Here is a 57,671-nt window from a genome sequence, read left to right on the forward strand (position 1 = left end):
TTTCACCAACTCGGCATATAATCCTCCATCGGCCGCATAATTGATATCTTCGAAAAATAAACCATACATGGTAGGTTGAATCTCGGCGCCGGGTTTATTGGTTTTGATAACCATTTCGTTGGTTTGAGCACAAAGCGGATAAGTAAGTAAAACGCTCAATAAAATGACGAATAATCTTTTGTAATTTCTCATATCGAAAAAATTAAAAAATTAAAAACCATGTTTTGTTTCAACAAATTGATTGCCCCAATCCTGCAAAGATAAAGAAATTCATGAAATAAATGTTATCTTTGCAATTAAATACAAAACTAAGCCGACAAGTATAGCTGCAAAATATCACTCAATAATTTATTTAGGTTATATATTTTTATGGAATGGTTACATGAACTGATTTTCGGAACCGGTGTTGCACATGCAATATTTATATTGGCACTGGTCATTTCGATAGGTATTTTACTGGGAAAAATAAAAATCTTCGGCATATCGTTGGGAACAACATGGATTTTGTTCGTCGGTATTTTCTTCGGCCATCTTGGTTTGGGAATCGACGAAAACGTTCTTCATTTTTTAAAAGAATTCGGATTAATCCTGTTTATTTACTCTATCGGGATGCAAGTGGGACCCAGCTTTTTTTCGTCTTTCAAACAAGGAGGAATAACGCTTAATTTACTTGCATCGGCTATCGTTTTTTTGGGTGTGATCATTGCCTATGTCCTTCATTTAATCACCGGTGTGCCTATTCCTACTATGGTGGGGATCCTATCGGGAGCGGTTACGAACACTCCCGGACTGGGAGCCGCACAACAAACCTATTACGACATGACGCACCAAAGCGATCCTTCCATCGCCATGGGGTATGCCGTAGCTTATCCGTTGGGAGTGGTGGGCATCATCTTAACATTAATCATACTACGGTATTTGTTCCGCATCAACTTTGAAAAAGAAAATAAAGAACTCGACAACTTCAATGCTTCGAAACTCACCGAAGCTCGTATGTTTTCTCTGCAAGTGCTGAATCCGGCCATTTTCGGAAAAACAATTCAAGAAATCAAACAGTTCATCAACCGCGAATTTGTGATCTCCCGTGTGCTCCATGCCGATACGGAAACGCTGGAAATTCCACGGCCCGATACCCGCCTTTACGAAAACGATAAGGTATTGGTTGTTTCCAATTTGAAAAACATCGACATCATCGAAGCTTTCATCGGAAAACGAATCGATATGGACAAAAGCGATTGGGATAAACTGGATTCACAGCTGGTTTCGCGCCGAATTGTCATTACCAAACCACAAATCAACGGGAAATCCATCGGACAACTTCAACTTAGAACACTATATGGGGTAAACATCACACGGGTCAACCGAGCCGGAGTGGATTTGGTTGCCGATTCAAGGCTGCAGTTGCAGTTGGGAGACCGGGTGACAGTAGTGGGGTCGGAAGCTGCTATTGCCAACGTAGAGCAGTTGTTGGGAAATTCGCTTAAGCGCTTGAGGGAGCCCAATTTGGTTTCCATTTTCATCGGTATCGCTCTGGGTGTTCTTTTGGGAAGCATTCCTTTCTGGATTCCCGGAATACCTCAACCCGTTAAACTCGGCCTTGCCGGAGGGCCGTTGATTGTAGCCATTCTTCTCAGCAAATTCGGCCCTAATTTTAAACTCGTTACCTACACCACCATGAGTGCCAACCTCATGTTGCGCGAAATCGGTATCGCCATATTTCTCGCTTGTGTAGGACTTGGAGCAGGAGAAGGTTTTGTGGAAACTGTAATAAATGGTGGTTATAAATGGATCGGCTACGGTGTAATCATCACGATGGTGCCGCTGCTCATCGTTGGCATTATCGGGCGAAAAGCTTGCAAGTTGAATTATTTTACGTTGATGGGACTGATTTCGGGAAGCATGACCGATCCTCCGGCCTTATCATATTCCAATGCAACAGCAGGAAACGATGTGCCGGCGGTCAGTTACGCTACAGTCTATCCGTTAGTCATGTTTTTGCGCGTAATCACGGCACAACTCATGATTCTTCTTTTCCTTTAAAAGACCTCTCTTTTTTCAATCGATTGCAATGCCGTTTCGAAAAAAGTCGGGGAATTTTGTACCTATCGAATTAAAAATAATGTAGTTTTGTTGCTGTTCTTTTTAGATTCATAGGTAAATTTATGGCAACTATCCATATAAAATTCAATATTGATTACTATACCCGGTGGGGACAAGAGGTGTGTATTTGCGGATCCGTTCCCGAGTTGGGGATGTGGGATGAAAACAAAGCACGGAAATTATCTACGACAGACGGTCATCATTGGAGTACAGAAATTACAGCCACGAAAACAAAGGCTGTAGCCTATTACTACTTCATCAAAGAAGGAGAAACTACTGTTCGCCGCGAATGGGGAACATGCCGCCTGTTGAAAACCGGAAGCAAAAAAACATTCTCTATTGAAGATCACTGGAAAGATAAGCCATCACACCAATACCTCTTTTCTAAGGTTTTTACCGAAAGTGTGTTTGCTCATGAAAAAAATGAGGTAACATCTACATACAAAAATGGCAATCTATTGCTCAATGTGCTTTGTCCTTATGTAGAAAAAAACATGCAATTGGTTATCAGTGGCGAAAGCGACGGATTGGGCAATTGGAATTTGACAAAAGCGTTGCCGCTGGCTTATGTTGGCGACGGCGAATGGGAAATTGTTCTGGATGCAGAAAAGATGAAACCGCCAACAGCCTATAAATTTGTCATCATCGACGTTTCCACAAAAAAAGCAATCCGGTGGGAAGATGGCGACAACCGCCTATTATATTTTCAGGGAGAGAAGAAGGATGATTTCATGCAGGTTGAAATGGCCATTCCTTTTCGATATGCTTATTATGTGTGGAAAGGGTGCGGCGTTGCCATACCTGTTTTTTCGCTTCGTTCGGAAGAAAGTTACGGGATAGGCGATTTCAACGATCTGAAAAAAATGGTTGACTGGGCAGCCACTTCCGGTCTGCACATTGTTCAACTTCTACCTATCAACGACACCACAAAAACCAAAACCTGGCGCGACTCGTATCCCTATTCGGCAATATCCGTTTTTGCACTGCATCCCATTTATCTTGGTCTTGCCGATTTCCTGCTCAAGAATCCGCAAAACCGGGCAGCTTATGAGGCGGAAGCAAAGAAACTGAATGCGTTAAAAAAGGTCGATTACGAAAAAGCCTTACACTTGAAATGGAAATATTGCCGCGAATTATTCCGTCAGGAAGCCGAGAACGTTCTTGCCTCAACAGCATATCGTGCATTCTACAAGGAAAACGAGTCCTGGCTTTTTCCCTACTGTTGCTATTGCTATTTGCGGGATAAATACAATACCGTAGATTTCGAAAATTGGGACGAATTTGCGCACTATGATAATGCGCAACTCAAGCGCATGTTGAGAAAGGACGACACAGCACGTCGCGAAATCGATTTCTACAGCTTCATACAATACCTGCTTCATTGTCAACTTTCGGAAGTTAAAGAATATGCGCACAAAAAAGGGGTAGCGCTTAAAGGCGATATCCCCATCGGCGTTCATAGGCACAGTGTGGATGTATGGACGAATCCCGAATTGTTTAACAGGGATACCCAAATGGGTGCTCCGCCCGACGATTTTTCGGTATTCGGACAAAATTGGGGATTTCCTACCTACAATTGGCCTGCTATGGAAAAAGAAAATTATGCGTGGTGGAAAAGACGTTTTCAAAAAATGGCAGACTATTTTGATGCCTATCGCATCGATCATATTTTGGGCTTTTTTCGCATATGGGAAATACCTACCGATGCCGTTCAGGGATTACTCGGGCAATTCAGCCCCGCCCTTCCTTACACTCCCGATGAACTTGTTGCGGCAGGAATCCCGTTCGATGAAGAAAGAATGGCAAAACCGTTTATTCATGAAAATTTCCTGTCGGTATTCTTTGGCGAATATACCGAAGAAGTTATCCACATTTTTTTAGAACCTATAGGAAAACAACAGTTTCGATTGAAACCATTTTGCGACACTCAACTGAAAATAAAAAACCTGTTTAGAGGCCACTACGATGCAAAAGCCAATAGAATCAGAAACGGACTGACAGAATTGTGTGCCGAAGTACTGTTTGTGAGAGACCGACAGGAAACCCACAAATTCCATCCGCGCATTGCTGCTCAATTTACGTACTCGTATCGTTATCTCGACAATGCTGTAAAACAAGCTTACAATCGGCTTTATGACGACTTTTTCTATTACAAGCACAACGACTTCTGGCGCGAGCAAGCCATGAAAAAACTCCCCCCGCTTATTTCTGCCACATCCATGATGGCTTGCGGAGAAGACCTCGGCATGGTTCCCCAATGCGTACCCTCTGTGATGCAGGAATTGCAAATATTGAGCCTCGAAATTCAACGCATGCCGAAAACCGCTCACACCCTTTTCTCGGACCTTAAGCATTTGCCCTATCTTTCGGTCTGCACCACATCTACTCACGATATGTCGCCCATAAGGGCATGGTGGGAAGAAAACAAAGAAGTGACACAACGCTATTACAACCATGTTCTCGGACATGAAGGTGAGGCTCCCGATGAATGTACGCCGGAGTTATGCCGCGAAATTTTGGAATTGCATCTCCAATCCTCCTCATTGTGGGTGATTATTCCGTGGCAAGACTGGATAGCTATCGACGGCGAACTCCGTTACCCCGACCCACATGCCGAACGCATCAACATTCCGGCAAACCCGAAACATTACTGGCAATACCGTATGCATATTTCTTTGGATAGTCTGCTGAAAGAAGATCGTTTCAATGCCATAATAAAAGAAATGACACAGCGGGAAAAATAACCGACCCTTTGTGAAAATTGTCATGCGACCGACTCTTTTTGAAGAGATCGTTTCATCTTTAATTTTAAATTGCTTATTTTTGTGCAATTGAAAAAACAAACACCATAATCGTCAAATTTTTTATAAATGAAAACGCTAAAGATACCCTTGCAAAACATTTCGCATTACGAAACCTTTTTCGACCGAATTCAATATCTTAATGAAGCAGGTGCCGAAGCCGCAATCGATCAAGTCAATTGGAAAGAAACATTCCCGAAATACCTGCCTGTTAGCGTTCACGCAGCACACGACGATAATTGTCTTTATCTGCTTTATCGGGTAAAAGGAGAGATCTTGAGAACGGTCAACAACAAAGATTTTATGTCGGTATGGGAAGACAGTTGCGTAGAATTTTTCATGCAACGTCAGGGCGAAAAAACATACCGAAATTTCGAATGCAATGCCAACGGGGTACTCTTGGCTGCCATACATGAAAGCCGTGAAAAAGCAGAAAAATTGTCACCCGATGAAATGGCAAGCATCACAAGACACGCATCTATACAACACTACTACGAAGGGAAAAAAGAAGTAAGCGATTGGACTCTATATCTGGAAATTCCCAAGCAAACGATGGGATTTTCAGCCGAAGAATCACTCTCGGGAAAAAAGATCAAGGCCAACTTTTATAAATGTGGCGACAAAACCGAAGAACCCCACTTCCTGAGCTGGAGTCCCATCGACACTCCGGAACCCGACTTTCACGTCCCTTCCTTTTTCGGTTTACTCGAAATGGAATAATACAATTCACAATATAAAACACACATTTCCATGCAAGACAATCAAAAATTAATAGACATTGCAGCACATTTTATTACTCCCACCGATATAATCGAAGTAAAACCACTGGGAGCAGGTCACATTAACGATTCGTTTAAAGTAGTCAACGGCAACGATGAGTATGTTCTGCAACGTATCAACCACTCTATTTTCAAAAATGTGGATCAGTTGCAAAAAAATATCTTCCGTGTAACCTCTCACATTCGAAAAAAACTTGAAGAAGCAGGCGAAACGGATATCGATCGCAAAGTGCTGACGTTGATCCCCACCCACGACGAAAACCTCTATTACCGGGATGCCGATGGAAATTACTGGCGAATGACATTATTTATTAAAGACAGCAAAAGTTACGACGATATCAACCCCGATTTGGCTTATCGTGCGGGGCTGGCTTTCGGTGATTTTCAACGGATGCTATCCGACCTCCCCGGAGAACCTTTATATGAGACCATTCCCAACTTTCACAACATGGAATACCGGTTGGAATCGTTTCGAGATGCTGTAAAGAGAGACCGGGTTGGACGGGTAATGGAAGTATCCGATCTGATCAAGGAAATAGAAGCCCGTGCCAACGACATGTGCCGTGCAGAACGGCTCCATCGCGAGGGAAAACTGCCCAAGCGCATCAATCATTGCGATACCAAAGTAAATAACATTCTTTTCGACTATAACGACCAAGTGCTGTGTGTAGTAGATTTAGACACGGTGATGCCGGGATATGTCCTCTCCGATTTTGGCGATTTCATCCGCACGGGTGCAAATACCGGTGCAGAAGACGACAAAAATCTCGACAATGTGAACCTCGATTTAGATATCTTTAAAGCATACTCTGAAGGTTATTTGGAAAATGCTTCGGATTTTCTTACCGATACCGAAATCGAAAATCTTGCTTTTGGAGCCAAACTGCTCACGTACATGCAAACTGTGCGCTTTCTTACCGATTACCTTGACGGCGATACCTATTACAAAATTAACTACGGTAATCACAACCTGGTACGTTCGCTTGCGCAATTCAAATTGTTGTTGAGCATGGAAGAAAAGTTCGATCAAATGCACCAAATGGTCCTCGATACGGCTGCGAAACACAAAAGATAGCCGGTTGACTCTAGACCATAATAATAAAAGCTAAAAATAAAACCTATGTAAAGAAAAAATAGTATCTTTGCACCGCTTATTTTTTGATACGATTGTGGCAAAATTCAGCTCATACAATATATCCCTTAAGAACTTTTCGCCTGAAGTTCATTCCTATTCTTTCGCATTGGATAAAAAATTTTTTGAAGCAATTGATGGAGAAGAAGTTAGAAAAGGAACACTACAAGTTGAACTAAAGGTAAAAAAAGTTGCGACGACCTATGAATTCGATTTCGATATCCATGGAATTATACAAATTCCCTGCGATCGTTGCCTTGACGAAATGGATCAGAAAATCGATACGCATAACCGACTCATTGTAAAAATGGGAAGGGAATATGCGGAAGAAAGCGACGAAATCGTTATCATTCCTGAGGAAGAAGGGGAAATCAACATTGCATGGTTTCTGTACGAATTTATTGCGCTTAACATCCCGATAAAACATGTACACGAACCCGGAAAATGTAACCGAAATATGACTAAAAAACTTCATCGACACACCGTGGTGACTGACGAAGGAGAAGAATCCGGCGAACCACTCGACGAAGGTGGTGATACGGATTTCGAAGATAATCAACAGGAAACAACCGATCCCCGATGGGATGTCCTGAAAGGGATAGATTTAGATGAATAATAAATTAACTAAATAAACAGAGAAAAATGGCACATCCAAAAAGAAGACGATCATCAGCAAAACAAGGGAAAGTACGTTCCCATGATCATGCAAAAATGCCGACCTTGGCAATTTGTCCCAATTGTGGTGCGTGGCACATTTACCATATGGTATGCAACGAATGTGGCTACTACAGAGGAAAACTCGCTATTGAAAAAGGGACTACAGCATAAATTTTCAAACAAAAAATTTAATACAAAAAAAATCCCAAGAAACGTATGCTTTCGAGGGACTTTTTTTTCTTATCACATCAACAGCAAATCAGGATGAATGCGGTTATTACCGGAATTGCGGCAAGCATTCCCGACTATATTCTTACTAACAAGGAATTGTCGCAAATGGTCGACACAAGCGACGAATGGATAACAACCCGAGTTGGGATTAAAGAACGACGCATACTGAAAGGCGAAGCCCAAGGCGTATCGGTTTTGGCATCAAAAGCCATAGCCGAGTTGCTCGATAAAACCAACACAACATCCGAAGAAGTTGATGCCATTGTATTTGCCACAAGCACACCCGACCATCTTCTCCCTTCCACTGCTTCCATTGTTGCCGAACAAAATCACATCAAAAACGCATTCTGCTTCGATATGGAGGCAGCGTGCAGCGGTTTCATTTTCGGTCTTGAAGTTTGCAACGGACTCATTAAAACCGGGCGATACAAAAAAGTGATTCTGGCGGCAGGTGAAAAAATGTCGGCTATCGTAAACTATGAAGATCGCAATACATGTCCACTATTTGGGGATGCTGCTGCTGCCGTAATGATTGAGCCCTGCGAAGAAAATATCGGTATCATCGATGCCATTCTACGAACCGACGGAGTGGGATACGAACCACTTCAAGTGAAAGCCGGAGGCAGTAAATATCCTGCTACGCACGAAAGGATAGATAAAAACGAGCACACCCTTCATCAGGATGGGAAAGTAGTTTTTAAATATGCCGTATCCCATATGGCCGATGTTTCACTGAAAATCATGGAGAGAAACAGCCTCACTAAGGATAATGTGGATTGGCTGGTTCCTCATCAGGCCAACATGCGCATCATCGATGCCGTGATACAACGCACGGGCATTCCGCGTGAAAGAGTGATGATCAATATCGAAAAATATGGCAATACGAGCGCAGTAACCATCCCCTTGTGTCTATGGGAATGGGAACATAAGCTACGTAAAGGTGATAATATTATCCTTACGGCTTTCGGCGCCGGATTCACATGGGGTGCCGTTTATTTGAAATGGGGCTACGACGGAAACCAAATAACATAAATATGAAATCGATAGTTACCTTATTTTTTTCTCTGTTCTTATCGGCATTTTTTTGCGTTCAGGCAGCAAAAGTGGATACCGTTGTCACGCACAGCCAAAAAATGCAAAAAGACATAAAAGCCGTGGTAATCACACCCGACTCATATGCTCGTCAAACAAAATTTCCCGTACTTTATCTTCTTCACGGCTATAGTGACCGGTACGACGGCTGGGTAACCAAAGTACCTGCCATAAAAGACCTTGCCGACCTTTACGATATGATCATCGTTTGTCCTGACGGTGCTTATGGAAGTTGGTATCTCGACAGCCCGATCGACCCCGATTTTCAATATGAAACCTACATCGCTGACGAACTGGTCAATTGGATTGATCAGAACTATCGAACTATCCCATCCCGATCAGGCAGAGCCATTACCGGCCTGAGTATGGGAGGTCATGGCGCATTATACCTGGCCTTCCGTCATCAGGATATCTTCGGCGCAGCCGGTAGCATGAGCGGAGGAGTGGATATCAGGCCCTTTCCCAACAATTGGGATCTGGCAAAACGATTGGGAAAACAAAGCGAATATCCCGAACGTTGGGAACAGAACACCGAGATAGGGCTGTTACACCTGCTTACTCCCAATTCGCTTCAACTCATCATCGATTGCGGAACAGAAGACTTCTTTTATGAGGTCAATAAAAAGTTGCACGAAGCGCTTCTTTACCGCAACATTCCTCACGACTTCATCTCCCGTCCGGGTGTGCACAATTGGGATTATTGGGGAAATGCCATCAAATATCAGGCCTTATTTTTTAACCGGTATTTCGAAACAAATAAAATGAAAAAATGAAAAAACGACTCGCGTTCCTTTCTTTTTGGATTATATGGATCGGCCTCTTTGCACAAACAACCGGTTCCTCTTTCAAATTTGCATTGGTTACCGACACACACGTCGGAAATCCCAATAATAATGAAGACCTCTATCGAACAGTAAAAGACATCAATGCGTTGCCCGACATTGCATTTGTCATTGTGTCGGGCGATGTCACCGAATTTGGTTCGGATGAAGAACTGCAAACGGCAAAAGAACTGCTCTCTAAGCTAAATAAGTCCTATTATGTGATTCCCGGCAATCACGATTCCAACTGGTCGGAAAGTGGGACAAATAGCTTTAAACAGATTTTTGGAGCAGAAACTTTTGGATTCGAATATAACGGTTACCAATTTATCGGTCTGGCATCGGGACCAAATATGCGCATGGGACCCGGGCAAATTCCTCGCGAAAATCTTACCTGTTTTTTTGAAGAACTCGAAAAAACCGACAAAAACACCCCGATCATTGTCGTGAATCATTATCCAATGGATTCTTCACTGAACAATTGGTTCGAAGTGTTGGATGCCTTGCGACCCTACAACGTAAAGCTGATGCTTTGTGGACACGGTCATGTCAACAAAGCATTAAATTTCGAAGGTGCGAATGCTGCCATGTGCCGATCCAATCTTCGGGGGAAAGCCAAATTCGGAGGATATACCATCATCACTGTTTCAGCAGACTCCATTTGCCTTCAAGAACGCATTGTATCTGGACAAACCCTTTCACCGTGGCTTTGTTATTCTACCACCGGCCGCCCTCAATGGATAGACAATCCCCCGCGTCCCGATTATACAATAAATAATCAACATCCCTATGTGAAAGAAATTTGGAGCATTCAAGAAACAAGCGATATGGGCAGCGGCATGTGTTTAACTGCCGGATTGCTCATTTACACCAACACCAACGGAGAAATAAAAGGCGCAGATTCGTCGACAGGGAAAACCGTATGGACATACAAAACCAACGGAAAAATTTACTCTACTCCTACCGTATATAAAAACACGGTATGGTGCGCTTCCACCGATTCCTGCCTTTACGGTTTGAACCTGAAAAACGGTAAAATACGGTTTAAAATGAAAACCAACAACGCTGTTGTGTCCTCTCCGGTATGCACAGACAACAAGGTGATCCTTGCCGGAGGTGATGGTCATTGCCGTGCATGGTCAGTAACCAACGGTAAGACGATGTGGGACTTCGACAGAGTAAAAAATTTCGTCGTTACCCGCCCCCTCGTAAAAGACCATACCGTATTCTTCGGAAGTTGGGGAAATGAATTTTATGCCATCGATACTCGAAACGGAACACTGAGGTGGAAATGGACAAACGGACAAACCAACCGCATGTTTTCGCCGGCACAAGTGTGGCCTGTTGCCTCGCATGGTCGCATCTATCTGGCTTCGCCTGACCGCTATATGACGGTGCTCGACGAAAAGACCGGTATTGTGGTGTGGCGATATAACGATCCCGAAAACCGGGTACGCGAATCCCTCGGTATTTCGGAAGACGGAAATACCATCTATGCCAAGACGATGGACGGAAAAATTCTAGCCATCGACGCCTCGGTTTCCGATCGGAAAGTAAAATGGATTTCGTCGGGAGAAGATATGGGTTATGAACTGGCACCAACGGCCATCCCCGAAAAAAACGGCATCGTATATGCACCCACAGACAAAGGGTTGATCTATGCCTACCGTGCATCCGACGGTCACTTCTTGTGGAAATACCGAATTTCTTCCGCATTGATCAACATGATTCTGCCCACCAACCACAACGAAATATATGTTTCGGCAATGGACGGCAAACTGGTCAAACTCAAAGTCCTTACCGGTCATCCGTAAAAAAATCGTTTTAAATACTGAAAGAGGAATCGTTTATCTGATGTGCTGTTCAAAGAAAATTCAAATGTGAAGAGAGGGAAGAGGGACAGACTAACCGCTACACTTTTACGACTTTTTTCAGCCCGACATAAAAAACGTAGCCCGAAACGTTATCGTAGCCCATTTCCCGAATATGGTGAACATAATGCCGTACTTGACTAAGGTATCCCGATTCTTCTGCATCGCCAAACTTATAATCAACCACAATCACCTCGTTGTCACCAATCATCACCCTGTCGGGACGACTGAAACCAAAAGCGGGATGCAACACTTGCGTTTCGTTTAGAATTTGATATTTACCCGAATACCAATCGTTTACCTCCTGAATCGACAACCATTCGCGAAGCGAAACAAGAAGTTGATTTTTCTTTTCAGCGGTAATCTCGCCGGCCAAGTATTTCTTCTCCACAGCCTTTTCCAGATCGTCCAATGTTTTGATGCAGCTGATAATCTCATGCATCAACATGCCGTAATCGCGGTTGCCATCGTCGGTAAAATAGCCGATACTGTTTAAGCGAAGCCTCAGCCGATCGGAAAACGGGACCGACTGCCACTTCCCCGCCTTATAGGCGGCTGGGATTGCTTTATCGGAAGACGAAACAAGTTGGTCGGGATTCCCAAACTCAACCATCCCGTTTTCCTTGTCCTCCCGGAAATAATCGTTCAGCACAACCGTCAATCCATTATTCTCAACACCAGCATCAAATAAATCCTTTTCAGCTACACTCAGCCACAATAGATCGGCCACACTTTTTACGGCTATCTCCTCTTTTTTCTTATTCTTCGGTTTAGGTGCAAAAATAACCATACGATGCTTTGCTCGGGTAAAAGCCACATACAGCAAATTCAGATTATCGATATAGGCAAAGAGCTTTTCTTGCAGGTAATCTTCGCGGAAAATGGTATTTTGCAAGCCACTCGAATAGCGCAACGGTACAATGCTCAGTTCGTTGAAAGGCGGCCTGTCGGGGTGACACCAAATAATGGTAGTATGGTTGGGATTATGATCCACCTCCCAATCCACAAAAGGCATAATAACCACGCCAAAGCCCAATCCTTTGGATTTATGAATGGTAAGCAGTCGGATGGCATCTTGGTCATCGGGCGAAAAAAGGGCTTTCTTATACCCCTTATCATCCCACCATTCCAGGAAGCTGTTCACATCCGACGAAGCATCGGCACTGAATTTCAGCACAATATCCAGAAATGCCTGCACATAGGCATTCTCTTTTTCGTCGAGAACATCATCCGATAAAGCAAAAAAAGCCTCGACCATCTCGTACAAAGGGAGTGAACTCAACTGTTCAATGCGTTCACTTATTTCGTGTGGAAAGCCTATATCACCATTGATGAATACAGCCTGCAACGCCTTGTCGGGAGAATATTTCCGATGAAAACGGTAAAATTCGTAAACGGCAAGAAATTGGCAAGTGCGGTCTTCCCTGTTTTGAAAATAACGCAGCAATGCCAGTATAGCCTTTACACTACGGGCATTACCAAGCTGAAGCGCCTCGTTGGAAATGATGTCGTAACGGTATTTCGAATCGGGATGCGCATCGGCATAGGCAAGCAACGTTTCTGCAACCGTCACTGCTTCCTCATTCGTACGCACCAGAATGGCGATATCTTTTAATGCAAAACCTTGATCCTGCAACGATTCAATCTCCTTCGGAAGCCGAACCAATGCCTGCGATCTCCAATTGTCGTCCTCATCTTCGGTATTCAGAAAAGTAACCCGTACAAATCCTTGATCGGCGTTTTTTTTGGAAGGAATTCGTTGACAAACGTGCGTATAGACCTCCATTATTTTTGTCTGTGCATACTGCACAAAATCACTTTTGGGCATGGCCTCCAACGAACGGTTAAAATCGTTTTGCAAAAGTGCTGCACTGCTACGGAAAAGCGAATTGTTGAAATACACAATTTTTGCATCACTCCGCCAATTGGTATCGAGCGAATGCGTACAAACATTCTCCAAGCCGAAATCGTGCACAATCTGCTCTTCAATCAAGCGCCAGTCGGAATTGCGCCACCGATAAATGCTCTGTTTCACATCCCCCACCACGAGATTAAAATTGCCTCCTGCAAGACTTTCTTGCATCAGCGGACGAAAATTATCCCACTGCATAGCAGACGTATCCTGAAATTCGTCGATCATGTAATGAAAAAGGTGTGTCCCCGTTTTTTCGTAGATAAAAGGTGTATTGCTATCTTCAATAATTTTGTTGAGCAACTCGGTAACATCCGAAAGAAACAACGTGCCGGTTTCCCGTTGCTGTTTCGTCAGCCGGTTTCGGATATCGTTAAGGATACCCAACGTATAATAGTAGGTGAGAATGGTTTTGGCAGAAAAGTAAAAAATTGAATTTTCGAAAAGGTGCACCGCCTCTCTCACACAGGCATTCAATCCTTCGATATAAGCCGCCTCGATACGCGATTTCTTTTCGGCAGACGTGTTTTTTGTCGTCCAGTTTTCCGGATTATCCGCAAGATTAATAAATGTGGCAGTAGGTTCTTTCACCTCACCGTTTGCCCATTTTACAAAATGCAAAAAAGGCGAATTTTTTCCCCCTTTAAAGTCGGAATGGTGCAGACCGGAACGACTCATCAGATTCACCCCCCTCTCCCCTATCGCTTTCAGTTCATTCTCGAATGCGCGCACAATCTTGATCAGTTTTAGACGATAGGCATCGAGATATTTTTTGTCGTGAATCCGTTCGCGGTCGCTTTGCGAAAACAATCGGTATTTTTCGTTGAACAACTGCGAAGCGAGCTCCTGAATATCTTTCTTTATGGACCAGCTTTTGTTTTGCTGAATCTTGTCCTGCATGAAAGCCAGCAACCATCCGGCCAACTCGCTGTTTTCGGGCTTATCCAACTCGAAAATCATCATGTCGATAATCTCCGAAAGAAAAACCTCTTCATCCACTTCGATGTTGTATCCGCCGTTTAACCCCATTTCGCGCGTGAAAGCACGCATGATCTGCTGAAAAAAACGGTCGATGGTGCTGACGGAAAATCCGGAATAATCATGCAACATGCTCTCCAGTATCTCTTTTGCCTGCCGGTCGACTTGCATTTCGCTCAACGAAAAATCCTCCATCAGTATAGACCGGTAATCCGATTCGCCACCCGCTGAAAGTTGGTGAAGCTCTTCCACAATGCGCGACTTCATCTCGTCGGTGGCCTTGTTGGTGAACGTCACGGCAAGGATATGCCGGTAATGGTAAGGCGAAGCAAAGAGCAAACGAAGATACTCCGCAGTCAGTCGGTGTGTTTTTCCCGATCCTGCCGAGGCTTTAATGAGCTGAAGCTGCCGGCGTTCAGAGAATGTTCGCTTTGGCATATCCTTCCTCCCGGAGAATATTCAACACCTTTTCGCGATGATCGCCTTGTATGATGATTTCTCCGTTTTTGACCGATCCACCCACACCGCATCGGGTTTTTAGCAATCTTCCCAATGCTTCCAGTTCCTCTTCTGTTCCCTGAAAACCGGTAACAAGGGTAACTGCTTTCCCTTTTCGGTTTCGTTTGTCGAGGTAAACACGCAACAACTGCTTTCCTTTTGGAATCGCTTCACCCTGTGCTTCCTGCTCTTCTTCCCGATAATGATAATCGGGATTAGTCGAATACACCATTCCCAATCGTTTTTTCCAATCGTTCATTTTGCATGAAAAGTTTTTTCAAAGATAGGATTTTTTGCTCATACACTAAAGAAAATGGTATTTATGTGCAAAAAATGCTGTATATTAGCAGTTGAAATGATCCTATAAAAAGCCCATAATGATAGAGACCGTAAAAGTTCACTGTTTAAATACAAATGAATACAAAGAAGTGCCGATGGGATCTTCATTGGAAGAACTCATTGATGTTTTCGGAGTAAAAATGCCTTATCTCATTGCCAATGCAAAAGTAAATAACAAGACAGAATCGCTAGCATACCGGGTATATAGACCTAAACGAGTTGAGTATGTAGATTTAAGCAATTCGTCGGCAATGCGCACCTATACCCGCTCCCTCTGCTTTATTCTGGCAAAAGCGGTGGACGATACCATTCCTAATGCCAAAATATTTATTGAACATTCCATATCGAACGGGTATTATTTTCAGATAAAAGCCGACGAAGAGGTAACGCCGGAGAAGTTGCAACTCATTCTTGCCCGAATGCGCGAAATCGTAGATGCCGACTTACCGTTTATCTCCATCGAGGAAGAAACGCCGATGGTGGTGAAACTTTTCCGCGAAAGAGGCATGAACGACAAAGCCGTACTATTGGAAACATCCGATTTTTTATATGCTCATTATTTTAAACTGGGCAATTATATCGACTATTACTATGGGTGCCTGACCCCCTCCACAGGATATATTCAATTGTTCGATATTCAGGAGTATAATGGAGGCTATTTGTTGCGCATTCCCGATAAAAACAATCCGATCCGGCTGGCTCCCCTGGTGAAACAGGAAAAGTTGCTGAACGTTTTCCGCGAACACCTCAATTTTTTGAAAATAATCGGAATGAACAACGTGGGCGATTTAAACAAAGCCATCCAAGAAAAACAGGCATCGGTGGTTATTCAGATATCCGAAGCGTATCAATCCAAACAAATTGCCGAAATCGCTGCTCAAATCAAGCAACGTTTCGATGAAGGTGTTCGTCTCGTACTGATTGCCGGCCCTTCCTCTTCGGGAAAAACCACCTTTCGCAAGCGATTGGAAATATTCCTTTTCGTTAATTTACTGAAACCGGTCGGGGTTTCGCTCGACAATTACTTTGTGGAGCGCGACAAAACTCCTTCAGACGAATTCGGCGAAAAAGATTACGAATCGCTCTATGCGCTTGACCTTGAGCTGCTGGAAAATCATTTGTTGGCCCTGATGCAGGGCAAGGAAGTAAATGTGCCTTCTTACAATTTTATTACGGGAAAACGCGAATACCGAAACAATAGGCTCAAAACAGATCCCAACAGCGTACTTATCATCGAGGGTATCCACGCTCTGAATCCGAAACTTACTGCACATATTCCCGAAAACAAAAAATTTAAGGTCTACGTATCGGCACTCACCTCCATTTCGCTTGACGATCACAACTGGATTCCGACCGCCGACAACCGTTTGCTGCGACGGATCATCCGCGACTTCCGCTACCGCGGTTATTCTGCACAGGAAACCATTTCGCGTTGGGAAAGCGTACGCAGAGGCGAAGACAAATGGATATTCCCTTTTCAGGAATATGCCGACGTAATGTTTAATTCGGCCATGATTTACGAACTGGCTGCTATTCGTCGTCATGCCGAGCCCATCCTTACCAAAGTGCCCCGAACGGCACCCGAATACGCCGAAGCATACCGTTTGCTGAAATTCTTGAGTTATTTCAACTACCTTACCGACCGCGAAATGCCGCCGACATCGCTGCTGCGTGAATTTCTCGGCGGGAGCAGTTTCCGTTATTAAAATGAACAAAGAGATGAATGAAGATGTGATCTGTGCCATATCTACCCCTCCCGGCATAGGGGCAATAGCCGTTGTGCGGCTGTCGGGTAAAGGAGCAATTGCCCTCACCGACACCATCTTCAAATCGCCCTCGGGCAAGAAACTAACTTCGCAACAACCCAACACCGTGCACTTCGGAAGAATTTACGAAGGAAACGAGATTGTCGATGAAGTACTGGTTACCCTCTTTCATGCACCGCATTCCTTTACAGGTGAAGAAAGTGTGGAAATTTCGTGTCATGGATCACTGTATATTCAGCAAAAGATCATCGAATTACTTCTCTCACACGGTGCACGAATGGCACAACCGGGAGAATTTACCCGACGTGCCTTCCAAAATGGCAAATTCGATCTGAGTCAGGCCGAAGCCGTGGCCGATCTGATTGCCTCCACATCACAAGTTTCGCATCGTGTGGCCATGAACCAGATGCGCGGCGGATTTGCACAAAAGCTGAACGAACTTCGTGAAGCATTGTTGCAGTTTGTTTCGCTGATCGAGCTCGAACTCGATTTCTCGGAGGAAGATGTGGAATTTGCCGACCGTCGCCAACTTTATGAGCTGACGGAAAAAATCGAAACCTCCATCGAAAAACTGGCCAATTCATTCAAATTGGGGAATGCCATTAAAAACGGTATCCCTGTTGCCATTATCGGTGAAACGAATGCCGGAAAATCTACTTTGCTCAATGTCTTGTTGAACGAAGAAAAAGCCATTGTGTCCGATATTCACGGCACCACACGCGACACCATCGAAGATACGGTAAACATTGGCGGAATCTTGTTTCGCTTCATCGATACGGCAGGTATTCGCCAAACCAGCGATACCCTCGAAAACATCGGAATTGAACGTACCTTCAAAAAAATTGAACAGGCTTCCATTGTTTTATGGGTTATCGATCTGACGGCACCGGAAGAAAACCTGCAACAAACGGCTGAAGCCCTCATTCCCAAACTCAACAAAAAACAGGTCATTCTCCTTTTCAACAAAGCCGATCTCCTTTCATCCCGGGAATCGACCCCGAGTCAACCCCATCTTCCTCCTTTTCAAGAAGCAACAACAAAAGGGTCTTCTCCCCACTCCACTCCAAAAACGGTTCCGAATCCATCCCTGATGGCCGGGTTAAAAGCCGAACGGCTGTTTATTTCTGCAAAAAACCATCAAAACATCGACCGACTGCAGTCGCTTTTGGTGAAAATGGCACACATCCCGCAAATTGGCGAGAACGACGTGATTGTCACCAATCTCCGCCACTACGAAGCATTGAAAAAGGCACTGGAAGCCATTCGTCGGGTAAAAAAAGGGCTGAACGACGGCCTATCGGGCGACTTTCTCTCGCAGGACATCCGCGAATGCATGTTCTATCTCGGCGAAATCACCGGTCAGATAACCACCGATGAAATCCTGGGCAATATCTTCAGCCACTTTTGTATCGGAAAGTGAAGAAAAAAGAAAGCAGTTTGCTGTTTATACCGGCGTAAATATGTATAAATGCAGTCGAAAAACATTTTCGATTAGCGAATTGAATTCACAAAAGCTTATTTGTGCGGGATAACTTCCCCTATATGAAGTTTTTTGTGTAATTTTGCACCCTTAAAGAGAAATCAACGAGTAAACAACAGTATGGCAAAGGAATTAAAAGAACTCACCCCTCGCAGCGAAAATTATGCACAATGGTATAACGATTTGGTTATTAAAGCCGAATTGGCCGAAAATTCTGCCGTCAGGGGTTGTATGGTGATTAAGCCCTATGGGTATGCAATCTGGGAGAAAATGCAGCAAAATCTCGACAGGATGTTTAAAGAAACCGGACATGTGAATGCCTATTTTCCGCTTTTTATTCCCAAATCCTTTATGAGCAGGGAAGCCGAGCATGTGGAAGGTTTTGCCAAAGAATGTGCCGTAGTGACCCATTACCGGTTGAAAACCGATCCGAATGGAAACGGCGTAGTGGTTGATCCCGAAGCCAAACTCGAAGAAGAGCTGATTGTCCGCCCCACCTCAGAAACCATCATCTGGAGCACATATAAAAACTGGATACAGTCGTACCGCGATTTGCCGCTGCTGATCAATCAATGGGCAAACGTGGTTCGTTGGGAAATGCGTACGCGGCTTTTCCTGCGTACTGCCGAATTTTTGTGGCAAGAAGGTCATACCGCCCATGCAAACCGTGAAGAAGCGGAAGCGGAAGCCAAAAAAATGCTGAAAGTGTACACCGAATTTGCCGAAAAATACATGGCCATGCCGGTTATCAAAGGGGTCAAGTCGGCCTCCGAACGTTTTGCCGGTGCAGAAGAAACCTACACCATCGAAGCTCTGATGCAGGACGGAAAAGCATTACAGGCAGGTACGTCGCACTTTCTGGGGCAGAACTTTGCCAAAGCATTCGACGTCCAGTTTACCGACCAAAACGGCAATCGCGATTACGTATGGGCTACCTCATGGGGGGTTTCCACACGGTTGATCGGTGCGCTCATCATGTCACACTCCGACGACAACGGACTGGTGCTTCCTCCTGCCCTTGCCCCCATTCAAGTGGTGATGGTGCCTATCTACAAAAACGAAGAACAACTCCGCCGGATCGACGAAAAAGCCGATAAGATCATGCAACAATTAAAAGCGTTGGGTATCAGCGTGAAATACGATAATGCCGACAACAAAAAACCGGGATGGAAGTTCTCCGAATATGAACTGAAAGGAGTTCCCGTACGATTGGCTATGGGGGCACGCGATTTGGAGAACAACACGATTGAAGTTGCCCGTCGCGACACGCTGACCAAAGAAACCGTTCCATACGAAGGAGTTGTAGAACACGTAAAAAATCTTCTCGACGAAATCCAGCAAAATATCTATCAAAAGGCGTTCGATTTCAGGGCTTCGCAGATACGCGAAGTGAATTCGTACGACGAATTTAAGGAAGAAATAGAAAAAGGCGGTTTTCTGCTCTGTCATTGGGACGGTACCCCCGAAACGGAGGAACTCGTGAAAAACGAAACCAAAGCCACCATCCGATGCATTCCCTTGGAAGGAGATAAAACACCGGGCAAATGCATGGTTACGGGGAAACCGTCGGCTCAACGCGTTATCTTTGCCCGCGCTTATTAAAGGTTAATTTCAGCAATAAAGACACATTACCCAAAATCGTGAGGGTGGAACCACCATGTGATTTCACCCTCCGAAATTTATTTATTTTTGCCCTATTCCCCTATATTCGAAACCGTAAGATTCGAGTTCTTCGCGATTGTAAATGTTTCTTCCGTCCACTACAAGATAATTGTTCATGATCTTGCGCAGAATACCCCAATTGGGCAAACGAAACTCTTTCCACTCCGTAGGCACTATCAAGGCATCGGCATCATTAGCCGCATCGTAAATATCGCTTGCATAGTAAATACTGTCACCCAAATAACGTTTGGCCTCCTTCATTGCAGCCGGATCATAGGCCCGTACGTTCACGCCGGCATCGAGCAGACTGCGAATAAGGGTCAATGAAGGTGCATCGCGCATGTCGTCTGTTTCGGGCTTGAACGACAATCCCCACACTGCCGCCGTTTTCCCTTTTATGTTGCCTTGAAAATACGCATTGAATTTACGGAAAAGAATGGTCTTCTGCCGGTTGTTTACCTCTTCAACAGCCTTGAGCACATTCATTTCGTAACCCACATTCTCGGCCACCTTAATGAGGGCGCGGATGTCTTTCGGGAAACAACTCCCCCCATAGCCGCAGCCGGGATAAAGGAATTTTTTTCCGATGCGTGAATCGCTACCCATCCCCCGACGCACCATATTGACGTCAGCGCCTACCTGTTCGCACAAATTGGCTATATCGTTCATAAAACTGATACGTGTGGCAAGCATGGCATTGGAAGCATATTTGGTCATTTCCGACGACAATATATCCATGAATATCACCCGAAAATTGTTCAGAAGAAACGGACGATAGAGTTTGCTCATCAGTTCCTTTGCCCGTTCGGTTTCCACACCAACCACCACCCTGTCAGGGCTCATGAAATCGTCCACAGCTGCCCCTTCTTTCAGAAATTCGGGATTGGAAGCCACATCAAATTCAAGATCGAACAAGCCGCGCTCATTCAACTGATTACGAATCAGCTCCTTCACCTTATAGGTAGTCCCTACGGGTACTGTACTTTTCGTTACAATCAATATGTAACGGGAAAGGTTGTCGGCAATGGTTTTTGCAACTTCAAAAACAGCAGACAAATCTGCATTGCCCGTTTCGTCAGAAGGAGTTCCAACGGCAATAAAAACCATATCCATATCATTCAGGACAGAGGGCAAATCGGTAGTAAAATGCAGCCGATCTGCTTCGTAGTTGCGCTGAACAATAGTGGTCAAGCCGGGTTCGTAAATAGGGATGATTCCGTTTTTCAGCCCTTCAATCTTTTCTGCGTTAACATCTACGCAAAACACGTTGACTCCCATTTCGGCGAAACATGCGCCCGATACCAGGCCAACATAACCGGTACCTACAATTGCAATATTCATAGTATACTATCGTTTTTTAAATATCTTTTCAAATTTCGTATTGGATAAAGAATAGTGAGAAAACTGATGACGCTCACCGAAACAAAAACAATGAAGATATCCGTTGCCTTCACTACAACCGGATAGGCTTCAACAATGTAAGCTCCCGGCGTATCGCCAAGTCGCAACAAACCGAAATGCTGTTGCGCCAGGCACAAAATCAAACCGACCGCAATACCGACGACGATTCCCCAAAAAGCAATGAGCCACCCTTCATAGAGAAAAATACGCGAGATCAGCTGATCGGATGCTCCCATATGCCGAAAACTCCGAATATCTTCTCTCTTCTCCACAATGAGCATGGAAAGCGATCCGGCTACATTGAAAACCGCTATGAGCAAAATAAAGGCAAGAATCAGAAACGTTACCCATTTTTCGATCTGAAGCATATTGTACGACTCTTTCTGTTGCTCATACCGGTCTTCTACCGCATATCGACTGCCTAGCGCATTCCGCATTTTTTCTTTAACCTCTTTTACCGAAGCACCCGATTTGAGTTGAATATCGAGAGAAGAAACCTCCGTGTCATATTGAAAAAGCCTTCTCGCCAACTCAATGGGGATAATGGCCATATCTTCGTCATATTCCGGCTGATTCAAACTGAATATTCCACCAATTTGAACGGCTTCTGTTGTAAATGCACCGGCAGGATTTGCCAAATTTACCTGCACATCACGCTTGGGGGCATAAATCAGAATGGGATGAACAAAGCCAGCACGTACCCCCAACGTAACAGCCAACCCGGCCCCGAGAGTAGCATAATTTACCGAATCTTCACGCAACCGGAACGTTCCATCGATAATCAGCTTGTCCATATCGGTGAGATAGTTGAATTCCTCCGACACACCTTTCACTAAAACCGGCACCTGTCGATCTTCATACATGAACAATGCATTTTCTTCCAACGATTCCGAAATCAGCCCGATTTCATCTAACGATAGAATTCGTTCGAATTCGGGCATATGATAATCAAAAACTTTTCCTTCCTTTACCGTAATTTTCAGATCAGGATCAAAGGCACTGAACATCCCTTCGACGATGCTGCCAAAACCGTTGAAGACTGACAATACACACACCATCGCCATTGTTGCTACAGCAATGCCGATCACCGATATCGATGAGATGACATTGATGGCATTATGCGATTTTTTTGAAAATAAATACCGTCGGGCTACAAAAAAAGGAAGATTCAAAGCTGACTTGTTTTATGCGTTCTTCAACAATTCATCAATATGGTCAATATAGTCGAGCGAGTCGTCGAGATGAAAGATCAACTCCGGAATAATCCGTACTTGTTTCCCGATACGGGTACCCAAATCGTAACGGATTGTCTTGACGTTATCGGTGATATTTTTCAACAGCTCATGGGCTTTTTCCGATGGAAAAATACTCAAATAAACGTGGGCCACACTCAAATCCGGCGATATCCGCACATGAGTAACCGAAACAATAACGCCTTTTGTTTTTTTGGTCTCTGTCAAAAAGAGCTCACTCAACTCTTTTTGCACCAAGCGATTTATTTTTTCTTCTCTGTTTGTTTTCATAGACGCTTTATTTTTTTCGAATGAGGGTCAATCCATCACGCACGGGAAGGATCACTTTTTCTACCCGATCGTCTTTGGCCAATCGATTGTTAAACGCCAAAATCCCTTTTGTTTGAGGATCGGCATGCTGCGCATCCGTCAGTACTTTGCCGTTCCAAAGTGTATTATCGGCAATAATAAATCCTCCGGTACATACCTTCGGAAAAACCGCTTCAAAATATTCCTCATATTTTCGTTTATCGGCATCGATAAACACCAAGTCAAAAAAATCGTCCTCAAAGGTAGGAATTATATCCAGGGCATCGCCGATGTGAAGGGATATTTTTTCTTTTTGTGATGACCGATTAAGGTATTTGCGGATAAATTCCTCCATTTCGTCATCGATTTCAATCGTATCCAAATGTCCTTCTTCGGTCAATCCTTCTGCCAGACAAATAGCGGAATAGCCGGTATATGTACCGATTTCCAACACGTGTTTGGGGCAAATCATGCGCACAAACATCTTCAACAACCGACCCTGCAAATGACCGGCAATCATGCGCGGTCGCAACAGATGCACATGAGCATCACGACTGAGTTCTTTCAACAAATCGGGTTCGGCATCGGAATGTGTACAGATGTATTCTTCGATAAGATCCATTTATATCAACCTCTTATATTGCGTTGATCCGACAAAGCGACTTCATTTTCCGTTCTTCCATCAGGTTGTGAAATCGGGCAAATAATAGTTATCCGCCGCCTGAAGAATCTTCCAAGCCTCGTTGATGTCGATATAGGTTGTCCCTCCTTTTTCGCCAAAACTGCCACCCAAATAGGCTACCCTGTCTTCGGGTTTGATCATGCCACTCTCTATCAGTTTCTTTATGGCATTGATGTAATAAGCCCTTCTGCTCTCCTTCAGGTTTTCGGGACCTTTTCCCGGTTGGAACTCCGCCCATATCCCGTAGGACAACGAAAGTTCACGTGCCAACCGTTCGGTTGTGGTTATGGCAAAAACAGGACTTCTGCCCCGAAATGCCGCCAATACACGTGCCGTGCGACCGGTATGACTATCGGTGATGATGGCTTTCGTATTTAATTTAACCGCCGACTTCACGGCCTGTTTAGCGAGAAAAGAAGTAACGTCATGATCTTCGGTGGGATCATAGGGAACCGGGATATCGTTCTCTTCGAGCTTCGTTTTCTCGGCTTCATACGACACTTTCGTCATCGTGCGCACCGCTTCCACCGGATATTTTCCATAAGCGGTTTCTCCGCTGAGCATCATGGCATCGGTACGATAAAAAATAGCATTTGCAATATCCGTGATTTCAGCACGCGTGGGACGCGGATTCTCAATCATTGAATGCAGCATCTGCGTGGCCACAATAACGGGTTTTTTATGATGGATGGCTTTACGGATGAGTACGCGTTGAATGCCGGGGATCTTTTCCTGAGGTACCTCGATACCCAAATCGCCACGAGCAATCATGATCCCGTAAGCTACATCCAAAATTTCGTCGGCATTATCCACCCCCTCCTGATTCTCGATCTTGGCAATAATTTTGATGGGGCTCCGATATTCATCGAGTATTTTTTGTACCTCCAAAACATCTTCTTTGTTGCGCACAAACGAATGGGCTATGAAATCGATATCGTTTTCAACCGCCAAACGGATAAATTCGCGATCACGCTCGGTGATGGTAGGCAGATTGATGCGCACACCCGGAATATTCACACTCTTGCGGCTCCCGACAACGCCATCGTTTTGGACACGGCACACGATATAATCGGGGTGCACCTCCTCCACTTTCAAATCAATTTCGCCATCGTCAATCAGTATATCCTCGCCCGGTTGCATCACTTTGGCAATATCGGGATAGGAAACATAAATTAACTCACGCGAAGAAATACCGTCGGGATTACCGGCGATACGGATAAGATCGCCCGTATGCAGTTCAATCGGGGCCTCCACCACCGTTGTCCTGATCTCGGGACCTTTTGTGTCGAGCAACAACGCAATACGATTGGATGCTGCTCTGACATTATGAACAATCGTTAGAAACCCTTCTTTACTCAGATGCGCCGAATTCATGCGCACCACATCCATTCCTTCATTAAAAAGTTGTTGAATAAAAGAAGTATCGCACCGTTTATCGGAAATGGTGGCTATAATTTTTGTATGTTTATGCATAATCAAGTTTTCTTCCTGTTGATTTTTTTCTCTTCTGTAAAATAGGCTAGTAAAAACATTGTTTAGAAACACCTATCAGAATTTTTTGTTTTTACCTTTCAGTGCTTCAATGGCCAAACGATACGAATCGAGTCCAAAACCGGCTATCAGTCCCATGCACACGGCAGAAATCATCGACCGGTGACGAAATTCTTCCCGGGCGAAAACATTGGAAACATGCACCTCTACCACCGGTGCAGGAACTGCCTTAATCGCATCGCGAATGGCTACAGAAGTGTGCGTGTAGCCGCCTGCATTAAGCACAATACCGTCGCACCCAAAACCTGCCTCTTGAATTTTGCTAATGATTTCTCCTTCTATATTGGATTGAAAATATTCGAGTTCGATATCGGGAAAAATCTCCTGGAGTTGAATGAAATATGATGCGAACGAATCGTTGCCATATATATCCGGTTCGCGTACGCCAAGCAAATTAAGGTTTGGCCCATTAATGATTTGAACTTTCATCGTCTTTACACCTTTTATCACACAAAGATACAATTTTACGACCTAATTTACCTCAAACACAGTTTACTTTTTTGGCCGGTCGACAATAATATTCCCTTCTTACTGAACCTTCATTACAGCGAATACGTTATTAAAAGAATCACAACTTAAAACTTTAAAACAATAATGAAACCGAAAATTGCATTTTTTGATACAAAATCGCATGATAAAGCATCATTCCTTGAAAAAAATCAACAATATGGCTTTGAAATTAAATTTTACAAAAGCCATTTGAGTAAAGATAATGCCATATTGGCCAAAGGAGCCGATGTGGTTTGCATCTTCGTCAATGCCGAGGTGGATGCCGAAGTAATCGATATTTTGGTAGAAAATGGTGTAAAACTCATCGCCTTACGATGTGCAGGATATAATAATGTAGATTTGAAAGCAGCAAAAAACCGAATCAAGGTAGTGCGTGTTCCGGCATATTCTCCCCATTCCATTGCCGAACATACGCTGGCACTCATGCTTACGTTAAACCGCAAAATTCACAGGGCATACAACCGGACACGTGAAGGCAATTTCTCGCTTGAGGGACTGATGGGATTCGAAATGAAAGGAAAAACGGCCGGAATCATTGGTACCGGGAAAATCGGGAAAATTGTAATGCAAATCCTCAAAAGCATGGGAATGAACATATTGGCATACGATCTCCACCCCGATACGGAATTTGCAGAAAAAAACGGCATCCGATATACTACGCTGGACGAATTGTACCGGGATTCGGATATCATTTCGCTTCACTGTCCCTTAACCAAAGAAACGGAGTACCTCATCAATAAAGATTCGATCGATAAAATGAAAGAGGGAGTAATGATCATCAACACCGGAAGAGGGAAACTCATCAATACGAAAGATTTGATTGAAGCACTCAAAGATAAGAAAGTGGGCTATGCGGGTCTTGATGTTTATGAAGAAGAAAGCGATTATTTCTACGAAGATCACTCCGATGTTGTTATCGACGACGACATTCTGGCCCGTCTTCTGACCTTTAACAATGTTATCGTGACTTCACATCAGGCATTTTTTACAAAGGAAGCACTTGCTGAAATTGCCCGGACAACCTTGCAAAATATTCAGGATTTCTTTGACGGGAAACCACTGGTGAATGAAGTATCGGCTTAATTTCCTTTAAACGCTTAAAATTATCATTGTCAACAAGCCGACGAGCAAAGTTTCGATAATGATCCAATCGCCGGTTCTCAAGAAGCGCTTTGCGTGCTTTCTTCCTTGGCTTTATATGCAATGGCATAAAACCGTATTTGCTTTATAACGGCAAGGAGTCCGTTGGCACGCGTTGGCGAAAGATGTTTGGTAAGGCCGATTTCATCCATAAAATGCAAATCGGCATGGATAATCTCATCGGGAGTGCGACCGTTAAAAACCCGCAGCACCAGTGCCAATAATCCTTTAACAATCACGGCATCACTATCGGCCTGAAAATAGAGTCGTCCATCGCGATATGCGGTTTGCAGCCACACCCTGCTCTGGCATCCCTCGATAAGATTATCGGGGGTTTTATATTTTTCGTCCAACGGTTCCAATGCGTTTCCCTGCTCAATAATGAGCGAATATTTATCCAGCCAGTCATCAAAAGCATTGAACTCGTCAATAATTTCCTGTTGTACTTCGTCTATCGTTTTCATACATTAACCTTCTTGTCCGATAATGAGTTTATTTAATCGGCTTTTTCCAAATAGATGACCTCCATCACGGTTTGCCCTACCGCTTTCAGTGTGCTACGATGAATAGTATTCATATTATCGTCGTGCGTATGCCAGTGGGCGGCAAAACCGGTTGGAGTATTATCTTTGATATTGATGATATCGACAGCAGGTGCACGATGATTTTTATTCACCGGCAAATGATCGTCGGTAATATAGCCGTTATTGCGGTTAATGAAAAACTGCCCGTAACCCAGATTTGCAGCCGTGCGCCAAATTTTCTCCACCACGTTGGCTGCATATTGCACCGAATACCCTTCTTTCATAAATGTAGCATCGGGCGCTCCAACCATGTCCAGCAAAATGCCATAGGCAGCTTTATAAGCGGGAACATGCGGATTTTTCGACCAATACTCGGAACCAAGACACCACCATTCACCGGGCAGGGTACGCGTATCGAAAGCAGGTTGCCCTGCATCCTCCAAATCAAAGAAAATAATATCGATGCCCACATCGGCAGGTTTATGTTGAAACTGACGTGCAATTTCGAGCAACACCCCTACACCGCTTGCACCGTCATCGGCTCCGAGAATAGGCTGTTTCTGTTTGTCGGGATCGGTTTCTCTGTCAGCCCATGGACGCGAATCCCAATGAGCAAAAAGCAAAATCCTTTTCGTCTTTTCGGGCTGATAACTTCCGATAATGTTTCGCATGTGAAGAATACTGCCGTCGTAATGCTTGATATCGGCTTTTTGTTCGATAACCTTTGCGCCGAACTCCGTAAGTTTTGCAGCCAAATAATCTCCACAAGCGCGATGAGCATCGGAATTGGGTACACGCGGGCCATAACTTACCTGTTTTTCGACATACCGATAAGCACTATCGGGATTAAATTCGGGAGATACCTTAACGTATGACTCAACAACTTCCGGCAGGGAGGTATCTTTTTGACTTTTGCACGAATTGCACGAAACGATCAGCGATAATCCCATACCGATCATTGGAATAAAAAAAATGCTGTGATAGTTCTTCATTGATTTCCCCCGATGTGTTTATGTTTGTTTGAGAATAATCCGATCGTTTGTAACCGTTAATGCGGTTTCAGCTCCCATCATCAAAGGATAATTGTCTTTAACGTGTCCTGCCGGAAAACCAAAACAGATGGGAAACGTATAGGAGCCGACTACATCCAAAATCGATTCGTAAAGTGGGTTATACATCTCATTGTCTTCACTATAATCGGTGAAACGACCGACAATAAGACCTTTTATGTTATCGAAAACGCCGGCCAGCTTCAACTGATACATCATTCTGTCCACACGATAAGACTCTTCGCCGATATCTTCAACGAAAAGTATGCCATCTCGGGGAACAACTGCAAATTTTGAACCTAAAATACCGCAAAAAACCGACAGATTACCTCCGAAAAGCTGTCCGCTTGCCTCCCCTTTCCGGTTCAGCGCGCTATATTCAGTCACGCCGATTTCATAATCGATTCTCCCTTCGGTCAAAGCGGTTTTGGTGTAGGCAACAGCCTTGTCCGATGCTCCCTCTTCGGCAAAATGTTTAGCCATGGGAGCATGAACGGAAACAATACCGTTGCTTAGCAACGCAAAATGGAGGGCGGTTATATCGCTATAACCCACTACCCATTTGGGATTTCGAATCATCCCCTCAAAATTGAGCCTGTCAAGCAAATGCACCATACCATAGCCACCACGTGAACAAAAAATCAGGTTGACCTCGGCGTCGTCCATTGCTTTTTGCAAATCCGACAGTCGCTGTTCTATCGATCCGCTAAAACGGCCGACACGGCATAAAGCATTTTCGCCCACCTCCACCTTCAGTCCCCATTCACGCAGAATAGATGCGGCTTTATCAACGATATCCGCATCTATTTTCCCCGCAGGGGAAACAATAACCGCCTTATCTCGAGACTTCAGTAGAGGAGGACGAATCATCTATTTATCTATAACTTACAGAAAGATTTTATGCATCAATGTTTGCATAAGTGGCATTTTCTTCAATGAATTCGCGTCGAGGTCCCACATCTTCCCCCATCAACATGGAGAAAATCATATCGGCATCAGCCGCATTTTCGATGGTTACCTGACGTAACGTTCTGCGTTCCGGATTCATCGTAGTATCCCAAAGTTGTTCGGCATTCATTTCACCTAACCCTTTATAACGTTGAGAATGGATGGCATTTTCGTTTCCATCGGCATACTTATCGATAAAAGTCAGCCGCTGACGTTCATCCCAGCAATATTCTTCGATTTTCCCCTTCTTGCAAAGATACAGAGGAGGAGTAGCAATATACACATATCCCTTTTCGATCAAAGGTCGCATATGACGGAAGAAAAAAGTAAGAATCAACGTCGCAATGTGGCTTCCATCAACATCGGCATCGGTCATAATAATGATTTTATGATAACGGAGTTTCTCCAGATTCAATTCTTTCGGATCCTCCTCCGTTCCGATGGTTACACCAAGTGCCGTATAAATGTTACGAATTTCTTCACTCTCCAGCACCTTATGCGGCATGGCCTTTTCCACGTTTAGAATTTTACCGCGAAGCGGAAGAATAGCCTGAAAGTTGCGATCGCGCCCCTGTTTGGCTGTCCCGCCGGCAGAATCTCCCTCCACAAGGAAAATTTCGCATTTCTCGGGATCTTTTTCCGAACAGTCGGCCAATTTGCCCGGCAATCCGCCTCCCGATAAGGGCGATTTGCGTTGTATCATTTCACGAGCTTTTCGTGCAGCGTGACGTGCCGTTGCAGCCAACACCACTTTCTCTACAATGATTTTGGCTTCTCTGGGATGTTCTTCCAAATAATACCCCAATGCTTCAGCCGTTGCCTGATCGACAGCTCCAATCACTTCGTTATTTCCCAACTTGGTTTTGGTCTGACCCTCAAACTGTGGTTCGGCTACTTTCACCGACAAAACAGCGGTTAATCCTTCACGAAAATCGTCACCGGTAATTTCCACTTTTACCTTTTCGAGCATTTTGGAGTCTTCGGCATATTTTTTCAGCGTACGCGACAGTCCGCGACGGAAACCCGTAAGGTGTGTTCCTCCTTCTATCGTATTGATATTGTTCACGTACGAAAATACGTTCTCGTTGAAAGAGGTATTATAGGTCATGGCGATTTCTATGGGAATGCCCTGCTTTTCGGTTACGATATGAATTGGCTCGGTAATCAAAGGCTCTTTGGTACGATCGATATATTGAACAAATTCTTTTAATCCCATTTCGGAATAAAAACGTTCACTTTTGTACGATCCATCTTCTTTCTTGACCCTTTTGTCGGTAATCATGAGTGTTATCCCCGCATTCAGGAAAGCCAACTCACGCAAACGCGTTGCAAGAATATCGTAACGAAATTCCAATACTTTAAAAATGGTATCGTCCGGTTTAAACGTAATGATTGTTCCGGTTTTATCTGTTTCTCCGACGACTTTCACATCCGAATAGGGTTTCCCTCGCGAATATTCCTGCATATAGATCTTCCCGTTTCTATGCACCTCCACTTTCAGGTAAACCGACAATGCGTTTACACATGAAACCCCTACTCCGTGAAGACCGCCGGAAACTTTATAGGTTCCCTTATCGAATTTTCCCCCGGCATGCAGTACGGTGAGTACGACTTCGAGTGCCGATTTTTTCTCTTTTTCGTGAAAATCGACCGGGATGCCCCGTCCGTTATCTTTTACGGTAATGGAATTATCTTCATTAATAATCACACGTATCTCGTTGCAATAGCCGGCAAGTGCTTCATCTATGGAGTTATCGACCACTTCATAAACCAAATGATGCAATCCTCGTTCGTTTACATCTCCAATATACATCGCAGGCCGTTTACGAACAGCCTCCAAACCTTCGAGCACCTGAATATTTTGCGCCGAATAGGCTGAACTTGCTGATTGTTTCTGTTCCTCAGTCATTTTATATGCTTAAATATTAGTACGTTAAATTTTCGCTGTATGAATTTACAAATCGTACAAATTTACAAAAAAAATGCCATACAGGCAAGTTTTTTCACCCTTTTCTGTCGGGTTTTCCCTCAATTTCATTGCCCATAGAAAACAGTGTTGAAGGCGTATGAATGTTCTGCAGGTATAAGGTTATTTATCGAAATTTAACAGAAAGTAAAAAATAAAAACAACAAAAGCCGAACCCTCATGAGCACGGCTTCAGCTATATGAAATCAATCCGAAGAAATCAGGCCAGCTTATTTACATGAGCTGCCATTTTCGCCTTCAGATTATCAGCCTTATTGCGATGAATCACATGTTTCTTTGCCAGCTTATCCAACATAGAGCATACTTGAGGATACAACTGCTGTGCCTCCTCTTTTGAAGTTGTATTACGCAGCTTGCGAACTGCAGTTCTGGTGGAGCGAGCGACAAAGCGATTGGATAATCGACGCGCTTTTGTTTGTCTGATTCTTTTTTCTGCCGATTTATGATTTGCCATAATTTCGTTTTAACTTCTCTATTAATCTTAGGTAGCCTATAGGGGAGTCGAACCCCTCTTTCAAGAATGAAAATCTTGCGTCCTAACCGATAGACGAATAGGCCTTATTGGTATCGGTATATTTATTTTGTAAAAAATCTCCGTTCAATTTGCGGGTGCAAATATAGAGCCTTTTTTTTTAACGGCAAAACATTTCGTTCATTTTTTGGAAATCCAGAGTCAACCGACAAGTGCAAAACGAACCCCACCTTCTCCGCACCAAGTCCGTACCAAGGCTGCACCATCCTCGCTCCCGGTTTTTGCCTTTTTTGCGGCAAATACGCAGGTGGTTTTTACCCTCGATTCACAAAATCCGTTCTTTTTCTCCCTGCCTTGAAGCAAGCATGAAGCAAGCATGAAGCAAGCGTGAACCATCGATTGTTTGAATATATGCCGTGAAAACAGTAAAAAACCCGAAAGACGGTAAAGATTTCTTCCGGGTGTAAATTCAGCAGCCAAGAGCTAAACGCCCTGGCTTTGCAGGAAAACATCGCTCAAAGTACCGTATTTCTTATTTGAATTTGGTATTCGGTATACGAAGTGGAGATTACCGGAATCGAACCGGTTACCTCAACACTGCCAGTGTTGCGCTCTAGCCAGATGAGCTAAACCCCCAAAAATTTTCTGCAAAGATAGAAATTTTGTTTATATTTGCAATCATAACGGCAACGAAAAAAATGACAAAAGAGCCGAAAGAACGTATCATTATGGGAATCGATCCCGGAACGCAAGTGATGGGATACGGCGTATTGTGTGTTATCGACAACAAACCTGTAATGGAAACGATGGGTGTGATACAACTCAACAAGTATGAAGACCAATACCTGAGACTGGCAAAAATATATGCCCGTGTGATTGGTCTTATTGAAGAATATCTGCCCGATGAAGTAGCTATCGAATCGCCTTTTTTCGGGAAAAACGTGCAAAGTATGCTTAAACTGGGTCGTGCACAAGGAGTTGCCATTGCTGCCGCCATTTCGCGTGATATTCCCATTTTTGAATATGCTCCGTTAAAAATAAAGATGTCCATAACGGGAAACGGCCGAGCAGCCAAAGAACAAGTGGCTTACATGCTTCAGAAAATATTGCATATTCCCGACGAAAACATGCTGCCCCAACTCGACGCAACCGACGGGTTGGCCGCTGCACTATGTCACTTTTACCAATCCGACATAGGGGTCGAAAAGGTTAAATACAAAAGTTGGAAAGATTTTGCGAAACAAAATCGGGAGAGAATAAAAAAACAACCTTAAAAAGGGAATCATCCCGATAATTTTTTATCTTTGCCCTATGAACGAACTCATTTCTCACATCGAATTTTTGCTCCATACCCATGATTGTGTAATCGTTCCCAATCTGGGCGGATTCGTGCTTAATGTTTACCCTGTCAAAAAGGACGGATGGGCAGCGTTTGATGCTCCCGAATGCGAATTGATATTCAATCAAAATCTCACCTACAACGATGGTCTGTTGGTTGAATCGTTTATGAAAACCGAAAAGATTTCTTTTGAGACGGCCCATAAACGTGTAGAAGCAGGGGTAAAGGAGTTGAAAAGTGCTCTTCAAGAAAACGAAACGGTAGCTTTCGGAAAGCTGGGGACTTTCAGCATGAATAAGGAAAGGCGCTATTTATTTACACCCGACGATACGTTTGTGAGACCCGAATATTTCGGACTTAAAAAGGTTGCGCTTCAACCGATGATCCATGTGCAACCCGTTGCTCCTCTTGCAGAAACGCAAAAAATCCACCGAATGACAGTACGGAATGTGGGAATCGGTGCAGCTGTTGCAATCACACTCACCACTATCCTACTGCTTTCTCCGCTGAACAAAAACAGTTATCTGAGGCAAGATGCCGAAATGGCATGGGAAAGTAGTTTATTCAAAAATAATGAGGCAAAACCCACCTCCCATAAATCAACAGGGTTAACCCAGGCGATGACTCCGACAACTACCCTTGAACAACCTGTCAATGAAAAAACGCTTGCTCAGCCTGTTGTGGGAAACGTAACTTCACAAAATTCCAACAATACGTCGACAGATGTTGCTATAAAAAAATTTTATATAGTGATGGGCGTGTATGAGGTACGCAAAGTTGCAGAGGAAATGAAAGCTATGCTTGAATCGGAGGGTTTCACCCAAACTTCATGGCTTGAACGTCCGGGCAGAATTGATGTTTATGCTGCATCATTTACCGATCCTGAAGCCGCCAACGATTTCCTGAAAAAAGTTCATTCTCAATATCCTCATCATCGCGATGCATGGATATTAAACTATTAAAATGGTTGAAAAACACGTCACGTTAATTCCTTACGGTGGTTTAGCTAATCGAATGAAAGCGATAGAATCGCTTCTTCATCTCCTAGGTGATGCCGAAGCGGAAGGAATGTTTGTATGGTTTAGAGATAAAGGGCTTAATTGCCGTTTCGATCAATTGTTTCAACCCTTGCAGGTAAAAGGATTGATTCAAAAAGAAGCAGCGTTTACCGATCTTTTTTTATACGATCGTCCCCGTTTAAAGAATTTTTACATCCCCTCTCTCTTTCAACAACTCTTTTATCGCGACTGCCTTCACGAAAACGAGGTTACGCAGCGGGTTTATGACCATTTTGATTTTAAAGAATGGGTACGGACAAGGAACAACGTTTATTTATCATCCTGTATTTTGTTTTATCGTAATCCCCATAAAAGATTATTCGCCCATTTTCATCCTCTTCCCCATTTGCAGGAAAAAATAGATGCCGTATGTGCAACATTCTCCTCATATACCCTTGGCATTCATATCAGGAGAACAGACAACACAAGAGCAATTGAGAAGAGTCCCACCTCGCTTTATACACAAAAAATGAAAGAGGAAATCGACAAGCATCCCGACGTAAAATTCTATGTTGCCTCAGACTCGCTAGAAGAAAAGAAGCAGCTTTCCGTATGTTTTCCGAACAGGATCATCACAATGGATAAAAGCACAAGCCGCTCTACAATAGAAGGTATGCAAGATGCTCTCGTTGAACTCTATATACTTTCGCGTACCCATGCCGTTTTAGGATCCCCTTACAGTTCGTATGCCGAAACCGCAGCCTTGATAGGAGATATACCCTTCGAAAAAATGACATTATGATGGCTGAAAAAACGATTTTTTGTATATTTGTCGAATAATGAAGAAAGAAGTTTATCCGTTAAAAAAGAGAAAAAATATGAACATCCAAAAATTAATCCGCCCAATAGGAATACTATTTCTTTTCCTTACACTATCTCTTGCGGCAGCCCAACAAAAAAAGGCGCCACCGGCATTGGAGAGTGACAAAATTGTAAGCCAACCCGATATCGATCCGATGTTTACCGGAGGTACGGCTGCCATGCATCAATTCATTGTCTCAACATTAAATTATCCCAAAGAAGCCATCGAAAAAAATATTCAGGGATTGGTCGTTTACACATTTGTAGTTGAAAAAGACGGAACGCTTTCCAACTTTAATCTTATTCATCATGCCGATTCATTGTTGGATGCCGAAGCCCTGCGAATTCTGAAAGCAATGCCGCCGTGGAGACCCGCTAAATATAAAGGCGAAGTTGTACGGGCAGAAACATACGTGCCCATGTATTTCAAGATAAACAAAAATGCCCGAACTGCTACAAAAAAGGGGTCTTCTCAGGGTAGTTCTATTGCAAAAACCAATCCTAACATATTGGCAAATGAAGAAATTCTTGCGATTGTGGACGAAATGCCCCAATATCCCGGCGGAGAAGAAAAGCTGACTGAATTTTTATCGAAAAAAATCATTTACCCTTCTCAGGCACTCAACAACGGTATTGAAGGACGTATTCTGTGCACATTTATTGTGGCAAAAGACGGCAGCATATCCAATATAGAAGTTTTGCAAAGCCCCAATGATGAACTAAGTCAGGAAGCTGTGCGGGTATTGAGTCTGATGCCAAAATGGAATCCGGGAATAAACAACGGCGAGAAAGTTAACGTAAAATGCGTTCTCCCTATCGATTTTAAAATAGACGAAACGCCTATACCTACTACAACAACAACACATTAATTTTTTCTAATCTATATGCAAAGAGGGTGTCTCACAATGTGATTTCACCCTCTTTCTATTTTGTACTTTTTTGGAGAACAATTTCAACTATTCAATTTCCTCAACGGCTTGTTTTTTATTTTGATGCAGCCTCCTCATTTTTTATATCGTTTGAAACAAAAATCGATTTATTCCAGTTTTAATTGAAATTCGCGCAAACCTTTATAGGTATTGACAAACAAACGAAAAGAAACGGGATCCGGGTTTCCCGGAGAACGCAAACTCGTTATCAGAAACGAAGCATAAAAGGTCTGTGGATATCCCGGAGGATCGTTATTCCGTGAATGACTGAAATACAAATTGATAGTAGAAGAAGTCATGTCTCTGAATAGTCCGATACGATGCAATTGGGAGTAATATTCTGTTTCGAAAATCATATTGAGATAACCGCCACTTACCCACACGCTCCGTATCTTTACCGGATCAGTTGAAAGCTGCTGAGAAAAAGCCAACGGTTGTATGTCTCCGGTGAAAATATCTGACACATGGTTTACTTTTACGGTATCCTCTCGAAGTGGTGTATAGTTAAGAATCACACGCTGACCGGTGTTGCCTGAATAATTTATCGGCTCCTTCGGAATTAGCACCCGCCGGTTATCAAGTTGAAAAGAAATACGTCTATCAAGATTGACAACAGTAGCAAAATCCACAAAAAAATCGTCGATACGTTCTGTTTCTTTCTCGCATCCGGTAGCAAGAAAAGAAATAACGATTACCAGGGTGACGAATAATTTTCTTTTCATTTTCGCCTCAACAAATTACAGGATTGGCTGCACACTTAGAAAATTTTTTACCGGATTGCCGTACATCTCGACAATTTTTTGGCGTAAAAAAGCCACATCTCTATTCTTCAGTTGAATCTTATCGATCTGTTTATCGACATATTCCATAAAAGCCTTCTTGTCTTCAGCTGTATATTCCGATTGAAATGAAGAAGAGTTTGTCATTAGATCGTAAGCCACATAATTGAAGGGGTAAAAAATATAATTCCTGTAAATTTCCTCATCGATAATACATGCAGCGGCTTCGAGTAACGATGATTTTGGCAAAGAAAGATCCAGTTGATCGAGTTTCGAATTGATCCCTTCTCCAAATTTAAAGTACACTCTGCCCTTATATCCGTAAATTCCCGTCAACATATTTTCAAGATCATCGGCAGGCGTTTTTTTATGGTGAGGATTGTCGCGTTTTAATTGAAATTCCTTTGCTTTGAGGAAATCGCAAGGATCAAATTCATAAGAGATAGCAAGCGGAACAATGCGTAATGCTTTCAACATTTCAATAGGACGTGAACTATCTTTCAATGTCATCATTTTCAGCAGGCTCACTTGTGTATGATCATTGGAATCTTTAGCACGCCCTTCGCGCTGGGCAATCCAAATCGATTGATTTCTCTCTCTTACCGTATAATGAATGTATTCCGACAAATGCCGGGATGTCTCAAGCATTTTCCGGATAGGAACATTTCGTTTCACGATAAAACTTTTATTGAGTCGTACCAGATGAGTAATCCAAGGATATATAAGCAAATTATCGCCAATGGCAACCTCCGTTGTATCCATTCCTTGAAAATAAAGAAGTATATTCAGAAAAGCAGCATCCAATACAATATCGCGATGATTTGAAATAATTACATGACTCAACCCGTCTTTTATATTATCCCAATTAAACCCTTTCACTTCCTTCGTTGTATTCGCTATAAACTGTTCAAGAACAGGATAAACAATCTTGATTTGAAATTCGTTTACGGTTTTGCAACTTCTCATGAGCGAACAGAATTGTTCCCAACTCATCGGTTTGATAACCGATTCAGCAGCTATTCTGAATCTATCGTCAGCAAGAAGTTTTTCGATTGTTTCAGGCACTTCGCTGTCGTAAACCGGACGAATATCGTCGAATGAGGTAGATAGAACGGATTCCATAGGTTTTATTTTAAAGGGGATTGGCTTTACTGAATTCAAATTCGATAATTTCACTCAGTATATGGGTCAGGGAAAGATTTGCTGCTGCCACTTGCTGCGGTATGAAACTGGTAGCTGTCATACCGGGGGTAGTGTTTACTTCCAACAAAACAGGTGTTTCATTAGAAATAATGTAATCGGCACGAATAATTCCTTTTGCCCCAACCCAATCGTATATCGATATGGTTTCTTCCCAAATTTTCGTGGTCATCTCATCGGAAATGCGTGCAGGCGTAATTTCTTCGACCTGACCATTATACTTGGCTTCATAATCAAAAAATTCGTTATGCGTAACCACCTCGGTGAGAGGTAAAACGTGTATCCCTTGCCGGGTTTTATAGCAACCACACGTGACTTCGGTTCCCGCAACAAAACGTTCGATGATAACTTCCGACGATTCGCGAAAAGCATCGAAAACCGCTTTTTCCAGCTGAGATGTTTCTTTTACTTTGGTGGTCGCAAAACTCGAGCCGCCGGCATTCGGTTTCACAAAAACAGGCAATCCCAAACGAGAAACAATTTCATTCGGATTGAAAGAAGAATCTTTCTTCAAAAGAATCGATTGGGGCACCTTTATACCGAAACTTTTCAAAAAATGGTTGCAGATAAATTTGTTAAAAGTCAAAGCGGATGCCAATACGCCACTGTTTGAATAAGGAAGACGAAGCATATCGAAATAACCTTGCAACGTGCCGTCTTCTCCCGGCGTTCCATGAATGGTAATATAGGCAAAATCGAACGTTATTTTCCGGCCATCAGCCGTAAAACTAAAATCGTTTTTATCAATTGGATATGCGTTATTCCTATACTCGGCCGACCACGATTCCTTATCGATTTTTACTTTATAAACCTCATATTTCTCCTTATCCATAAAGGAATAAATTCCGGCAGCACTTTTTTCGGACACTTCTTTTTCTGAAGAATAGCCGCCCCACACAATGGCTATATTTTTTTTCATAGTTACGATTTTAATTGCTGTGCAATAGTGTAAATACGCCATTTACGAATCACTTCCTGCATGTCGGCCGGTATTTCGCTCTCGAAGAACATTTCTTTACCGGTTGAAGGATGTATAAATCCTAATGTTTGAGCATGCAAACATTGACGGGGGCATGCGGCAAAACAATTGTAAACAAATTGTTTGTACCTGACAGAACGCAAACCGTAAAGTATCTCGTTTCCCCCATAACGTTCATCATTAAAAAGCGGATGACCGATATGTTTCATGTGAACACGGATCTGGTGGGTGCGTCCCGTTTCCAATCTGCACTGCACAAGGGTTACGTACCCGAATCGCTCCATCACTTGATAATGGGTAACGGCGGTTTTCCCCATCTCACCCTCGGGAAAAACACGCATGAGCATACGGTTCTTGGGATCGCGACCTATATTTCCCTCAATACGACCCTCGTCATTTTCCAAATCACCCCATGCCAATGCAATATACTGACGTTTGGTTGTTTTGTTGTAAAATTGAAGGGATAAGTTGGTTTTGGCTTCCGGTGTTTTGGCAATAAGCAGCAAGCCCGACGTATCCTTATCGATACGATGTACCATTCCTACACGTGGATCATCCAAACGAATTCCCTCCTCATAATTCAGATAATAAGCAATGGCATTGATGAGGGTACCGGAATAATTGCCATGACCGGGATGCACTACCATGCCTGCCGGTTTATTCACCACCATCAGGTCATTATCTTCATAAACAATATTAAGGGGAATATCCTCGGGAATAATTTCCACTTCGTGACGTGGTTTGTCCATCACGATAGAAATTACGTCCATCGGCTTTACTCGGTAACTCGACTTTACCGGCATATCATTCACCAGAATACACCCTGCTTCAGCCGCTTGCTGAATGCGGTTTCGGGAAATTCCTTCAATACGATCCGATAAAAATTTATCGATTCGCAGCAGGCTCTGCCCTTTATCGGCTACAAAGCGATAATGTTCGTATTTTTTGCTCTCTTCCGATGCGACTATTTCGTCATCTCCTTCTTCCCAAAGATCGTTTATTTGATCGAAATCTTTTTTCAACACTATATTTCCGAAAAATTAATTTAGAAAAATGATTCGTCTATATTCGTATTCTTCTGCTGCTTGGAAACCGATCGATTTTTTATCTCGATATCGCCGGAATCCCGAGCAGAAATCTGATCAGGCGACATAATATATTCATTAGTCATTCCGAGAGAATCGGTTAACTGTCCGTTTCCGACAATTAATTTCAGTGGTGATCCCGCCGGAACTTTTTCATTAGGCATCAACTTTCTTCCCCGATATTCCACACCCAAAACCAAACCGGAATATTCGGAAGGCACTTCTTCAATAGATAGTTGAGTAAAACCCATTGAAATCAAAAGTGCTTGAGCTTGACGCAACGAATAATCGACTAGTTCAGGCATTGTAACCTGTTGAGGTGTCTTCGCATACACAGCAACATAGATAGCCCGTCCTTTCTTTACCTTGCTATTTTCTTCAGGTACCTGTTCAATAATGGCACCGGGAACGGCATCTTTCTGATAAACGGAATCGATTATTTCGATATGCAGTCCTTTCGATTTCAATATCGCATTGGCTTCTTCAACTTGCAAGCCTGCAAGTTTTGGCACACTCACGTTTTGGTCGTGCCGGGTGTACACTTTCAAAAAAAGAAGGGTTAATATCAGAAGAACAACGGAGACAAGAACAATCAAAAGAAGATTCTTGATGATGCTGTTTTCAAAAAAGCGTTTTGAAGGTTGTTTGGCATTCATAGGTATCGTAATGTCATATTCTTATACTTCTTAAACAGAATGATTATCGCCGCAAAGGTACAAAAAAAACGACTGCTGTCGAATATAAAAGATATTTTCGTTTGTTAACCCTTTAAAAACAAAAAAGCAGGAATACGGGTATCATATTCTTGCTTTTCCGGAGAAAAAAATGAAATTAAAATTCATCCGATACGGTTAGCTTGGCTCTGCCTTTAGCCCGACGTGCAGCCAATACTTTTCTGCCGTTTTTTGTAGCCATTCTTGCACGAAACCCGTGTTTGTTCTTTCTCTTTTTTACGGAAGGTTGATATGTCCTTTTCATTTTGTATGGTTTTTTATTTTGTTTCTATTAATAAGCCGCAAAATTAGGGATAATTTTTGAATTAATCAATTTTTATGGACATCAACTACAGTAAATTGCTTGCCAATTCCGACAATTCGCTTCGTTCGCCCTTAATCAGATTAACATGAGCGAAAATAGGTTGCCCTTTCATTTTATCGATCATATAAGCCAATCCGTTGGATTGAGAATCGAGATAAGGAGAGTCGATCTGCTGAAGATCGCCGGTAAATACCATTTTTGTTCCTTCTCCTGCACGGGTAATAATGGTCTTCACTTCATGAGGAGTGAGATTCTGGGCCTCATCGATAATACAAAAAGTCTCCGAGAGGCTGCGTCCGCGAATAAAAGCCAATGCTTCAATTGCAAGCTGCCCCGATCGTTCCATTTCATCAATAAGGCGCTGTTCGGGACTGTTTGACCCAAGGTGCGATTTAATAACATTAAGGTTATCGAACAGCGGTTGCATATAGGGTGCTACTTTTTGTTTCTCGTCGCCGGGCAAATATCCAAGATCCTTATTTGACAACGATACAATTGGACGAGCAAGAAGAATCTGGTTGTAGAGTTTATGTTGTTTCAATGCCGACGCCAGGGCAAGCAACGTTTTCCCGGTTCCCGCTTTTCCCGTAAGGGCAACCAACTTTATCTGGGGATCATTCAATACTTCAAAAGCAAAAGCTTGCTCGGCATTGCGTGGCTGAATACCGAAATTGGTTTCTTTTTCGATTTTTTTGATTTTTTGCGTGAAAGGATTGTATCGCACCAATACACTGTTGCGATTGCTTTTGAGTATAAAACATTGATTCGGTTCTATTGCAGTAGGAAAATCGAATTCGTCAAAATCGACTCCGACAGGGTTTGCATAGATTCTATCGATCAGTTCGGGATCAATTCCATCGAAAACCAATTCTTCCTGTTCGAAAATATCGATATCGGTAACTTTATCCGTAATATAATCTTCGGCAAGCAATCCCAACGAACGCGCTTTCATGCGTAAGTTGATGTCTTTGGATATGAGAATGGTTTTCATGTGGGGATATTTCTCCGTGAGCGTCAACAGTGTAGAAAGAATGCGATTATCGGGGCTTTTTTCGGGAAAAGCCTCTAAAATTTTAGGGTGATCCGGAACATTTACGATATAGAGTTTCCCGCGTCCTACCCCCAATTCGGCTCCATTCATAAACAAATCATCGTCGGTAATCAGATCGAGTTCGCGAATAAAAGCACGGGCATTGAAATTGATCTGATCGTTTCCCTTCTTAAATTTATCCAGTTCTTCCAATACAACAAAAGGAATATAGATATCGTTTTCTTCAAAATTATCCAAGCATTTATAATCATGAAGAATAACATTGGTATCGAGAATAAAATTCTTTTTTGTGGATGATGCGGATTTTTTTGATTTGGCGGTTTCCGATTTTGCTTTTTCCGAAGCAATTTGATCTGTTTTTCCCATTTTTCGTTGGAGTTAAAAGTATTTACTATTTTAAATAAAAACGCAAATATGCTAAGATTGTTTTTCCTCAATCCGATTTCAAACGCTAAGATACAAACAAAAAATACAATATTTCTACAAGAAAGGGGTATTTTTAGTTTTCTCCATAATTCATTACCTTTGCATGGTAAAACAAAGGTAAAAGTAACGATGCAAAAACCTTCCATTCCCAAAGGAACGCGCGATTTTTCGCCCGAAGAGATGGCAAAGCGCAACTATATTTTCGACACCATTAAGAAAGTATTCCAATTGTTCGGCTTCCGTCAAATCGAAACGCCGGCTATGGAAAATTTATCTACACTCTTGGGAAAGTACGGTGAAGAAGGCGATAAATTGTTGTTCAAGATACTCAATTCCGGCGACTTTCTTTCAGCCTTAACGCCGGAAGACCTTCAAGAAGGAAATTCAACAAAAACAGCGATCAAAATTGCCGAAAAAGGATTACGATATGATCTTACTGTTCCTTTTGCTCGCTATGTGGTCATGCATCGACAGGAAATCACTTTTCCTTTCAAACGTTTTCAGATTCAGCCGGTATGGCGAGCCGACAGGCCACAAAAAGGGCGCTACAGGGAATTTTTTCAATGTGATGCCGATATTATCGGATCCGATTCGTTATTAAACGAAGTGGAACTCCTTCAAATGATCGATGAAGTATTTAAACGGCTGAATATCCGCATCATTACAAAATTGAACAACCGGAAAATCCTTTCTGGCATTGCCGAAATTATTGGCGAAGCCGACAAAATAACGGATATTACAGTTGCTATCGACAAACTGGAAAAGATCGGACTTGAAAACGTAAATGAAGAATTACGTTCGAAGAATATTTCTCGGGAAGCTATCGACAAGCTGCAACCCATTATTTTATTGAACGGTAGCAACGAGAAAAAAATAGACACACTAAAAAAAACGCTTTCTTCATCTGAAACCGGATTAAAAGGAATAGAAGAAATCGAATTTATTTTAAACAAAACCGGATTGCTGTCATTTGAAAATCGAATCGAACTCGATCTTACCCTCGCACGTGGTTTGAATTATTACACAGGAAGCATTATCGAGGTTAAAGCTATTGATGTTGAAATAGGGAGTATTACCGGCGGTGGGCGGTATGACAATCTCACCGGCATTTTCGGTCTCCCCCATGTATCGGGAGTGGGTATCTCTTTTGGTGCCGACCGCATCTACGATGTACTGAACCGACTCAATCTCTATCCCGATAACCTAACCGGGGGAACCGACATTCTGTTTGTTAATTTCGGCGAACAAGAAGAAAACTTCATTCTTCCTCTCCTCACGCTATTGCGCAGCAAAGGGATTTCGGCAGAAATTTATCCCGAACCGGCAAAAATAAAAAAACAACTCTCTTATGCCGATACGAATCATATCCCTTTTGTTGCCCTTATAGGCGAAAACGAAATTTCCAAAGGGGAAATCACTCTCAAAAACATGAAATCGGGAGAACAAACAAGACTGACTCGAGAACAACTCATAACCTTGTTCTTGAAAAAAACCGACACCGGTAAGCCCTTATGATTTCCATAGAAAATCTTTCCGTTGAATTTGGCGGGTTCACTTTGCTGAACGATATATCGTTTGTGTTGAATAAAAACGAACGTACAGCTTTGGTTGGCAAAAACGGAGCAGGAAAATCTACCTTACTCAAAATCTTAGCAGGAATTCAACATCCTACTCGAGGGAGGGTTTCCTATCCGAAAGAAATCTCCATCGGATATCTTCCGCAACAAATGAAGTTGAACGACACATTCTCGGTAAAAGAGGAAGCCGCCCAAGCATTCAAACATCTGCAAGAAATGGAAAACGAGCTCGAAAAGCTACACCGCCGGCTTGCCGAACGAACCGATTACGAATCGGAAGATTATCAACGAATCATTCAACGTTCAGCCGATCTGCAGGAATTGTTACTAATGTCGGGTATCAATAATTTTGAGGCCGAAATAGAAAAGACACTCATCGGGTTAGGATTTTCGCGAGAAGATTTCGATCGCCCGACAAAAGAATTCAGCGGAGGGTGGCGCATGCGCATCGAACTGGCAAAAATTTTGTTGCAGACACCCGATGTGTTGTTGTTGGACGAACCCACCAATCATCTCGATATCGAATCCATCCAATGGCTGGAAAATTTTTTGGCAACCCATGCTAATGCACTGATGCTGGTATCGCACGATCGTGCCTTTCTCGATGCAGTTACCAACCGCACAATCGAGATTATATGCGGAAAAATTTACGATTATAAAGTGAGTTACTCCGAATATGTGGAACTGCACAAAAAACGGCGTGAACAGCAACTCCGCGCTTATGAAAACCAACAAAAACAAATTCAGAAAACCGAAGAGTTTATCGAACGTTTCCGCTATAAGCCGACTAAATCCAACCAAGTACAATCGCGTATCAAACAACTGGAAAAAATTGAAGTAATTGAAGTTGACGAGGTGGATAATTCCCATCTGAATTTGAAATTCCCTCCTGCACCACGGTCCGGATCATACCCTGTGATAATGGAAAATGTAACGAAAAGTTATGGCGATCATGTGGTATTCTCTGATGTAAACATGACCATCCATCGGGGCGATAAAGTGGCCTTTGTAGGTAAAAACGGTGAAGGAAAATCGACCCTCGTCAAATGCATCATGAACGAAATCGATTTTCAAGGCAAACTTGAATTGGGGCACAATGTAAAGATCGGCTATTTTGCCCAGAATCAGGCACAATTGCTCGATGAAAATCTGACAGTTTTCGAAACCATCGATCAGGTTGCCACAGGAGATATTCGAAACAAAATACGTGATATTTTGGGTGCCTTCATGTTTGGCGGAGAAGCATCGGAGAAAAAAGTTAAAGCACTTTCCGGCGGCGAGCGTAGCCGACTGGCAATGATACGTCTGCTTCTCGAACCGGTGAATCTGCTCATCCTCGATGAGCCGACAAACCATCTGGATATGGCGTCGAAAGATGTTCTGAAAAAAGCCATTTCCGAATTCGATGGCACAGCCATCATCGTTTCACACGACCGGGATTTTCTCAATGAACTTGTTACAAAGGTTTATGAATTTGGCAGAGGAAAAGTTATTGAGCATTTGGGCGGCATCTACGATTTTCTGGCAAAAAAGAAACTGGAAAATCTGCAACAACTGGAAACTTCTTTACATAGCTCAACTCTTGCTCCGGTAGAAAAAAAAGATAATCGGAAATCGGAAAATAAACTTTCCTACCAAGAACAAAAAGAACAGAACAAGCAAATCAAAAGGCTTGAAAAAGAAATTCAAGAAATAGAAGAAAAAATCACAAAAATGGAAGAAAAACTTTCCTCCATCGAATCCGAACTCATTACTCCGGAAGAAGCATCAAATGTTTCTTTGCTCCAATCATATATCGACTTAAAAAACAAAATTACCATTACAATGAACATTTGGGAACAACTAACGTTGGAAATGGAGAAGGTGCAAATGAACATGCAATGAAAATCAGCAAACTCATACTGAAACTATTCGGATGGAAAGTGGTAAATGTTCTGCCGGATATTCCCAAATGCGTAATTGCACTTGCACCACATACCAGCAATTGGGATTTCATAGTAGGAAAGCTGGCTTACAGTTCGTTGGGAAGAAATGCAAAATTTCTAATTAAAAAAGAATGGTTTTTCTTTCCTTTCAATCTACTTTTCAAGAGTATAGGAGGAATTCCTGTTGAAAGGGATAAGAAAAATTGGCTTACCGACAAATTAGCCGAGGAATTTAACAAACACGAAAAATTTCAACTTGCAGTAACTCCCGAAGGCACTAGGAAACCGGTTAAAGAATGGAGAAAGGGTGATTATTACATTGCGCTAAAAGCCAATGTGCCTATTGTTTTAGTGGGAATCGATTACGCCAAGAAAGAGGTAATCTTTCTCGACACCTTTTATCCCACCGGCGATTATGAAAAAGATATAGAAAAAATAAAAGCGCATTATAAGGGCATTACCGGAAAACATCCCCAAAACTTTTTACTTTGATGAAGAATCATCAAACTCTTTAAAATCGAAAGACAACTGAAGGGGTTGCTCTTCCCGCGATATTTCCATCTCAGGATTTCGGAGCGAAAGTCCCATCAGACGGATTTTTTTTTCCTGAATATCTTCAACCGATAAAAGCAATTCCTTTCCCAACTCAAAAATCTGATGATAGGTTTTGATAAGATAATCTACCGTTCTACTTCGAGTAATAAGTGTAAAATCGGCATACTTTATTTTAAGCGTAAGTGTTTTGGCAAAAAATTTACGTTTCTCGGCCCTTCTGTACAGTTCTTCCGAAATCTCATCCAAAGCCCTTAATGCATCAACCATTTCATAAATATCCTCAGGAAAAGTTTCTTCGGTTCCCAACGATTTTCGGATATGTTCCGATTCCACTTCACGATCATCGATTCCGCGTGCAAACCAATAGTAAACACTTCCTACTTTTCCGAAATGCTTTACAAGATCCGTTTCTGCCCATTGTTTCAAATCATACCCGGTTTTTATACCCATTTCGTTCATTCTGGCAGCCGTTACTTTACCCACGCCGAAAAAACGCTCTACGGGCAATCGTTCAATAAAAGCTTCAGCCTTTTCCGGTGGTATAACAAACAAACCGTTGGGTTTGCGGTAATCTGATGCGATTTTGGCCAAAAATTTATTGTACGACACACCGGCAGAAGCCGTTAAACGTGTACGATTGTATATTTTCTGTTTGATCTCTTTTGCTATTGCCGTTGCCGAGTGAATACCTTTTTTATTAACCGTAACATCCAAAAAAGCCTCGTCGAGCGACAAAGGCTCCACCTTATCGGTATATTCAAGAAAAATCTGCATGATCTGATGGGATACCTCCCGATAAATGTCAAAACGAGGCATAACAAAAATCAGATGAGGACATTTTTGCAGAGCAATAACCGATGCCATTGCCGAATGAATGCCATAACGCCGAGCCTCATAGCTGGCAGCGGCAACCACACCGCGTTTCCCTCCATAACCCACGGCAACAGGTTTCCCGCGGTATTCAGGATTATCGCGCTGTTCAATAGAAGCATAAAAAGCATCCATATCGATATGGATTATCTTGCGAATCATAACAATACATATAAAATATACCGCTCACCACGACCTAGTTATTTTCGGACTTCAACGAAAAAATTTCCATAGGATAGTAAGACGCTCCATGAGGAGACAATCGGCTTTCGAACAGCACGATTTCATTGGCTTCATACTGCACAGGGTGAGAAAATTGAGAAATCGTCAACGCTCGATTTAATGAAGGTTCAATGGTTTGACCGGGAATAAATCGCCCTATCGTTAGATGAGGATTGAAAAATTTTTCATTGGAAATAAAACCCAGAGAAACTACCTCACGGTCTATCCTTTTTTTCAATTCGAATAAAATTTCGGGAGCCTCAATTCCCAACCAAAGCACTCGGGGCTCATGCCCTTTCTTAAACAAACCCGGATTCGTCAATTTAAAAGAAAAAACGGGCATTCCTTCCACCGCTGAACGAATTGCGTCTTTCAATTCGGCTAATTGATCCACAGGAACTTCGCCAAAAAAGAACAGCGTCAAATGGTACGATTCGGGATTTACCCACTTGATGCGGTATTTTCGCAGCAAATGCTTCAATTCTTTCGCCTTATTCGCAGCCGGTTCAACAGGAATAAGGGGTAAAGCAAGAAAAGTACGTTTGGACTGCATAAAGAAGAAAAGACCTTAATCTTCCCCTATTTTAATTGATAACATATGTAATGGATATTGCTCCTTTGGTAGGACCGAAATAGTTTTTCTTGTTTTCTCCGATTTTTGATCCGTTTTCCCCCAATGAATAGATATCGTAATCGAATCGTGCATATCCTACTCCCAATGTTGCTTCCAAGCCCCAGCGAGAACTTAATACCCACTGATAACCGTAACTGACACCAAAGCCAATGGCAGATCCGTCATACCGTCGATCTTTCAGATTTTTCAGTTTCCATATGGGAATATCCACTCCTCCCATGTTGAATTGTCCACCTACGCCGTGCAATCCAAAAAAATGGCCGTTATACGTTTCGTTAAGCCAATAACGTGCTTCAGGCCACACAACCCAATGTTTAATCTGCTTGTCATCACCGAATTTGAAGGGATTGAATCCTGCAGATAACTCAATACTCACATTATCAGTCACAGCAACCTCTGCTCCAAGATTGGGCGATGCGGTCAACCAATACGGAATATTCGTTTTCAACATTGTTTTTTGAGCATATGCACAAAAAGATAGTCCTATCAATAAAAAAAGGACAAAAGGAATTTTTTTCATCGCATTCATTGTTTTTCAATTTAATTTAGAATAACACAATTAAATGATCCGTTATCGGCAAAGATAAAAGAAAATTGCAAGAGAATAACAATTATAAGGATAATTTTTCACAAATAATCCCGCCAACATAAGTTTATAGGTTACAATCACAAAAGTTACAGGTTTTACTTTTCGAAATTATCCGTTCTGAAAGGCACCACAGGCAATTCGCGTGTATTGTAAAGATTCCCGATTTGAAAATTCTTGAAGCAATATCTTACCGCTACGGGGTTCGGAATATTTTCATTCGAAACAATCAGTATCCTGTTGTTCAAATCGACCTCAACCTTAGCCGGACGAAAAATCCGATCATCTCCGGCAATCTCGAAACCATTTATGCCCACCGTTCTGCTGAAACCGTTCTCGGCATGGTTGAAAGAAAGGTAAATTTTTCCGTCTTTTATTTCCATCGATTTATACTCCGGTCCGTGACAAGCAACACCCGTATGACCATAAGTTTGCGAAAGAGCCATAAAAGCAAGCCTCTTTCCTACATCGATTTTATTGCGAGGATGAATATTGGTCTTTTCGTAATCTTCTACCAAATCGTTGGTCGAAATCATGCCACTATTGGTAATCTGTGATTGTGCCTTGAATTGGGCTTCGCGCAGCAGTGCACCGGAGGTACCGGTCTCACCATCACCATAAATCCAAGGAGCAATTTCAACGTAATAAAAAGGCAAATCGCCCAATCCCCAATCCTTCCTCCAAAGATTGACCATGTTGGCAAGTCGCTCGGCATATACTTGGTGATGCCCGACATTTGATTCGCCCTGATACCAGATAAAACCTTTAATGGTATAGTGAATCAACGGACATATCATCGCATTATACATCAACATAGGACGATACATCGGATTAAGACTGTTGATAGCTTTTTCGCTCAAATCGACATCGGGATAAGTTTCCAAAATTTCGCGGCTTGTCCAACCTTCCACACGTGAACCTCCCCAACTGGAAACAATAATCCCGATCGGTACATTTAATGTTTGATACAGTGTTTGCGCAAAATGATAAGCCGTGGCACTGAAACCCGGCGCATTTTCAGGGGTACATGCTTGCCACTTCCCCTTAACGGTTTCCTGAGGTTCCATCGCTGCAGTTTTGGGAATGGTAACGAAACGGATTCCCTCGTTTTGCCCTGCCATCGCAATGGTTTCGTTGGCTTTGAGAACCGGGTTGTTCCAGAAGCCGTTCAACGGCATCTCCATGTTGCTCTGTCCTGAAGCAAGCCAAACCTCTCCTATCAACACATTGTTCAGCGTTACTTTTTCGCCGTCGGAAATCGAAATGGAATAAGGAGTAAAACTTGCTGCAGGTGTGGCAACGGATACCTTCCAGTTCCCTTTTGTGTCGACCTTAACTTTAGTAATTTCGGAAGTCCATGAAGGACGAATTTCAACTGTTTTTCCGGGATCAGATTTTCCCCAGAGATTAACTTTTGTGTTCTGTTGCAGAACCATGTTATCGCTCAATATTTCAGGTAACGAAACTTTTGCACCAATTGAATTGGAAAAAATCAACAGGAGCATTAACGGTAAAATCTTGAATTTCATTTTAGTAGGTATTTATTAATTATTTAATTACGATTATTTTTTACTGTTGAATATAATTGTTATTTAATTCGATTAATCAATTCGATACACATTCGGCTGTTGTGGTAAGGACATTTCCAAAATCCGGTTTTGTCGTTCAGTGTGTCTTTATGTCCGTCCTTAGAAACCGCCCAGTACCATTCACCATTTTCTTTGTCAATCAGGTTCTCTTTGATAAAATTCCAGGAATTGAAAACTTTTTTGAGATAAGATTCTTTATTTGAAAGTTGAAACGTATTAAAAAAACCGACAACAGCTTCTGCCTGCGGCCACCAATCGCTATTCGTGTCGAGGTGGTTGGTTACAACGTCTTTTTCGTTCATCAAGCCTCCGTCTTCACGAAGTCCTTCAACAGCTGCATCCGCAACGCGAAAAACCACATTTCGCACTTTTTGCAGTGTTCCCACGTCTCCTAAAACAGTAGCTGCTTCATCCAACAACCAGGACGCTTCTATATCGTGTCCGAAAGATTGAATGAACGACTTACATGCCCAATTTTCATCGAAAAACAGATTCAAATGATATGTTTCGAAATTGATAATTTTGTCGAGAAACAGGTCAATCAAATTTTTCAGCTGCATTTCCAATAAAGGGTTTTTCCAGACGCGAAACAAATTAGTGTAGGCTTCAAGCAGGTGCAAATGGGTGTTCATCGTCTTTTTTTCGTTGGCATCCTTATCGCTCAAACGTACATCGTCAAGCAAAAGCCAATCGCGACTGTATGCTTCGAAATAGCCATTTTTGTCCTTATCAAAACTGTATTTTTCTATCAGCGAAAAAAGTTCTTTTGCCTTTTTCAAAGCCACTTCATCACCGCTTGTACGATAAAATTCGACCAATGCATAAATGAAAAATGCCTGACTGTAAATCTGTTTTTTGGTGTCGGCAGGTGAACCGTCTGCATTCAGCATCCAATAAGTTCCTCCAAATTCTTCATCAAAAAAATGGTTGAAAATATATTCCTTTGCGTGTTCTGCTTCTTTCAGATAAGCGTTGTTTTTTAAATAGAAAGCTGCTGAAGAAAAAGTCCACAAAATGCGTGCATTCAAAATTCCACCTCTTGGAGCGTTTTTAATCAACTGATTTTTACCGGTCATTTGCCCAAAATATCCACCACGTTCCAAATCTTTCATTTTCTCTGCCCAAAACGGAAGAATATCTTGCGTTAATTCGTCGTAAACTTCCTCCTTTAATTTTATTAGATTAAAAGAAATATCCTTGTTTGCTGTTTGTTTTGAATGATCTGTCATTCCTGAATCAACGATTTACAATGTTTTGACTGATAATTTCAAGTTTCTACTGAATAGCCGATTTTGCTCTTTTTTCGTCGAGTTGTTCAATGATTCCCTTCACTTTTTTGTCGGAAAGTGGATAAAACAACATACCTATAAATGCCAACAAACAGCAAAATGCGGGAAAAAAACTTATCATAAGTCGCTCACCGAAAATGGTTTCTACCGCCTGTTGTGCAGCCTGCGGATTATAATTGAAGATTGCCAAAATCCAACCGCTTAAAGCTGCTCCCACCGCCCACCCCAATTTTTGGGACATAGAAGAAGACGAGAAAATCAATCCGGTTGCACGTCGTCCCGTAGTCAGTTCCTGGTGATCGACAATATCGGCAAACATTGACCAGAGGAGCGGCAGCACATAACCAGCGAAAATAGAGGTAAAGAATTGAAGAATAAGAATCAGCGTAACGTTATTTGGAATAAAATAAAATCCCGTGCTCAAGATTCCTGCCATAAGAATGGAAATCATATACGTCCTTTTTTTACCGTATTTTGCCGATATGGTAGGTGCTGCCATTACTCCAATCAGATTGGCAGCCTGACCGACAAGGAAATAAATGGTCGTCATATCCCATCCGGTACCTTCCATTTTATAATTTACCTGAACATAATCGCGAAAATAGTAAATCGCTACGCTGTCGCGTATGGCATTGAAAAGCAAAGCGGCTAATCCTGTTCCGATAAGAATCCACCAAGGGGTGTTATGAAAAAGATTCTTCAAATCCTGTTTGACGGAAACATTTTCTTCAGTTTCTATTTGCGTTACACGTTCTTTAGTCCAACTAAAACACAGTAAAAACAAAACAACACAAACAATTCCGATTGTTCCAACGCCTAAAACCCAACCGATAGGGGCAGTACTAATTGAATTTTCTGCTGTTTTTATAATGGTTTCTCCTCCAAAACGTCCTGCATAAAAATCAACCAACGGTTGCAATAGCATAAAAGTTACAAAACTGCCGATAAATGCAAACGACATACGGTAGGATGAAAGTGCGTTGCGTTCGATCGGATTTGAAGTAATGGATCCCAACAATGAAGCATAAGGCACATTGATCAACGAATACACAATCATCATCAGCGAATAGGTAACGTAGGCGTAAATCAGTTTTCCGGTTTGCCCGAAATCGGGAGTGTAAAAAGTTATGACGCCCATCACAGCAAAGGGAATGGCAAACCAAAGCAGGTATGGGCGATATTTTCCCCAGCGGGTTTTGGTACGGTCGCTCATTATGCCCACGAATACATCAAAAAAAGAATCCCATAAACGTGCCACCAAAAACATTGTTCCGGCAGCTGCAGCGGTTATTCCAAAAACATCAGTGTAGAAAAACAATGAATACATCCCAAAGATCTTCCAAAACATGGAAGAGGCTGCATCACCAAAACCATAACCAATCTTTTCCCTAAACCCGATTTTTTCTGTAGTCATTCTTTTGTTTAATGCTAAAAAAAATAAATCAATCAATAACAATTGTTTTTGTTGCTCTAATTCACACTTTGTACAACAGGCATAGCATCCTTTGTAAGAGCTTTGACCAATTGAGTTCGATATGTTTTTGTGTTCGGGTCGTAAATACCAAATCCGGAATTCCATTCCCAGTATGCCCAACTAAATCCTTGCTGTTCGAACCATCGGGAAAGGAAACGTGTCCATTTTACTCGCGAATCCATATCGGCTTTTGAATAAGCTCCAAACTCACCGATATGTATGGGGATATTTTTCGATTTTGACAAAGCAATGGCTGCCTGAAATTCATCAATTACCGCTTGCCGTTCGGCTTGCGTGTCGTTCCATTTTGTCCCCAGCCAGGCATCGGAGCCTTCTACCCATTCAGCTCCCTGATGTGTAAACTGAAAAGGATTGTAGTAATGTATGGTGAGAATCAAATGATTATCATTGGGAACAATGGTAAGCGACTTCAATGCCGAAGTACCGCCCCATTCAGCAACACCGAGCAGAACGCAACGTTGCGGATTCGTTTCACGGATGACTCTCAGAGCATCCCGGTAATAGTCGTTCCAAAGGCCCGCGGTAAGTTTGTCATGTGGTTCATTTAATATTTCAAACACTAAACTGTCGGGATAATCCTTGAAATATTCCGAAATCTGTTTCCATTGCGACAAGAAGCGAGCTTTTTGTCCTTGCGGATCAGCCATTAAATCGTTATGATGGTGCATATTGATAATAATGTGCAATTTATTGTTCAAAGCAGCATCTACAACCGATTTTACAGTTTTGAAAAATTGGAGATCGATAGTATATGGCGAACTGCTCATGCTGCGGTCGTCTCTTTCCCATTTGATGGGTACACGAACATGCGTAAAGCCTAATTCGGCAATTTTCCTGAAATCATCGGCATCAAAAGGCGATTGCCACGATTGATCGGCTTCAAAAGTATTGCCAATATTTATCCCACGTCCTAGCCGCTGATTCATTTCATTTGCTGTTGCCCACTGTTTTTCGTGAGAAGACTCCGAATTCGATTTTTGACAACTTGTAATAGAGAAAACAAGTATAAACAATAAGATTGATTTGCTAGCTTTCATTTGTATTGAATATATTATGATATTAAAAAAAATTAGTGGCGAAAATTCGTCTGCTATATTAAATGCTAAATTAAGCAAAACTATTCGATTAATAACTTATTGATTTGTTTTTGAGAATTAAATCTTTGATCTTTAGGACAGAAGTATACGAATAAAATCCGTCAGACGGCGTGTTGAGACAATAATCCACGAGCCTGTCGATGGTGGAAGTTGCCACATGCATCCGCGTATCGGAAGATGCGTAATAAATGAAAACTTTGCCATCGTCATCAGTTATCCAGCCATTACTGAACACGACATTTGAAACGTCACCAACTCTTTCTTCTCCTTCGGGGGCGAGAAAATACCCGGCCGGAGAAGCTATCAACTCCGATGGGTCGTCCAGCGATGTCATGTATAAATACAAAACATAACGCAAGCCGGCTGCACAACTCCTCACTCCATGAGCTAAGTGCAGCCATCCTTTAGGAGTTTTGATGGGTGCAGGCCCTTCGCCGTTTTTCATCTCCTTGATAGTATGATAATAACGTTGATCGATTGTTTTTTCATGTGTTACGATAGCATTTTCAATGTCGTCTATCAAAGCCCATCCAATGCCACATTCTGCACCAGCTTCAATGAAACTATCCTGAGGTCGGGTGTAAAATGCATACTTCCCATTTACAAATTCGGGATGCAATACAACATTTCGTTGCTGACTTCTTGATTGAAGATCGGGTAAGCGTTCCCAATTCTTCAAATCCTTTGTACGCGCAATTCCTGCACTTGCAGTAGCTGCAGACAAATCGGGATTATTTTTGTCTTTTCTCTCTGCACAAAAAATGCCGTAGATCCAACCATCTTCGTGGGCTGTAAGGCGCATATCGTAAATGTTTGTTGCCGGTTCATCAGTTTCGGGCATGGTAATCGGTTCTTCCCAAAATCTGAAATTATCAATTCCGTTAGGACTTTCGGCAACGGCAAAAAACGATTTCCTATCCACACCTTCAACTCTTCCTACCAAAAGATATTTATCGTGCCATTTGATAGCGCCGGAATTCATTACGGCATTCATCCCAATTCTTTCCAATAGAAAAGGATTCGTCTTTTCATTCAAATCGTATCGCCACGCAACAGGGACATGAGCGGCAGTAAGAATGGGATTTTTATAACGCTGAAACCATCCGTTGTTTTGGTCGATAGGAAAATTTTTTGTGGTAATCAATTTTTCCTGGTTTTCAAACAATTTTTTCACTTGTTCTTGAAATGGATTCATAACTTTTTATTTCAATTCATTTGTATAAATTCGAAATATCTTTACAAAAAAACGTTTTGGAATAATGATAAAACCTTATAAAATCAGCTGCAGATTTTTGACCGGGAAAAGGCGCATAATAATGATTTTCTCTTTCTCTTGCGTTACGCCAAACCATCACATAACTTATTGGATATTTATCAACAATTGGCAGCACTTTGCAGCCAACATAAAAATTTTTCATGATTCTTTCCACCAAGTAAAATAGAAGATACCACACCTCCCGTCTTTACATCCCACGAATCACCATCAGTAAGAGGATTGTTAATATGCCAGCTTATCGTTATCATTCCGCCACGTTGGTATTGACGAATAATTTCCTTTCGGATTCTTTTGAAAAAGACATTATCTATGTTCTTTTCATTTCCCAATTCTATTCTTCCTAAGTCGAAACCCATTACGGCCGGATAGTCGCCAACAACACTTTTCACGTCAGAACGTCCGTCATCGCCTTCCCAACCAATTCCGTATAATGGATCATCCTGATGTCCAAACATAAATCCTTTTTGGAAAATTATTTTAAGTCGGGCATTTGATCACGAGTTATAACGTGAGAATTATTCATTACCGTTCGCCAATAGTCAGCGCCATTTAGAGAATCATCTCTAGTATAACTGCCATACCAAGGCATGAACCAAAGCCAGGTATCACCTTTTTGAAACATCAAATCAGGATCGGGAATTCCCCCACATTCAGTAAGTGCAATCATTTTTCTGCCTAAAACAATAGCTTTAACTTTATTGAATTCCGTCAATTGCGAATCGTGAATATGGGTTTTTTGATATAAATCGCGTCCCACGATATCCACATATTCGTCACCGGGATACCAATCAGGGTCATTCCCTTCTGAAGTCCACACCCAAATCAAATTATCCAGACGATGATAATTGGTCATTCTTTCGAACATAAGTCTCCAAAGCGATTTGAATGGAGCGGCTCCTTTTGCTCCCCACCAAAACCATGCACCGGCAGCTTCATGTAAGGGTCGCCAAATTACAGGAATGCCTTTTGATTTTAAAATGTTAAGATAACCGGAGATGATATCGATATCTTTTATCATTAAGCGATATTCTTCAGAATTTTCGTCCGAAATTTTACTGACATCAAAAAGCGTTTGATCGGATTTACTCCCGTAATAGAATGCATATTGATCTGAAATACCACTGTTTGCCGGCACATTCCAATGCCACATAGCTGCTACCAATCCATTTGATTGCCACCAATTTTCAACAGCTGAAATATTACTATAGTCAATCCAATTTGAAGGTGAAAAAACATGATGAATAAAATCGAAACAATTCAAGGCAGGATATTTTCCGGTTTGAGCATAAACCCAATCGGCTTCATCGGTATTCCAGTTGATGTTTGCCATTGTACCCGAAATAGTTCCTATCCCATAGATTTGCTTTAAAAAATCCATAACCTTTTGCGCTTCGACAGAAAAAGTCCTTGCAGGTGACTTGTATGTAGTAAAAATCAACTTAATTTCTGCAGGAATAAATGCTCCTGTTGGCCCTTTAATTGTATATGCAGGAATAATAAGTGTGTAAATTGTTCCTTCTTGCAACTCAGGTAAAATGATTCGTAAATCATTTTTAACACCAGGATTCACATCACTTAAAGTAACACCGTTCAATGTTATTTCGTATCCTCTTTTCAATGTAATATTCTCATTGAAAATCAGAACAATTTCCTTTGTATAAATTGAGACATCCGTCTCATTATTTGTCGGGGCAGATGAAATTAATTCCGGAGAAAATGTTTCAATAATGCCACTCCCTGATTTCTTACAGGAAAACAATGACAGTAAAAATAAAAACAAAATAACAAATCGATGATTCATGAGCACAAATTTCGAAGTTGCGCAATATCCCAAGCTTAATAAAATATGAGAAAAAACCATAAAAAGAGGATGTCGTAAAAATAAATGATGACTAATTTTTTGACACCCTCTTCAACAGTCCATTTATTTATTTTATTTTTTCGAAA

The 57,671-nt window shown here is 42.3% G+C and carries 51 protein-coding genes, 2 tRNA genes and 1 pseudogene (2 of these 54 only partly in view); 20 read left to right on the forward strand and 34 right to left on the reverse strand.

Going from position 1 to position 57,671, the window contains the following annotated elements; translation table 11 throughout:
- Positions 1-192 carry the start of an alpha-L-arabinofuranosidase C-terminal domain-containing protein gene (locus tag OLM34_RS01540; protein ID WP_264404751.1) on the reverse strand. The gene continues 1,797 nt to the left of window position 1, outside the view, so only the first 192 of its 1,989 coding nucleotides appear in the window; it begins with the start codon at positions 190-192; the stop codon falls past the left edge of the window.
- A gap of 177 nt (positions 193-369) precedes the next feature.
- On the opposite strand from OLM34_RS01540, the gene OLM34_RS01545 reads away from it, so the two are divergent.
- From OLM34_RS01545 to OLM34_RS01585, 9 genes are all read left to right on the forward strand, one after another.
- Entirely contained in the window at positions 370-2,040 is a 1,671-nt protein-coding gene (locus tag OLM34_RS01545) for a putative transporter (RefSeq protein WP_264404753.1), read from the forward strand.
- Positions 2,041-2,162: 122 nt separating this feature from the next.
- Positions 2,163-4,844 carry a 4-alpha-glucanotransferase gene (locus OLM34_RS01550; protein WP_264404754.1) on the forward strand — a complete coding sequence of 894 codons (2,682 nt, stop codon included), beginning with the start codon at positions 2,163-2,165 and terminating at the stop codon, positions 4,842-4,844.
- Between the two features lie 126 nt (positions 4,845-4,970).
- Positions 4,971-5,621, forward strand: a complete 651-nt coding sequence (locus OLM34_RS01555; RefSeq protein ID WP_264404757.1) for a carbohydrate-binding family 9-like protein — start codon at positions 4,971-4,973, stop codon at positions 5,619-5,621.
- A gap of 30 nt (positions 5,622-5,651) precedes the next feature.
- A complete protein-coding gene (locus OLM34_RS01560; RefSeq protein ID WP_264404759.1) occupies positions 5,652-6,755 on the forward strand; it encodes a phosphotransferase enzyme family protein in 1,104 nt (367 codons plus the stop codon).
- Positions 6,756-6,849: 94 nt separating this feature from the next.
- Complete coding sequence (locus OLM34_RS01565; RefSeq protein ID WP_264404761.1) at positions 6,850-7,428, forward strand: YceD family protein; 579 nt, start codon at positions 6,850-6,852, stop codon at positions 7,426-7,428.
- Positions 7,429-7,454: 26 nt separating this feature from the next.
- Positions 7,455-7,640 (forward strand): 50S ribosomal protein L32, encoded by a 186-nt coding sequence (rpmF, locus tag OLM34_RS01570; protein ID WP_264404763.1) that lies wholly within the window; start codon positions 7,455-7,457, stop codon positions 7,638-7,640.
- 45 nt (positions 7,641-7,685) lie between these two features.
- Entirely contained in the window at positions 7,686-8,732 is a 1,047-nt protein-coding gene (locus tag OLM34_RS01575; RefSeq protein WP_264404765.1) for a beta-ketoacyl-ACP synthase III, read from the forward strand.
- Between the two features lie 2 nt (positions 8,733-8,734).
- Positions 8,735-9,565 (forward strand): alpha/beta hydrolase, encoded by an 831-nt coding sequence (locus OLM34_RS01580; protein ID WP_264404767.1) that lies wholly within the window; start codon positions 8,735-8,737, stop codon positions 9,563-9,565.
- Complete coding sequence (locus OLM34_RS01585; RefSeq protein ID WP_264404769.1) at positions 9,562-11,427, forward strand: outer membrane protein assembly factor BamB family protein; 1,866 nt, start codon at positions 9,562-9,564, stop codon at positions 11,425-11,427. The genes OLM34_RS01580 and OLM34_RS01585 overlap by 4 nt, the downstream gene beginning before the upstream one ends.
- A gap of 97 nt (positions 11,428-11,524) precedes the next feature.
- Here OLM34_RS01585 and OLM34_RS01590 read toward each other — a convergent pair whose 3' ends face one another.
- A complete protein-coding gene (locus tag OLM34_RS01590; protein ID WP_264404772.1) occupies positions 11,525-14,812 on the reverse strand; it encodes a UvrD-helicase domain-containing protein in 3,288 nt (1,095 codons plus the stop codon).
- The gene (locus tag OLM34_RS01595) at positions 14,790-15,131 is read right to left on the reverse strand and encodes a translation initiation factor (RefSeq protein WP_264404774.1); all 342 of its coding nucleotides are present in this window, start codon (positions 15,129-15,131) and stop codon (positions 14,790-14,792) included. Before OLM34_RS01595 ends, OLM34_RS01590 begins: the two co-directional genes overlap by 23 nt.
- Before the next feature lie 118 nt (positions 15,132-15,249).
- Between OLM34_RS01595 and OLM34_RS01600 the strand changes: the two genes are divergently transcribed.
- The 3 genes from OLM34_RS01600 to proS all read left to right on the forward strand — a co-directional run bounded on the left by OLM34_RS01600 (position 15,250) and on the right by proS (position 20,059).
- On the forward strand, positions 15,250-16,917 hold the full coding sequence (locus OLM34_RS01600) for a nucleoside kinase (protein WP_264404776.1): 1,668 nt from the start codon (positions 15,250-15,252) through the stop codon (positions 16,915-16,917).
- 13 nt (positions 16,918-16,930) lie between these two features.
- Entirely contained in the window at positions 16,931-18,397 is a 1,467-nt protein-coding gene (gene mnmE, locus OLM34_RS01605) for a tRNA uridine-5-carboxymethylaminomethyl(34) synthesis GTPase MnmE (protein ID WP_264404840.1), read from the forward strand.
- A 180-nt stretch (positions 18,398-18,577) separates the two neighbouring features.
- Positions 18,578-20,059 (forward strand): proline--tRNA ligase, encoded by a 1,482-nt coding sequence (gene proS, locus OLM34_RS01610; protein WP_264404778.1) that lies wholly within the window; start codon positions 18,578-18,580, stop codon positions 20,057-20,059.
- A gap of 81 nt (positions 20,060-20,140) precedes the next feature.
- Here the strand turns inward: proS and OLM34_RS01615 are convergent, their stop codons facing one another.
- The 6 genes from OLM34_RS01615 to aroQ form a co-directional block, all read right to left on the reverse strand.
- Positions 20,141-21,460, reverse strand: coding sequence for a UDP-glucose dehydrogenase family protein (locus tag OLM34_RS01615; protein WP_264404779.1), 1,320 nt, complete (start codon positions 21,458-21,460; stop codon positions 20,141-20,143).
- A complete protein-coding gene (locus tag OLM34_RS01620) occupies positions 21,457-22,692 on the reverse strand; it encodes an ABC transporter permease (protein WP_264404780.1) in 1,236 nt (411 codons plus the stop codon). The genes OLM34_RS01615 and OLM34_RS01620 overlap by 4 nt, the downstream gene beginning before the upstream one ends.
- A gap of 12 nt (positions 22,693-22,704) precedes the next feature.
- A complete protein-coding gene (gene rbfA, locus OLM34_RS01625) occupies positions 22,705-23,043 on the reverse strand; it encodes a 30S ribosome-binding factor RbfA (protein ID WP_264404781.1) in 339 nt (112 codons plus the stop codon).
- 7 nt (positions 23,044-23,050) lie between these two features.
- Positions 23,051-23,683 carry an O-methyltransferase gene (locus OLM34_RS01630; protein WP_264404783.1) on the reverse strand — a complete coding sequence of 211 codons (633 nt, stop codon included), beginning with the start codon at positions 23,681-23,683 and terminating at the stop codon, positions 23,051-23,053.
- Positions 23,684-23,743: 60 nt separating this feature from the next.
- Positions 23,744-25,216: a pyruvate kinase gene (gene pyk / locus OLM34_RS01635; protein WP_264404784.1), complete on the reverse strand. Its 1,473-nt coding sequence runs from the start codon at positions 25,214-25,216 to the stop codon at positions 23,744-23,746.
- Positions 25,217-25,291: 75 nt separating this feature from the next.
- Entirely contained in the window at positions 25,292-25,723 is a 432-nt protein-coding gene (aroQ, locus tag OLM34_RS01640; protein WP_264404786.1) for a type II 3-dehydroquinate dehydratase, read from the reverse strand.
- A 165-nt stretch (positions 25,724-25,888) separates the two neighbouring features.
- Here aroQ and OLM34_RS01645 point away from each other — a divergent pair, with 165 nt between their 5' ends.
- Positions 25,889-26,887 carry a 2-hydroxyacid dehydrogenase gene (locus OLM34_RS01645; protein ID WP_264404787.1) on the forward strand — a complete coding sequence of 333 codons (999 nt, stop codon included), beginning with the start codon at positions 25,889-25,891 and terminating at the stop codon, positions 26,885-26,887.
- Positions 26,888-26,964: 77 nt separating this feature from the next.
- On the opposite strand, the gene OLM34_RS01650 is transcribed toward OLM34_RS01645, so the two are convergent.
- The 7 genes from OLM34_RS01650 to OLM34_RS01680 form a co-directional block, all read right to left on the reverse strand.
- Positions 26,965-27,408, reverse strand: coding sequence for a SufE family protein (locus OLM34_RS01650; protein ID WP_264404789.1), 444 nt, complete (start codon positions 27,406-27,408; stop codon positions 26,965-26,967).
- A 32-nt stretch (positions 27,409-27,440) separates the two neighbouring features.
- Positions 27,441-28,460: a M28 family peptidase gene (locus OLM34_RS01655; RefSeq protein WP_413777175.1), complete on the reverse strand. Its 1,020-nt coding sequence runs from the start codon at positions 28,458-28,460 to the stop codon at positions 27,441-27,443.
- Between the two features lie 18 nt (positions 28,461-28,478).
- Positions 28,479-29,387, reverse strand: coding sequence for a S66 peptidase family protein (locus OLM34_RS01660; RefSeq protein ID WP_264404791.1), 909 nt, complete (start codon positions 29,385-29,387; stop codon positions 28,479-28,481).
- Between the two features lie 28 nt (positions 29,388-29,415).
- Positions 29,416-31,374 carry a DNA topoisomerase (ATP-hydrolyzing) subunit B gene (gyrB, locus tag OLM34_RS01665; RefSeq protein WP_264404793.1) on the reverse strand — a complete coding sequence of 653 codons (1,959 nt, stop codon included), beginning with the start codon at positions 31,372-31,374 and terminating at the stop codon, positions 29,416-29,418.
- A gap of 277 nt (positions 31,375-31,651) precedes the next feature.
- Positions 31,652-31,906 carry a 30S ribosomal protein S20 gene (rpsT, locus tag OLM34_RS01670; protein ID WP_264404794.1) on the reverse strand — a complete coding sequence of 85 codons (255 nt, stop codon included), beginning with the start codon at positions 31,904-31,906 and terminating at the stop codon, positions 31,652-31,654.
- 32 nt (positions 31,907-31,938) lie between these two features.
- Positions 31,939-32,010, reverse strand: a tRNA-Glu gene (locus OLM34_RS01675).
- Between the two features lie 476 nt (positions 32,011-32,486).
- A tRNA-Ala gene (locus OLM34_RS01680) sits at positions 32,487-32,560 on the reverse strand.
- Positions 32,561-32,622: 62 nt separating this feature from the next.
- On the opposite strand from OLM34_RS01680, the gene ruvC reads away from it, so the two are divergent.
- The 4 genes from ruvC to OLM34_RS01700 all read left to right on the forward strand — a co-directional run bounded on the left by ruvC (position 32,623) and on the right by OLM34_RS01700 (position 35,991).
- Positions 32,623-33,198: a crossover junction endodeoxyribonuclease RuvC gene (gene ruvC / locus OLM34_RS01685; RefSeq protein ID WP_264404796.1), complete on the forward strand. Its 576-nt coding sequence runs from the start codon at positions 32,623-32,625 to the stop codon at positions 33,196-33,198.
- Between the two features lie 37 nt (positions 33,199-33,235).
- Entirely contained in the window at positions 33,236-34,225 is a 990-nt protein-coding gene (locus OLM34_RS01690) for an HU domain-containing protein (protein ID WP_264404798.1), read from the forward strand.
- Between the two features lies 1 nt (position 34,226).
- Positions 34,227-35,063, forward strand: coding sequence for an O-fucosyltransferase family protein (locus OLM34_RS01695; RefSeq protein ID WP_264404799.1), 837 nt, complete (start codon positions 34,227-34,229; stop codon positions 35,061-35,063).
- A gap of 76 nt (positions 35,064-35,139) precedes the next feature.
- Positions 35,140-35,991: an energy transducer TonB gene (locus OLM34_RS01700; RefSeq protein ID WP_264404800.1), complete on the forward strand. Its 852-nt coding sequence runs from the start codon at positions 35,140-35,142 to the stop codon at positions 35,989-35,991.
- A 167-nt stretch (positions 35,992-36,158) separates the two neighbouring features.
- Here the strand turns inward: OLM34_RS01700 and OLM34_RS01705 are convergent, their stop codons facing one another.
- The 7 genes from OLM34_RS01705 to OLM34_RS01735 form a co-directional block, all read right to left on the reverse strand.
- Positions 36,159-36,773, reverse strand: a complete 615-nt coding sequence (locus OLM34_RS01705; protein WP_264404801.1) for a NigD1/NigD2 family lipoprotein — start codon at positions 36,771-36,773, stop codon at positions 36,159-36,161.
- A 15-nt stretch (positions 36,774-36,788) separates the two neighbouring features.
- A complete protein-coding gene (locus OLM34_RS01710; RefSeq protein ID WP_264404802.1) occupies positions 36,789-37,952 on the reverse strand; it encodes a 1-acyl-sn-glycerol-3-phosphate acyltransferase in 1,164 nt (387 codons plus the stop codon).
- Positions 37,953-37,962: 10 nt separating this feature from the next.
- Positions 37,963-38,949: a D-alanine--D-alanine ligase gene (locus OLM34_RS01715; RefSeq protein ID WP_264404804.1), complete on the reverse strand. Its 987-nt coding sequence runs from the start codon at positions 38,947-38,949 to the stop codon at positions 37,963-37,965.
- Positions 38,950-38,951: 2 nt separating this feature from the next.
- Positions 38,952-40,031, reverse strand: coding sequence for an RluA family pseudouridine synthase (locus OLM34_RS01720; RefSeq protein WP_264404842.1), 1,080 nt, complete (start codon positions 40,029-40,031; stop codon positions 38,952-38,954).
- Positions 40,032-40,054: 23 nt separating this feature from the next.
- Positions 40,055-40,750: a PASTA domain-containing protein gene (locus OLM34_RS01725; RefSeq protein ID WP_264404806.1), complete on the reverse strand. Its 696-nt coding sequence runs from the start codon at positions 40,748-40,750 to the stop codon at positions 40,055-40,057.
- A gap of 175 nt (positions 40,751-40,925) precedes the next feature.
- Complete coding sequence (gene rpmH / locus OLM34_RS01730; protein ID WP_264404807.1) at positions 40,926-41,072, reverse strand: 50S ribosomal protein L34; 147 nt, start codon at positions 41,070-41,072, stop codon at positions 40,926-40,928.
- A gap of 85 nt (positions 41,073-41,157) precedes the next feature.
- Positions 41,158-42,549, reverse strand: coding sequence for a PhoH family protein (locus tag OLM34_RS01735; protein ID WP_264404808.1), 1,392 nt, complete (start codon positions 42,547-42,549; stop codon positions 41,158-41,160).
- Positions 42,550-42,738: 189 nt separating this feature from the next.
- On the opposite strand from OLM34_RS01735, the gene hisS reads away from it, so the two are divergent.
- Genes hisS through OLM34_RS01750 form a run of 3 tightly spaced genes read left to right on the forward strand, consistent with a single transcriptional unit; the run spans position 42,739 to position 46,603 of the window.
- A complete protein-coding gene (gene hisS, locus OLM34_RS01740) occupies positions 42,739-44,124 on the forward strand; it encodes a histidine--tRNA ligase (RefSeq protein WP_264404809.1) in 1,386 nt (461 codons plus the stop codon).
- Entirely contained in the window at positions 44,121-46,070 is a 1,950-nt protein-coding gene (locus OLM34_RS01745; RefSeq protein ID WP_264404810.1) for an ABC-F family ATP-binding cassette domain-containing protein, read from the forward strand. The genes hisS and OLM34_RS01745 overlap by 4 nt, the downstream gene beginning before the upstream one ends.
- A complete protein-coding gene (locus OLM34_RS01750; protein ID WP_264404811.1) occupies positions 46,067-46,603 on the forward strand; it encodes a lysophospholipid acyltransferase family protein in 537 nt (178 codons plus the stop codon). Before OLM34_RS01745 ends, OLM34_RS01750 begins: the two co-directional genes overlap by 4 nt.
- Here the strand turns inward: OLM34_RS01750 and dinB are convergent.
- The 11 genes and pseudogenes from dinB to OLM34_RS01805 all read right to left on the reverse strand — a co-directional run.
- Positions 46,595-47,698 (reverse strand): DNA polymerase IV, encoded by a 1,104-nt coding sequence (gene dinB / locus OLM34_RS01755; RefSeq protein ID WP_264404812.1) that lies wholly within the window; start codon positions 47,696-47,698, stop codon positions 46,595-46,597. The genes OLM34_RS01750 and dinB overlap by 9 nt on opposite strands.
- Positions 47,699-47,732: 34 nt before the next feature.
- Positions 47,733-48,311 carry an RNA 2',3'-cyclic phosphodiesterase gene (gene thpR, locus OLM34_RS01760; protein WP_264404813.1) on the reverse strand — a complete coding sequence of 193 codons (579 nt, stop codon included), beginning with the start codon at positions 48,309-48,311 and terminating at the stop codon, positions 47,733-47,735.
- A gap of 31 nt (positions 48,312-48,342) precedes the next feature.
- Positions 48,343-48,912 carry a DUF3575 domain-containing protein gene (locus OLM34_RS01765; protein ID WP_264404815.1) on the reverse strand — a complete coding sequence of 190 codons (570 nt, stop codon included), beginning with the start codon at positions 48,910-48,912 and terminating at the stop codon, positions 48,343-48,345.
- A 164-nt stretch (positions 48,913-49,076) separates the two neighbouring features.
- On the reverse strand, positions 49,077-50,507 hold the full coding sequence (locus tag OLM34_RS01770) for a sialate O-acetylesterase (protein WP_264404816.1): 1,431 nt from the start codon (positions 50,505-50,507) through the stop codon (positions 49,077-49,079).
- 59 nt (positions 50,508-50,566) lie between these two features.
- On the reverse strand, positions 50,567-51,796 hold the full coding sequence (locus OLM34_RS01775; protein WP_264404817.1) for an AGE family epimerase/isomerase: 1,230 nt from the start codon (positions 51,794-51,796) through the stop codon (positions 50,567-50,569).
- Positions 51,797-51,842: 46 nt separating this feature from the next.
- Entirely contained in the window at positions 51,843-53,270 is a 1,428-nt protein-coding gene (locus tag OLM34_RS01780; RefSeq protein WP_264404820.1) for an MFS transporter, read from the reverse strand.
- 56 nt (positions 53,271-53,326) lie between these two features.
- Positions 53,327-54,277 carry a glycoside hydrolase family 5 protein gene (locus OLM34_RS01785; protein WP_264404821.1) on the reverse strand — a complete coding sequence of 317 codons (951 nt, stop codon included), beginning with the start codon at positions 54,275-54,277 and terminating at the stop codon, positions 53,327-53,329.
- Between the two features lie 199 nt (positions 54,278-54,476).
- Positions 54,477-55,643: a glycoside hydrolase family 130 protein gene (locus tag OLM34_RS01790; RefSeq protein WP_264404822.1), complete on the reverse strand. Its 1,167-nt coding sequence runs from the start codon at positions 55,641-55,643 to the stop codon at positions 54,477-54,479.
- A gap of 16 nt (positions 55,644-55,659) precedes the next feature.
- A pseudogene (locus OLM34_RS01795) lies at positions 55,660-56,179 on the reverse strand (glycosyl hydrolase).
- Positions 56,180-56,196: 17 nt separating this feature from the next.
- Entirely contained in the window at positions 56,197-57,525 is a 1,329-nt protein-coding gene (locus OLM34_RS01800; RefSeq protein ID WP_264404823.1) for a glycosyl hydrolase, read from the reverse strand.
- Between the two features lie 127 nt (positions 57,526-57,652).
- Positions 57,653-57,671 carry the 3' end of a glycan-binding surface protein gene (locus OLM34_RS01805; protein WP_264404824.1) on the reverse strand. Its footprint extends 2,096 nt past the window's final position, so 19 of the gene's 2,115 nt are visible here — the last part of the coding sequence; its start codon lies beyond the right edge, outside the window; the stop codon is at positions 57,653-57,655.

This window comes from Anaerorudis cellulosivorans (assembly GCF_025943985.1).
Taxonomy (GTDB): domain Bacteria; phylum Bacteroidota; class Bacteroidia; order Bacteroidales; family Dysgonomonadaceae; genus Anaerorudis; species Anaerorudis cellulosivorans.

Coding starts and splice junctions, on each gene's coding strand:
- rbfA (WP_264404781.1), bottom strand. CDS start 23,043: ATGAAAACAAACAGAGAAGAAAAAATAAATCGCTTGGTGCAAAAAGAG.
- OLM34_RS01710 (WP_264404802.1), bottom strand. CDS start 37,952: ATGGAATCCGTTCTATCTACCTCATTCGACGATATTCGTCCGGTTTAC.
- OLM34_RS01595 (WP_264404774.1), bottom strand. CDS start 15,131: ATGAACGATTGGAAAAAACGATTGGGAATGGTGTATTCGACTAATCCC.
- OLM34_RS01545 (WP_264404753.1), top strand. CDS start 370: ATGGAATGGTTACATGAACTGATTTTCGGAACCGGTGTTGCACATGCA.
- OLM34_RS01585 (WP_264404769.1), top strand. CDS start 9,562: ATGAAAAAACGACTCGCGTTCCTTTCTTTTTGGATTATATGGATCGGC.
- rpsT (WP_264404794.1), bottom strand. CDS start 31,906: ATGGCAAATCATAAATCGGCAGAAAAAAGAATCAGACAAACAAAAGCG.
- OLM34_RS01735 (WP_264404808.1), bottom strand. CDS start 42,549: ATGGGAAAAACAGATCAAATTGCTTCGGAAAAAGCAAAATCGGAAACC.
- OLM34_RS01785 (WP_264404821.1), bottom strand. CDS start 54,277: ATGAATCAGCGGCTAGGACGTGGGATAAATATTGGCAATACTTTTGAA.
- hisS (WP_264404809.1), top strand. CDS start 42,739: ATGCAAAAACCTTCCATTCCCAAAGGAACGCGCGATTTTTCGCCCGAA.
- OLM34_RS01630 (WP_264404783.1), bottom strand. CDS start 23,683: ATGGATCTTATCGAAGAATACATCTGTACACATTCCGATGCCGAACCC.
- OLM34_RS01690 (WP_264404798.1), top strand. CDS start 33,236: ATGAACGAACTCATTTCTCACATCGAATTTTTGCTCCATACCCATGAT.
- OLM34_RS01790 (WP_264404822.1), bottom strand. CDS start 55,643: ATGAATCCATTTCAAGAACAAGTGAAAAAATTGTTTGAAAACCAGGAA.
- OLM34_RS01590 (WP_264404772.1), bottom strand. CDS start 14,812: ATGCCAAAGCGAACATTCTCTGAACGCCGGCAGCTTCAGCTCATTAAA.
- OLM34_RS01800 (WP_264404823.1), bottom strand. CDS start 57,525: ATGAATCATCGATTTGTTATTTTGTTTTTATTTTTACTGTCATTGTTT.
- OLM34_RS01655 (WP_413777175.1), bottom strand. CDS start 28,460: ATGAAGAACTATCACAGCATTTTTTTTATTCCAATGATCGGTATGGGA.
- OLM34_RS01660 (WP_264404791.1), bottom strand. CDS start 29,387: ATGATTCGTCCTCCTCTACTGAAGTCTCGAGATAAGGCGGTTATTGTT.
- aroQ (WP_264404786.1), bottom strand. CDS start 25,723: ATGAAAGTTCAAATCATTAATGGGCCAAACCTTAATTTGCTTGGCGTA.
- OLM34_RS01600 (WP_264404776.1), top strand. CDS start 15,250: ATGATAGAGACCGTAAAAGTTCACTGTTTAAATACAAATGAATACAAA.
- OLM34_RS01765 (WP_264404815.1), bottom strand. CDS start 48,912: ATGAAAAAAATTCCTTTTGTCCTTTTTTTATTGATAGGACTATCTTTT.
- OLM34_RS01750 (WP_264404811.1), top strand. CDS start 46,067: ATGAAAATCAGCAAACTCATACTGAAACTATTCGGATGGAAAGTGGTA.
- mnmE (WP_264404840.1), top strand. CDS start 16,931: ATGAATGAAGATGTGATCTGTGCCATATCTACCCCTCCCGGCATAGGG.
- OLM34_RS01700 (WP_264404800.1), top strand. CDS start 35,140: ATGAACATCCAAAAATTAATCCGCCCAATAGGAATACTATTTCTTTTC.
- OLM34_RS01745 (WP_264404810.1), top strand. CDS start 44,121: ATGATTTCCATAGAAAATCTTTCCGTTGAATTTGGCGGGTTCACTTTG.
- pyk (WP_264404784.1), bottom strand. CDS start 25,216: ATGCATAAACATACAAAAATTATAGCCACCATTTCCGATAAACGGTGC.
- OLM34_RS01780 (WP_264404820.1), bottom strand. CDS start 53,270: ATGACTACAGAAAAAATCGGGTTTAGGGAAAAGATTGGTTATGGTTTT.
- rpmH (WP_264404807.1), bottom strand. CDS start 41,072: ATGAAAAGGACATATCAACCTTCCGTAAAAAAGAGAAAGAACAAACAC.
- dinB (WP_264404812.1), bottom strand. CDS start 47,698: ATGATTCGCAAGATAATCCATATCGATATGGATGCTTTTTATGCTTCT.
- OLM34_RS01695 (WP_264404799.1), top strand. CDS start 34,227: ATGGTTGAAAAACACGTCACGTTAATTCCTTACGGTGGTTTAGCTAAT.
- ruvC (WP_264404796.1), top strand. CDS start 32,623: ATGACAAAAGAGCCGAAAGAACGTATCATTATGGGAATCGATCCCGGA.
- OLM34_RS01705 (WP_264404801.1), bottom strand. CDS start 36,773: ATGAAAAGAAAATTATTCGTCACCCTGGTAATCGTTATTTCTTTTCTT.
- OLM34_RS01775 (WP_264404817.1), bottom strand. CDS start 51,796: ATGACAGATCATTCAAAACAAACAGCAAACAAGGATATTTCTTTTAAT.
- OLM34_RS01615 (WP_264404779.1), bottom strand. CDS start 21,460: ATGAATATTGCAATTGTAGGTACCGGTTATGTTGGCCTGGTATCGGGC.
- rpmF (WP_264404763.1), top strand. CDS start 7,455: ATGGCACATCCAAAAAGAAGACGATCATCAGCAAAACAAGGGAAAGTA.
- OLM34_RS01575 (WP_264404765.1), top strand. CDS start 7,686: ATGCTTTCGAGGGACTTTTTTTTCTTATCACATCAACAGCAAATCAGG.
- OLM34_RS01650 (WP_264404789.1), bottom strand. CDS start 27,408: ATGAAAACGATAGACGAAGTACAACAGGAAATTATTGACGAGTTCAAT.
- OLM34_RS01770 (WP_264404816.1), bottom strand. CDS start 50,507: ATGAAATTCAAGATTTTACCGTTAATGCTCCTGTTGATTTTTTCCAAT.
- thpR (WP_264404813.1), bottom strand. CDS start 48,311: ATGCAGTCCAAACGTACTTTTCTTGCTTTACCCCTTATTCCTGTTGAA.
- gyrB (WP_264404793.1), bottom strand. CDS start 31,374: ATGACTGAGGAACAGAAACAATCAGCAAGTTCAGCCTATTCGGCGCAA.
- OLM34_RS01555 (WP_264404757.1), top strand. CDS start 4,971: ATGAAAACGCTAAAGATACCCTTGCAAAACATTTCGCATTACGAAACC.
- OLM34_RS01725 (WP_264404806.1), bottom strand. CDS start 40,750: ATGAATGCCAAACAACCTTCAAAACGCTTTTTTGAAAACAGCATCATC.
- OLM34_RS01645 (WP_264404787.1), top strand. CDS start 25,889: ATGAAACCGAAAATTGCATTTTTTGATACAAAATCGCATGATAAAGCA.
- OLM34_RS01715 (WP_264404804.1), bottom strand. CDS start 38,949: ATGAAAAAAAATATAGCCATTGTGTGGGGCGGCTATTCTTCAGAAAAA.
- proS (WP_264404778.1), top strand. CDS start 18,578: ATGGCAAAGGAATTAAAAGAACTCACCCCTCGCAGCGAAAATTATGCA.
- OLM34_RS01580 (WP_264404767.1), top strand. CDS start 8,735: ATGAAATCGATAGTTACCTTATTTTTTTCTCTGTTCTTATCGGCATTT.
- OLM34_RS01560 (WP_264404759.1), top strand. CDS start 5,652: ATGCAAGACAATCAAAAATTAATAGACATTGCAGCACATTTTATTACT.
- OLM34_RS01550 (WP_264404754.1), top strand. CDS start 2,163: ATGGCAACTATCCATATAAAATTCAATATTGATTACTATACCCGGTGG.